The following is a 51,243-nucleotide window of genomic DNA, read 5'->3' as shown; positions in this document are numbered from 1 at the left end:
CGGCGGCGGTCTCGCGGTCCCGCTCGGCCGCGGCGCGCGCCGCCTCGCGGGCGGCGTCCCAGGCCGCGGTGGCCTCACGTTCGGCGTCTCCGGCGGCCAGGGCGGCGCGGGCGGGATCGGTGTCGGGGCCGGCGTCGGGCAGCCAGCCGGCACGCAGCGCCTCTGCGGTCTCGCGCTCGACCTCGGCCAGCCGTTCGCGCAGGTGCTCGCTCTCGCTGCGCGCCCGCTGGGCGGCGGTCGCGGCGTCGGTGGCCTCGCGGTGCGCGTCCTCCGCCTCCGCTTGGAGGGCGGCGGAGCGTTCCTCGCCGGTGGCCGCCTGCTCCTCGGCGTCCGCCGCGGCGGCGTGCAGGGCCCGCACCAGGGCATGGGCGGCCCTGGCCCGGGCGGCGAGGGCGGGCGCGGCGTCCCGTTCGGCGTCCTGGATGGCGGCGGCGGCCCGGGCGGCGCGGTCGGCGGCGGCCCGGTGCCGGAGCACGGTCTCGGCGGCCTGCCAGGCGGCGTGCAGGGTGCGGGCCTCGGTCAGTTCGCGGCGCTGTTGGGCGGCGGTCTTCTCTGCGGCGGCCAGGGCCAGCGAGGCGTGCCGGTAGGCGAGTTCGGCGGCGACGTCGGCGGCCCGGGTGCGCTCGGACTGCGCCGCGGAGACGGCGCGCGCGGCCTGGGCCGTGCGCTCGGCCAGCTCCGCCGCGTCACCGCGCTCGCGGACGGCGCGGGCGGTCAGCCGGGCGGCCAGGGTGCGGGTGCGACGTTCGGCTCCGGCGTGCACGGCCCGGCTGCGGTCCCGCTGCGCGGCGGCTTCGGCGATGCGGTGCAGCAGGTCGAGCGAGCCGGCGGTGAAGTCGCGTTCGGCGGTCAGCTCGGCGCGGCGGCCCAGCTTGTGGGCGAACCCGTGCACCAGGTCGGCCAGGCCGTCGGTGTCACGTGTGTCGGTGACGGCGCGCAGCAGCAGATCGGTGAAGTCGGCGTCGTTCTTGACGGAGAACAGCCCCGCGGCCTCGCCCTCGTCGGCGTTCATCTCGCGCTGGTAGCGGAACAGCTCCGGGTCGAGGCCGAGGGCGCCGAGGTGCTCCTTCCAGCGGTCGTGGATCTCCTCCCAGACGACGTCCAGGTTCGGGTAGGCCTTGCCCGTCTCGGTGAGGACGTCGCGGAAGCCCTTCATCGTGCGGCGGCGCCCCCGGGCCCCGGAGCTGCCCTCGGCCGGGCGCAGGGCCGTGGCCTCGGCCACCGGCAGGGAGTCGAGCGTCATGCCCGGGCCGGGGCGGAAGGAGTACCAGGCCTCGGCGAACTTGCGGGGGTCGCTGGAGACCTGGCGGCCCCGCCACTCACTGGCCTTTCCGACGACGATGCTCTCCCCGGTGCGGGTGTGCTGCCACTCCAGGGCGACGTGCCCGGTGTCCTCGGCGAGGAGGAACTTGCGCAGCACGCCGGAGCTGGCGCCTCCCAGGGTGTTGCGGTGGCCGGGCAGCATGACGGAGAAGATCAGCTTCAGCAGGACGGACTTGCCGCCGCCGTTCTCCAGGAAGAGCACGCCCGCGGGGGCCGGGCGCCGGGGCGGGCCGATGGGCTCGTCCTCGAAGAAGTCCGCCTGGGCGGGGGCCGGGTCGGGGACCGGCTCGCCGACTCCGCGCAGGTCCAGCACGGTGTCGGCGTAGCGCGCACCGGCCGGGCCGATGGAGTAGAGGCGGATGCGGGACAGCTCGTACATGGCGGGGCGGACTCTCGTTGCGGACGCGGGCGGTGGGCGGGCCCGGCGATGCGGACGGTGGGCGGACGGTGGGCGGGTCGGTGCCGGAAGGGGACGAGGCGGGTCAGGTGTGGAACGGCAGCCCGGCGCCGTCGGCCAGCTCGGCCTCGGCCTCGTCCACCGGGGGCAGCAGCGTGGCCGTTCCGTCGCTGACGGGGACGATGCCCAGCTCCAGCAGCTCTGTGAGCGCCGCCGTTCCGGCCATGTCGCGGACCTGGAGCTGGTAGCGGGCCGTGGTGCGGAAGGTGCCGCCCGCCTCGTCGCCGGTGCGCTGGAGGAAGCCGGAATCGACGAGGAAGGCGACGGCCTTGCCGACGATGCCGGTGGTGGAACCGGCCAGTCGGCGGGCGTCCTTGGTGGCGCCGGTGGCGCTGCGCCGGGCGTAGACGCGCCAGGCGGCCTCCAGGCCCGGGGTGTCGGTGGCGGGGTCGGTGTTCTCGCCCTGCTCCTCGGCCCGTTCCTCCAGCCGACGGCAGGCCTGGCGGACGAACGCGTCCACGCCGTTGACGGTGACGCGGCCGATGTAGCCGTCGTCCGCCAGGTCCTCGGGGCGGGGGAAGGCCAGGGCGGCGACGGCGAGGTGGGCCAGGCCGTGCAGGAAGCGGTCCGTGGCGTCGGTGCCGGCCCGGCGCGCGTAGTCGCCCATGCGCACCGCGAAGACGGAGTCCTCGGCGGCGGTGACGGCCATCCCGGCGCGGGTGGACACCTCCAGCACGACCAGGCCGAGCCCGGCGGCGACGGCGTCGGTGAGCCGGGCGAAGGCCGGGTCGTCCCGGTGGCGGCGCAGGAGCTCGGCGTAGTCGGCGTCGCGGGCGGGGAGCAGCTTGGGCTGGAGCCCGAACGCGACCAGGCGGGCGGCGTCCGCGGCGTCGGCCGGGGTGAGCGCGCTCGGCGCCTCCTCGGGCGTGCGCGGTGCGGGCTCGGTGCCGGGGTCGGTCACGGCGGTGGCTCCTTGCGGGTGGTGCGGTGCGGTGGTTCCCGCGGGGTGCGGTGGCGGCGTGTGCCCGGGGTCGGTGTGCCCGGGGGTGCTGGGGCCGTGCGTACTGTGCCCGGGGGTGGTCACGGTGCCGCCTCGCTGCGCGCCGCGGCCATGGAGGCGGCGTCCAGCAGGGCGGTGCCGACGATGAGGTCGGCGCCGCCGAACTCGGCGTCCGCCAGCTCGGTGCCGTCGTCGACGGCGAACAGGAGCTGGTGCTCACCCTGGCGGTAGGCGGTGCCGACGGGCGGGCTCGCAGCGTGGACGGCGAGGAGGGCGACGAGGTAGGGCAGCTCCGGGTCGCGGCGCCGGGCGTCGGCGAGGAGGCCGGAGAGGCGGCGCGGGGCGTCGGGCGGAAGCCGCAGCAGCTCGTGGGCCGCGGCGAACTGCTCCTCACTGAACCTGCTGTCGTCGGGCGTGGCCACGAGCTCCGGCTCCGGCAGCTCGGCCCCGAGGTGTTCGCGGGCGGCGGGCGGGGTGAGCAGCAGTTCGGTGAGGTCGCCGAGGCGGACGGCGCCGGGGGTGCGCAGCCCGGCCCCGGCGGCGAAGAAGGCGTCGGTGACGCGCCCGGCACGCTCCAGGGGCTCGGCCAGCAGCGGGGCGAGGAGCTGTCCGTAGAGGTCGAGCCCGGTGCGGGCGGCGGGCGGGGCGAAGGCCTGGCGGTCCTGTTCGGCACGGAACAGCGGACCGGCCTCCAGCAGGCGTGACTGAAGCTGGGTGTGGCGCCGGATGCAGTCCTTGACGATGTCGACGAGCTCGGCGGCGCGCAGCTTGTGGTCCGGGTGCTTGTCCTGGCCGGTGTCGCTCGTCTCGTCACGTGCCCGGCGGATGTTGGTGAGGATGGCGTTCTCGTGCCGGTAGCGGTCCGCGACGTGGTCGAGGGCCTCGGCGATGAGGTCGGGCACGGTGTGCAGCCAGTCGACCGCGCGGACGTTGCGCCGGGTGGCCTCCAGGGTGCGGCGCAGCGTCTCCGCGTACTGCACGGTGCGGTAGCGGGCCTGCTCGGCGGCGAGCTGCGCGTCGGCCAGCCGGCCGCGGCTGACCAGCACCTCCAGCTTGACCTCGGCGGCGATCTGGGCGCTGGTGACGTCCGTGTCGAGGGCGCCGACCAGGACGTTGACCGCCTCGTCCGTGGTGCGCAGGTAGACCCGGCCGCCGGGGCCCGGCACCTCCTCGACGAGCTTGAAGTCGTAGTCCCTGCGCACGTAGCTGCCGTCGGGCGCGAAGGTGCCGTACACGGCGCGGAAGCCGCGGTCGACGCTGCCGACGTTGATCAGGTTCTCCAGGACCCAGCGGGCGACCCGCTCGTGCTCGGCCGCGGGGCGCTCCGGGGCCTGCGCTGCGACGCGGGGCAGCAGCCGGGCGACGACGTCGTCGTGCTCGGCGCCGGTGTCGAAGTCCATCTGGAGGGTGACGACGTCGATGGCGGCCAGCGCCACCTCGGCCATGGCGTAGGTGCCGTACTCCCCCGCGAGGTTGACCTTGCGCGTGTCCAGGTCGTGCAGCGGTGCGGTGCAGGCCAGGGCGCGCAGCCGACGGGCCAGGCCCTCGTCGGCCGCCGGGCCGGGCGCCGGGCGCGGGGCGCCGGCGGTGGAAGCGGATACGGCGGAACTCACGTCGCACAAGCCTAGGCGCTGGCGCCGACAGCTCGTGCCACGTGGGGTTCTCCTGCCCGGGCCCGGCCCCGGCCGGGATTCCGGACCTCCTCCCGGCGGCCGCGTGGGCTACGGCCGGGCCTCCTGCCCGTAACCGCCGCCGCCCGGTGTCTCGACGACGAGGACGTCCCCGACCCCGGCCTCGGCCGCCGCGACGCCGGGCAGTTCCGTGACGGTGCCGTCCGTCCGCTCCAGGGCGTTGCGCCCGAGCGCGCCGGGGGCGCCGCCGGCCATGCCGTAGGGCGGTACCCGGCGGTGCCCGGTCAGCAGGGCGAGCGTCATCGGCTCCAGGAACCGCAGCCTGCGCACGACGCCGTCCCCGCCGGGCCAGCGTCCGGTGCCGCCGCTGCCGGTGCGGACGCGGAACTCCTCGACCCGCACCGGGTAGCGCCACTCCAGGACCTCGGGGTCGGTGAGCCGCGAGTTGGTCATGTGCGTCTGCACGGCGTGGGCGCCGGGGAAGCCGTCGCCGCCGCCGGAGCCGCTCGCGACCGTCTCGTAGTACTGGACGCGGTCGTTGCCGAAGGTGACGTTGTTCATCGTGCCCGAGCCCTCCGCCTGCACGCCGAGGGCGGCGTAGAGGGCGCCGGTGACGGCCTGGGAGGTCTCCACGTTGCCCGCGACGGTGGCGGCGGGGTAGGAGGGGGCGAGCATCGAGCCCTCGGGGATGCGCACGGTGAGGGGCTTCAGGCAGCCGCTGTTGAGCGGGATGTCGTCGGCGACCAGGGTGCGGAAGACGTACAGGACCGCGGCCATGACGACGGAGCTGGGCGCGTTGAAGTTGTCCTCACGCTGCGGCGAGGTGCCGGTGAAGTCCAGTTCTGCGCTGCGGGCCCGGTGGTCGACGCGGACGCGGACGGCGATCACGGCACCGCCGTCGGTCTCGTAGCGGTACTCGCCGTCCCGCAGCCCGGTGATGATGCGGCGCACCGACTCCTCGGCGTTGGCCTGGACGTGCCCCATGTAGGCCCGGACGACGTCGAGTCCGAAATGGCCGATCATGGCGCGGATCTCGCTGATGCCCTTCTCGTTGGCGGCGATCTGGGCGCGCAGGTCGGCGAGGTTGGCGTCGGGGTTGCGGGAGGGGTGGGGACCGGCGGTCAGGAGGGCCCGGGTCTCGTTCTCCCGCAGGAGGCCGTCCCGGACGAGCAGCCAGTTGTCGAAGAGCACGCCCTCGTCGTGCACGGAGCGGCTGAAGGCGGGCATGGAGCCGGGGGTCAGGCCGCCGATCTCGGCGTGGTGGCCTCGGGAGGCGACGAGGAACAGCAGCTCCGGCTCGCCGGGGTGCTCGTCGAAGACGGGGGTGACGACGGTGACGTCGGGGAGGTGGGTGCCGCCGTGGTAGGGGTCGTTGATGGCGTAGACGTCGCCGGGGCGCATGGTGCCCGTGTTACGGCGCAGCACCTCCTTGATGGACTCCCCCATCGAGCCGAGGTGCACGGGGATGTGGGGGGCGTTGGCGATCAGGTTGCCCTCGGCGTCGAACAGCGCGCAGGAGAAGTCGAGCCGCTCCTTGATGTTGACGGAGTGCGCCGTGTTCTCCAGCCGGAGGCCCATCTGTTCGGCGACGGCCATGAACTGGTTGTTGAACACCTCCAGCTTCACCGGGTCGACCTCGGTGCCGACGGCTGCCCGGCGCGGCCGTGCGGTGGCCCGGGTGACGACGAGGTGGCCCAGCGCGCCCGCCGTCGCCTGCCAGCCGTCGTCGACGACGGTGGTGGCGTCCGGCTCGGCGACGATGGCCGGGCCGCGCACGGTCTCGCCCGGGCGCAGGTCGGCCCGGTGGTACAGCGCGGTCTCCCGCCAGCGTCCGGCGCCGTAGGTCCGCACGTGCGCGGCGGGCGGGGGCCCGCCGGGGCGCGGTTCGCGGTCGTCGCGGTGCGGGGTGTGGGCTCCGGCGGCGGCGGTGGCCTCGACGACGGCCGTGGCGGCGACGAGCGGCTTGTCCATGGTGAACCCGTAGCGGGCCCGGTGGGCGTCCTCGAACTCGGCGCGCATGGCGGCGATGGTGCCGAGCGTGACCGGCAGGGCGGCGTCAGTGCCCTCGTAGCGCAGGTCGACACGGGCGTGGGTGGCGATCTCGGCCGCGGCGAACCCGTCGGCGACGAGTTCGCCGCTGGTCTGTTCGGCCAGCGCCGCGCACGTCTCGCGCAGGGCGGGCAGGGTGTCCTCGCCGAGTTCGGTCTCCACGGACTGCTCGCGCAGTGCGGTGGCGTCGGCCACGCCGATGCCGTAGGCGGAGAGGACGCCGGCGAGCGGCGGGACGAGGACGGTGTCGACGCCCAGCGCGTCCGCGACGGCGCAGGCGTGCTGACCCCCGGCGCCGCCGAACGCGGCGAGGGCATAGCGGGTGACGTCGTGGCCGCGCTGCACGGAGATCTTCTTCACCGCGTTCGCCATGTTCAGCACGGCGATCTCCAGGAAGCCGGCGGCGACCTCCTCCGGACCGCGCCGGTCGCCGGTGACCTCGGCGATCTCCTCGGCGAGGGCGGCGAAGCGGCGGCGCACCTCTTCGGTGTCCAGCGGCTGGTCGCCGTCGCGCCCGAAGACGTGCGGGAACTGCTCGGCCTGGATGCGGCCGAGCATGACGTTGGCGTCGGTGACCGTGAGGGGGCCGCCGCGGCGGTAGGCGACGGGCCCGGGAACGGCTCCGGCGGAGTCGGGGCCGACGCGGTAGCGGGCGCCGTCGAAGTGCAGGACGGAGCCACCGCCCGCGGCGACGGTGTGGATGTCCATCATCGGAGCGCGCATCCGCACTCCGGCGACCTCGGTGTCGAAGGTGCGTTCCAGCTCGCCGGCGTAGTGGGAGACGTCGGTGGAGGTGCCGCCCATGTCGAAGCCGATGGCCCGCTCGTGGCCGGCCTCGGCGCAGCTGCGGGCCATGCCGACGACGCCGCCGGCGGGCCCGGACAGGACGGCGTCCTTACCGCGGAAGTGTCCCGCCTCCCGCAGCCCGCCGCCGGACTGCATGAACATGAGGTTCACCCCGCTCAGTTCCCCCGCGACCTGCTCGACGTAGCGGCGCAGGACCGGTGAGAGGTAGGCGTCGACGACGGTGGTGTCGCCGCGCGGGACGAGCTTGATGAGGGGGCTGACCTCGTGGGAGCAGCTGATCTGGGTGAAGCCGGCCTCGGCCGCGATCCGGGCGATCCGGCGTTCGTGCCCGGGGTGGCGGTAGCCGTGCAGGAGGACGACGGCGGCCGAGCGGAAGCCGTCGGCGTAGGCGGCGCGCAGCAGCTCCGCGGTGGCCTCGTCGTCGAGCGCGGTGACCTGTTCTCCATGGGCTCCGAGGCGTTCGGGAACCTCCACGACGCGGTCGTAGAGCGCCTCCGGCAACACGATGTGCCGGTCGAAGAGGCGCGGCCGGTTCTGGTAGGCGATGCGCAGGGCGTCGCGGAAGCCCGCGGTGGTGACGAGGAGGGTGGGCTCGCCCCGGCGCTCCAGCAGCGCGTTGGTGGCGACCGTGGTGCCCATCTTCACGGCGGCGACGCGCTCGGCGGGCACCGGCTGACCGGGGGTGAGGCCGAGCATGCGGCGGATGCCGGCCACGGCGGCGTCCCGGTACCGCTCGGGTGCGTGGGACAGCAGTTTCTCGGTGACGAGTCGCCCGTCGGGGCGCTTGCCGACGACATCGGTGAAGGTGCCGCCCCGGTCGATCCAGAACTCCCAGCGTCCGCTCATCGGGCCATCGTGCCAGGGCTCCGGATACGACGGGGCGGCGAGGTGACGCGATCGTGTGGGTGCCGGTTTCACACGGTGAGGCTCTCTCTTGCCTCGCGGACCTGTGCGTAGTGCGTGATGAGCCGGTCCCCGACGGCCTCCCAGGTCCGTCCGGCGACGGCCGCGCGGCCCGCTTCGGCGAGCCGGAGACGCAGCGCGGGCCGGTCGCGCAGGGTCTGGACCGCGTCCCGGACGGCGCCGGCGTCGTGCGGGGGGACGAGGAGTCCGGTGCGGCCGTGGTCGACGAGGTCCAGCGGTCCGCCGGACGCGGGGGCCACGACGGGTACGCCGCTGGCCTGGGCTTCCTGCACGGTCTGGCAGAACGTCTCGAACGGCCCGGTGTGGACGAAGGCGTCCAGGCTCGCGTAGATCCGGGCCAGGTCGTCTCCCGTGCGGCGGCCGAGGAAGACGGCCCCGGGCAGGGCGGTGTGCAGGGCGGGTTCGCTCGGGCCGTCACCGACGACGACGAGGCGGACGCCGGGCAGGGCGCGGGCCTCGGCGAGCAGGGCGACGTGCTTCTCCGGAGCGAGGCGGCCGACGTAGCCGACCAACAGCTCGCCGCCCGGGGCCAGTTCGCGGCGCAGGGCCGGGTCCCGGTGGCCGGGGTCGAAGCGTGAGGTGTCCACGCCGCGCGGCCACAGGTGTACGCGGGGGACGCCGTGCGCGCCCAGTTCCGCGGCGGCGGCGCTGGAGGGTGCCAGGGTGCGGTCGGCGGCGGCGTGCACGGCCCGGATGCGGCGCCAGGCGGCGGCCTCGCCGGCACCGAGATAGGTACGGGCGTACCCGGCGAGGTCGGTCTGGTAGACGGCGACGGCGGGCAGCCCTAGGCGGGCGGCGGCGGCCATGCCGCGGACGCCGAGCACGAAGGGGCTGGCGAGGTGGACGAGCTCGGTGCCGTGCGCGGTCAGGGCGGCGGCCAGGCGGCGGCTGGGCACGGCGATCCGGACCTGCGGGTAGCCGGGCAGCGGCAGCGAGGGGACGTGCACCACGGGGGCGGGCCCCGCCGGGTCGGGGCGGCGGCTGCCGGGCGGCGGCGCCGGGGCGATGACGAGCGGCTCGTGCCCGCGGCGGGCGAGGTGCCGGGCGGTCTGCCAGGCGCAGTGGGCGACGCCGTTGACGTCGGGCGGGTAGGACTCGGTGACGATGACGACTCTCATACTCCGGTTGTCGCCGCCCCGGGCGTGCCCGGGGTCACGGCGGCGTGTCCGGCAGCCAAACGCCCCATGAGCGGTTGCCCGGAGGGGCCGGTGTCGCTCCGCCGGCTTCAGCGGGACTCGGTGTCCGGGCGGAGGCGGCCGAGGACGGCGCTCTGCACCCCGGCCTCTTCCGCCGGGTCGGCGGCCAGGCGGCGCAGCCTCTCCACCACGCGGTCGTCCCCGGTGGTGGCCGCGTGGGCGGCGAGCTCCCGCGTGGACTCCTCGCAGTCCCACAGGCACTCCACGGCGAAGGAGGCCGCGAAGGACGGGTCGGTGGCGGCCAGGGCCCGCGCGGTGCGGCCACGGAGCTGGGAGGAGGTGGTCTCACGGTAGATGTGCCGCAGAACCGGTGCGGCACAGGTGACGTTGAGTCGTCCCACGCCGTCGACCAGCGGCCACAGGGCCTCGGTGTCGCAGCCCTCGGACCGCACGGTGCGGCGCAGGGCGGCGAGGACGGTCCGAGCGTCCCGCCCGCTGCCGCGACAGGCCAGCATGGCGGCGGCCTCGGCGCCCAGGGCGTCCTCACGGCCGGCCCAGCGCCGGGCGCGCTCCAGCGCGGGGAGCCCGCGCATGCGGGCGAACGCCTCGGCGGCGCGCCGGGCGACCTGCGGGGTGCCGCCGGCGACGGCCGCCTCGATGAGGTCGAGGGCTTCGGGGTCGCCGCGCTCGGCGAGGTGCCGCAGGGCCGCCACGCGGGCGGCGTCGGCGCCCCCGCGGGCGGCGGCCAGCAGTTCGGGGCGGTCCTCGGGGCCCGCGACCGCGGCCAGGCAGCGGGCCGCGGCGGCCTCGCGCTGCTGCCGGGCGTGCTCGGGGTCGAAGTCGCGCCGGGCGATGTCGTCCTCGGGGGGCAGGGGCGTCTCCTCGGCCCAGGCCAGGACCTCGCGGACGCTCCAGCCGGGCCTCGGGGCCGCCGAGCGGAGCTGGCGGGACCAGCGGTCGAAGGCGTGCTGCTCGCGGGCTCTGGCGAGTCGTTCCCGCTGTTCGGGGCGGGCGGGGTCCTCCTCCCACAGCCTCCAGGGCCGGGGCTCGAAGCTGTCCCGCAGGGCGAGGGCCAGCTCGGCCTCGCCCTCGGCGGTGCGGGGGAAGCGGGCGAGGACGGCGGGGCCGAGGCGGCGCAGGGCCGCGTCGTCGTCCCGGACGGCGAGCTCGTCCAGGGCCCACTGCCAGTTCGTGCCCCGGGCCGCGTACTCGCGGAGCAACCGCAGCGCGCCCACGTTGCCGTAGGAGGCGAGGTGGCCGAGGACGGAGAGGGCGAGCCCGGTGCGTTCCTCGCGCGGGTCGGTCTGGTCCTGGGCGGAGAAGAGGTGCTCGGCGACGGCGTCGAGGCCGGCGTCGAGGTCTCGGTGCAGGCGCGCGTAGTACAGGGAACGGTGCTCGACCTGCCAGTTGCGGCGCGGATCGTCGGCCAGACAGCGGTGCAGCGCCGCCAGCGCTTCGGGGCGCGGCGCCGCCAGCGCGTGCAGCGTGCCGTCACCGCGGCCGCGCTGCAGCAGGCCGAGCAGCGTGCCGCTGGGCGCTATGTCTGGTTCGGCGTATTGGCCGAGATTCTCCGCGAACATAGTGGTCAGCATCCGGTGCGGGGTCTGGGGCTGGCAACGGGATTTCCGTCGGAGGGCTTCTTGCCGTCGGGACGGCCACCCATTCCTCGTCGGAATGCGGACCCGCCTCGCACGGGGGCGGATCCGACGCCGCAGCCTACTGGTGAAGCCGGGATTCCGGGCGCACGGGGGTGGCCTCGTCACGGGGTGACCGCTGACATATGCCCTGGGCAACACCGTATCGGGTGTTGCCAAACGGCTTACGGCACGTCGCGGACTGTGCAAGAGTCGTTACCCGGACTCCTGCCCGGCAACCGCCGCTCACCGCTCGTATCGGAGTACGCGATGCCCTCACACCCTCCCGCGGACGGCCAGGCCGCTCCGGCGCCCGGCCGCGGCGCCCTGGACACGCTGATCTCGCAGACTCACAGCCTGCGCGGCAACGTCGCCGCCGTCCGCCGGGGCACGGCGCGGGGCGAGGAGGACGGCGGCGTCGATCCCCAGTACCGCTGGCGCAGGGCGCTGTGCGATCTGGCCGTGCTGCACCTGGACGACCTCGGCCGCAGGCTCGGCCAGCTGCGCGACGGGCTGGTCACCGACCCCCCCGGCGCCGCACCGGCCCCCGCCGAGATCGCCCCGGCCGAGGGCCGGGTGGGCAGCGCCGAATGGGACTTCCTGACCGACGAGGTCGAGTGGTCCCCGGAGCTGTACGCGATCTTCGGACGCACGCCCGAGGCTGGACCGCTCTCCCTGGACGAGCTGCCGACGTGGCTGCTCCCCGACGACCAGGTCTGGCTCATGGGCGCGGTCACCGACTGCCTCGTCGACGCGCGCCCCATCGACGGGGAGTTCCGGATCCTGCGCGACGACGGCACCGTGCGGACGCTGCACATGCGCGGTGAACCGGTGCTGGACGCCGAGGGCAGGACGGCCTCGGTGTGGGCCGTCGTCCAGGACGTCAGCTCCCTGCGCCGGGGCGAACACCAGGTCAGGGAGACCCGCGACCTGGTGCGGCAGCAGCGGCAGCTCGCCCGCACCGAACACCGGCTGGCCGTCGAGATGCAGGAGGCCGTCCTGCCGCCCTGGCAGGGCCAGCTGCGGCTGCCGGGCGGGGCGGGCACGGGCCTGGAACTGGCGGCCCGCTATCTGCCCGCCGCCACGGGCACGCTGATCGGCGGGGGCTGGTACGACGCCATGGCGCTGGCCGACGGCTCGACCCTGCTGACCGTGGGCGACCTGACCGGTCACGGGGTGGAGGCGACCTCCGGCATGGCGATGGTTCTCGGGGCCCTCCGCGGGATGGCCCTGGCCGGTGTGGGGCCGGGCGCGCTGATGGGACACCTGAACCACCTGCTCGACAGCGCCGCCCAGCCGGCCCTGGGCAGTGCCGTCTGCTGCCGCTACACACCGGACGCCGCGGCCCTCACCTGGGCGCAGGCCGGCAGCCCCGCGCCCGTGCTGTACCGCGCGGGCCGGGGCCGGCGGCTGGACCCGCCGGAGGGCGTCCTGCTGGGCGCCACCACCGGCGCCGTCTACGAGGAGCGCACGGAGCGGCTCGAACCGGGGGACGTCCTGCTGCTGCACACCGAGGGGCTGGCTCCGCACACCTCGGCGCCGTCGGAGGACGAGGGCGAGCGGGGCGAACGGATCGTCGGGCTGGGCGGCCGGCTGGCCGCGGCCGGCACGGCCCAGGCGTGCCTGCGCACCGTGGTGGACGCGTTCGGCGAGACGGGCCGCGAGGACGACGCCTGCGCCCTGGTCGCGAAGGTCTCCGGCTGATCCCCGGCCCTGGCGGGGCGGCGGGTCTCCGGGCGGAGGGCGTCCGGCCGGCGCGGCGGAGCACGAACCCGCGTTGGAGGCCGGACGGACGTTGGCGCAGCGGGGGCAACGCTGTGCGCAGCGGGCCGCGGTGACCTGGCGTCACCCCGGCCGTTCCCAGCGCCGCCGCCCCTACACCTTCAGGCTTCCCGGGCTCTTGACAGCCCCGGCCGGTGGCTTGGCCGGGGCCTTCGGCAGCACGTGCTCGATCTCCTCACGCAGGCTCTCGATCTTCGGGAAGCCGGCGTACTGCGCGGTCAGCCGGTACATCTCACGCAGCCGGTCCCACGTGCGGTGGGAGGAGTTCTCCCGGATGGAGACCAGCGCCAGCCGGGCGTAGCGGTCGGCCTGTTCCGGGTCGTCCGCGATGAAGCACGCGGAGGCCAGGGAGATGTAGTCGAAGATCTGCGACCTCTGGTAGCCCTTTCCGCGCAGTTCCAGAGCGCGCTTGGCATGGTGCTCGGCGGTCGTGGCGGCGGAGGGGTCGTGCTCGGCCAGAGTACGGAAGGCGAGCGCCTGCATCCCGTGCAGATCCGCCTCGTCGAAGCTCTGCATCCAGTGGGGCGGCGGCACGTCGCCGCGGTCGGAGGCGAACAGCTCCTCGGCCTCGCCGAGCGTGCGCCGCATCGCCTGCCCCTGGCCCATGGACGCCTGCGCCCACGCCTCGACGGTGTGCAGCATGGCCTGAGTACGCGGCAGCACGCCCTCGCCCGCGCCGGAGCGGGCGAGCCTCATCAGGTCGAGCGCGTCACCCGGGCGCCCGAGATGGACCATCTGACGGGCGGCCCGGGAGAGAGCCTCACCCGCGCGCGGCCGGTCGCCACCCTCCCGGGCGGCATGGGCGGCCAGGACGAAGTACTTCTGGGCGGTGGGTTCGAGGCCGACGTCGTGCGACATCCACCCGGCGAGCACGGCGAGGTTGGCCGCCACGCCCCACAACCGCCGTTGCAGGTGCGGGGGATGCTGGACGGCGAGCATCCCCCCGACCTCGTTGAGCTGCCCGACGACGGCCTTGCGCTGCAGCCCACCGCCGCGGGAGGCGTCCCAGGCGCGGAAGACCTCCACCGATTTCTCCAGGGCCTCGATCTCCTGGGAGCCGACCGGTGGGAGCTCGTCGTGGTCGAAGACGGCGGGTGAGGCGGTGGCCGGACGGACGGCGGTCCGCGGGGCCGGGGCCGTCCGCAGCCAGTCGTTCAGGGAGGTGTGGAGTGCTGAGCCTGCGGCGAGCGCGGCACCCGCGCCCACCAAGCCGCGTCGGTTGAGCATGAGGTCCATTCCCGTGAATTCGGTGAGGACCGCGGCGGTCTGGTCAGGGGCCCAGGGCAGTCCGTCGACGGGCTGCCTGCGGGCCGTGGGGCCTGATCTGCCGAACCCGAGGTCCTCGATGGTCACGACACGACCGAGTCGCTCGGTGAACAGGGAGGCCAGCACCCTGGGCACGGGATCTCGGGGTGTCTCCCCCAGGTCGATCCAGCGCCGCACCCGCGAAGTGTCCGTGGCCAGTTGGAGATGCCCCATGGCCGCGGCGTGCCGGTTGACCGTCCGGGCGAGCTCGCCCTTGGACCATCCGGTCAGCTCGAACAGCTCCGCGAGTCGGGTGTTCGGTCCCTTGCTCACGTCAAGCCCCCAGGTTCTCGGCTGAGTTGACAGTAACGGCCCGGAACCGGGGGCTGCGAGCATTCGCCAGGGTTCGCCAGGGTTCGCCACGTGGTCTGCCACCCGTGCGGGGGTGTGGTGTAGGAGAGCGCTGCCCCGGCCCTGTCACCGTCCGGATCGGTCGGCCGGCATTCCCCAGGGTGCGGAACCGCCGGAGGGGGGCCGGTCCGGGACAGCGCACGATCTTGTCGGCGCACGAAGGGATCTGGCTCGCGCATGTATCACGCAACGTCCCCCGTGACCGCCCCGCCCCGGACCGGACCGACGCCGTACTTCACGGGCACCGCCGCCACCCCGGAGCGCTCGCGCCGGGCCCGCGGAGGCGCTGCGCCGGGCGTCCGGCAGCCGATCAGCGGGAGGCTCGATCTGTCCGGTGCCCAGGGCGCACGTCTGCGCTCCGCCCTCGCCCTCGTCCACCGCGTCTGCCCGGAGTTCCGGCCCGTGCAGGTGCTGCGGCGCAGCGGCCGCTCGGTCCTGCTGGTGGGCGACATCGGGCGCACCCCGGCGGTGGCCAAGTGCCTGCTCGACCACTCCCCCGCGTGGGCGGAGCGGTACCGGCAGGAAATAGCGGCGTACCGGGCGTTCGTCCGGCACCGGCCGCCGGTCCGGGTACCGCGGCTGATCGCGGCGGACCCGGAGAGCTGCACGCTCGTCATCGAGCGGATGCCCGGCCGTCCGGCCGCGCTCCAGCGGCACCCCGCCGACCCGGTTCCGGGCAGCGACGTACGCGCCGTGCTCGGGGCGATCGGGAAGGTGAACGCCTGGCAGCCGCCCGCGGGGCTCTTCGAGCGGCCACTGGACTACGGGGCCCGGCTGGCCCGCTACCACGAGCTGGGGTTCCTCACCGACCGGGACATCGGTGACGTGCACAAACTGCTCCACGGCGTCCTGCACGGATCCGGACGCCCGCAGGCCGCGTGGCAGTTCTGCCACGGAGACGCCCTGCCGGCCAACACCCTGCTGGCGCCGAGCGGCCCCGTGCTGGTCGACTGGGAACACGCGGGCTGGTACCTGGCCGGCTACGACCTGGCCGTCCTGTGGTCCGTCCTCGGCGAGGCGCCCATGGCGCGGCGTCAGGTCAGCCTCGCCGCGCAGGCGGCCGGGCCCGCCGCCCAGGACGCCTTCCTGGTGAATCTCATGCTCGTGCTGACCCGGGAGATCCGCACCTGCGAGACCGCGGTCCAGCGGACGATGCGCGGGCCCGTCCCGGCGCCCGGCCCGGCGGCCGAACGCGGGGGTGCGCTGTCGGCGGGCGAGGAACAACGGCTGCTGCTGCGCCGTCTGCACGACGACATGACCGTCACCCGGGGGGCGGTGCGGGCCGCGGTGGGCACCCGCTGACCCAGGCGCCCGTGGTACCCGCGGCCCGTTGCGGAAACGATCCGCAGCGGGCCGCCCGCGTGCGCGGCGCGGCATCGCGGGTGTTTGACGGCCCGTCGGCCGGAGGCTACCTGTGAGGCGCGGGCACCCCGACCCCCGGCCCGCGTCAGGAGGCCGACGTGTCCCGTTCCGCTCCCCCGGCCGGCCGCCGCGGCGTCCCGGGCCCGCACCGTCTGCGCCGCGCCCTCGTCGGCTGCGTCGCCACGGCCCTGCTCATTCCGCTGGTGGCCGCCCGGGCACCCGACGGGGACGGCGCCAACGCCCTGCAGACGGCGTTCGCGGAGGCCGCCGAGCGCCACGGCGTACCAAAGAACGTGCTCCTCGGCGTGTCGTACCTGCAGTCGCGCTGGGACCAACACGCCGGGAGGCCCAGCGTCTCGGGCGGCTACGGGCCGATGCACCTGACCGACCTGCGCACCGCGCTGGCACGCTCCGCCCCGCGACAGGGCACGGCCGCCGGGCGGGAGGACGCCCGGGGGGACGACACCCGTCCTCCACGCACCGCGGCCCACGCCACACCCGTTCCACGTCGCCTCTCCGCCCGGCTGCGCACCCTGGAGCGCGCCGCCCGTCTGACCGGCGTCCCGGCCGCGAGGCTGCGCACCAGCCCCGCGGCCAACGTGCACGGCGGGGCCGCGCTGCTCGCCGCGGCCCAACGGGAGCTGGGCAGGCCGCTGGACGCGCCGCCGGAGCGCTGGTTCGGCGCCGTGGCCCGCTCCACCGGCGCCCCGGAGCCCGGGGCCGGAGCGGCCTTCGCCGAGCAGGTCTTCGCCCTGCTGCGTGAGGGCGCGACCCGCACCACCGACGCGGGGCAGCGGGTCACGCTCCCGGCGAGCCCGGGACTGCGGCCCGACCCGAGGCAGCGGGAGGCGGCCGGGAGCGGGGCCGGCGACACCGCACGGGTCGACTGCCCGGCCTCTCTCGCGTGCTCCTGGGTGCCCGCCCCGTACGAGGAGTTCACCGGCCCCGACGGGACGCCGGACTACGGCAACCACGATCAGGCCGACCGGCCGCGCGGCCAGCGGATCAGGCACATCGTCATCCACGACGTCGAGGGCTCCTACGAGGGCGCGGTCTCCCTCGTCCAGGATCCGGCGTACGTCTCGTGGCACTACACCCTGCGCGCCGCCGACGGGCACGTCGCCCAGCACGTGGCGACCGAGGACGTGGCCTGGCACGCGGGCAACTGGTACCTGAACACCACCTCGGTCGGGCTGGAGCACGAGGGCTTCCTGACCGACCCCGACGCCTGGTACACGGAGGCGATGTACCGCGCGTCGGCCCGGCTGGTCCGCCATCTGGCCGGGCGGTACGGCATCCCGCTCGACCGGCACCACATCCTCGGTCACGACAACGTGCCCGGCGTCACGGCCGCCGCCATCCGGGGTATGCACACCGACCCCGGCCCCTACTGGGACTGGGCCCACTACTTCGACCTGCTCGGCGCGCCGTTCACGGCCTCCGGCACGCCGGACGCCGGCCTGGTGACCATCGCCCCGGACTACGACACGCACCGGCCCGTCTACACGCGCTGTGACGGGACGGGCACGGCCTGTCCCGCCCACGGCTCGGGGGCGGTGCGGCTGCGCACGGCACCCGACCCGGGGGCCCCGCTCGTACGCGACGTCGGTCTGCACCTGGGCGGCGGCCACGCGACGACCGGGGTGAACGACATCGGCGCCCGCGCCTCGACCGGCCAGACCTACGCCGTGGCCGAGCGCCGCGGCGCCTGGACGGCGATCTGGTACCTGGGCGAGAAGGCGTGGTTCCACAATCCCGCGGAACGGCCGACCGCGGTTCCCGCCGCGGGCCGCACGGTGACCCCGGCGCCGGGCCGGGACTCCGTTCCGGTGTACGGGCGCGCCTACCCGGAGGCCTCCGCCTACCCCGAGGGCGTCGAGGTGCGCGAGCTCGCGCCCCTGCCCTACCGGCTGCGGGCGGGGCAGCGGTACGCGGCGGGCCCGAGGACACCGAGTGAGTACTACCACGCGACGACGTTCGACCCCGCGCAGCACGTCGTGGTCCGGGGCGAGGCGTACTGGCAGATCCAGCTCGGCCACCGGGTGGCCTTCGTCAGGGCCGCGGACGTGCGGGCCGAGGAAGCACGGGGAGGCGGGAGCTCGGGAGCGCGGGAGCCGCGGCGGGCGGCCGCAGACGGCGCTACTTCTGCTGGAACAGCTCCGCCGGGAGCGGTTTGAGCAGCTGGTAGAGGTCGTCCGTGATCGGGCGGTCCCAGCTGGCGATCGTCACGAGCACGCCGTCGCTGCGGTCGAACTGCACACAGGCGATCCGGCGCTCGCTGCAGGTCACGCGACGCACGATGAGCAGGTTCCCCTCGTGCATGACGGGGCAGTCCTCGGTGCCGGTGACGGTGACCGGGTCGTCCATCTCCAGGGCTGCCAGAAGCTGCGCCACCTCGAAGGGGACCTCGTCGTCCGCCGTCTCCCGGGCGGGCGACCCCTCCGGGAGGTTGCCGATGATCATGGCGGGGCCGCGGCCGCCGAACAGGTCGTAGCGCAGGAACACGCCCTGGCAGCTTCCGTCGGCGGCGGGCAGCAGCCCGGCCCCGAGGTTGCCCGGCCAGTCCTCGGGATCCATCGCGAGAACGTCGAAGTCCGGACCGGCGGGCGAGGAGGGACTGCGGCGGCGGAGGAACGACATGCGCCCAATGGTACGCGGCCGACTAGCGCGGACGGGCCGCCAGGTCCTCCAGCACGGCGACGGCGACGGAAGCCAGCTCGTGGTGCACGAAGAGGTGGTCGTGGTGGTATCCGGCGATCACGTTGCAGCTGATCCCCGCCTCGGTGAGGGCCGCCGAGACGGCGGCCGTCAGACCGACGGCGGACAGGGACGAATGCACCCGCAGCGTGATCCACCCGGCCACGTAGTCGTAGTGGAGCCCGGCGGCGTCGGCCTCCTGGCGGGGCAGCACGAGAGTGAGGCCCTCGGGCTCGGTGACGGAGGCCACCGGCCGCACCCCGTCGGGCACCGGGCCGGTGAGGGTGGTGAACACGTAGGAGCCCGGATTCAGCTCCGGCCGCATGCCGCTGAGCAGTTTCGACAGATCACGTTCGCCTGACACGCTGCCACCCTAATGACACACACACTCAACCTGTGGAACGCACGTCTGGGCCGCGTGCCGGAGGACCTGTGGGCGCGGACCGGCCTCGAGTCCCTCATCCTGGCCGGCAACAGCCTCACCCGGCTGCCCCCCGGAATCGCCGCGCTGCGCCGGCTGCACACCCTCGACCTGGGGCACAACGCCCTCACGGAGCTGCCCGCGGACATCGGCGCGCTGCCCGCCCTCGACCGCTTCCTCTATCTGCACGACAACCGGCTGAGTTCGCTGCCGGACACGCTGACGCGGCTGGCCTCGCTCGCGTACCTCAACGTCGGCGAGAACCCCCTGACCCGGCTGCCGGACGGGCTGGGCGCCATGGCGGGGCTGGTCGAACTGCGGGCCCGTGACTGCGCGCTGACGGCGCTGCCCCCGTCCGTCGGCGCGCTGGGGCGGCTGCGGGAGCTGTGGCTCGGCGACAACGCCCTCGGCACGCTGCCCGGACCCGTCGGCCGCCTGGCGGAGCTGCGCCTGCTCGACCTGCGGAACAACCGGCTGGAGGCGGTACCCGACGCCCTGCGGGGTCTGCCGCGGCTGGCCCGTCTGGACCTGCGCGGGAACCGGGTGCGGGAGCTGCCGGAGTGGCTCGCGGAGCTGACGCGGCTGGAGAAGCTCGACCTGCGCTGGAATCCGCTGGCGGAAGGTGGGGAGGGCTCCCGGGTGATCGGCGAACTCGTGCGGCGGGGCTGCGTGGTGCTGTGGTGAGGCGGCCGCCCGGGTGGAAGAGTGGCCCGTGACCGGGACGCCAGGGACTGGACGGGAGCCTCGCGGTGAAGCAACTGATCAATGTGCCCGAACGGGTGGTGGCGGACGCGCTGCGCGGCATGGCTGCCGCCCATCCGGAGCTGACGGTGGACGTGGAGCAGCGGGTCGTCCTGCGGGGCGACGCCCCCGTCCTGGACAAGGTGGCGCTCGTCTCCGGCGGCGGCAGCGGCCACGAACCGCTGCACGCTGGCTTCGTCGGCCCCGGGATGCTGGACGCCGCGTGCCCCGGTGAGGTCTTCACGTCACCGGTACCCGACCAGATGGCCCGGGCGGCGGCGGCGGTGGACAGCGGCCGCGGCGTGCTGTTCGTCGTCAAGAACTACACCGGGGACGTGCTCAACTTCGAGATGGCCGCCGAGCTCGCGCAGGACGAGGGCGTCCAGGTCGCCAGCGTACTGGTGGAGGACGACGTGGCGGTCACCGACAGCACGTTCACCGCGGGACGTCGCGGGACGGGCGGCACGCTCTTCGTGGAGAAGCTGGCCGGCGCCGCCGCGGAGGCGGGCGCGCCGCTGGAGCGGGTGGAGCGCATCGCCCGCCGGGTGGCGGCGTCCTGCCGGAGCTTCGGTGTCGCCCTGACCGCGTGTACGACCCCGGCCAAGGGCCGGCCCACCTTCGACCTTCCGGAGGGCGAGCTGGAGTTGGGCATCGGCATCCACGGGGAGCCGGGCCGGGAGCGGCGGCCGATGATGACCTCCGGGGAGATCGCCGACGCGACCGTGGACGCCCTGCTGGCCGACGACCGGCCCCACGGCCCGGTGCTGGTCCTGGTCAACGGCATGGGCGGCACCCCGCTGCTGGAGCTGTACGGCTTCAACGCCGAGGTGCGACGTGCCCTGGGCGAACGCGGCGTCGCCGTTCCGCGCACCCTCGTCGGGAACTATGTGACCTCGCTCGACATGGCCGGCTGCTCGGTGACGCTGTGCCAGGTGGACGAGGAGATGCTGCGGTTGTGGGACGCCCCGGTGTCCACCCCGGCTCTGCGCTGGGGCAGGTGACGGCCACATGGGCGATCAGGAGGCGAGGCACGTGCCGATGGACGCCGCGTTCTTCCGCGGCTGGCTGACGGAGGTGGCCTCGGCCGTGGACGAGGAGGCCGACCGGCTGACCGAGCTGGACTCGGCGATCGGGGACGCCGACCACGGAACCAACATGCGGCGCGGGTTCACCGCCGTGGTCACGGCGGTCGGGGAGCAGCGGCCCGCCAGCCCGGGGGCCGTGCTGGCGCTCGCCGGACGCACCCTGGTCTCGACGGTGGGCGGCGCCTCCGGGCCGCTGTACGGGACGCTGCTCCGGCGCACGGGCAAGGCCCTGGGGGAGGCTCCCGAGGTGGGACGCGCCGAGCTCGCCTCGGCGCTGCGGGCGGGAGTGGACGCCGTCTCCCGGCTGGGCGGCGCGGTCCCCGGGGACAAGACGATGCTGGACGCCCTCGTCCCGGCCGTGGAGGCGCTCGGCGAGGGGCTGGACGCCGCCTCCGCCGCCGCTGAACGCGGTGCTCAGGCGACGGTGCCGATGCGGGCGCGCAAGGGCCGGGCGAGCTATCTCGGCGAACGTAGTGTCGGGCACCAGGACCCGGGGGCGGCCTCCTCCGCCCTGCTGCTGGCCGCCCTGGCCCGCACGGGGCGACAGGGCGGCGGGCCGGCGCCGGACGCCGGGGAGGTCCGGGATGACTGACCAGCCGCTGGTGGGGGTCGTGCTCGTCTCGCACAGTCGCGAGGTGGCGGAGTCCGTCGCCCGGCTCGCGACCCGGCTCGCGGCGGGCGGGGCCACCACCTCGGTCGTGGCGGCCGGGGGTACCCCGGACGGCGGGCTGGGCACGAGCGCCGAGCTCATCACCGCCTGCGCCGCCCGGGCGGATCGTGGCGCCGGGGTGGTCCTGCTGGCGGATCTGGGCAGCGCCGTGCTGACCGTGCGGACGCTGCTGGCGGAGGAGGAGTTGCCCACCGGCGCCCGGCTGGCGGACGCGCCGTTCGTCGAGGGGGCGGTGGCCGCCGTCGTCGCGGCCTCGGCGGGTGCCGACCCGGCCGCCGTGGTGGCCGCGGCGGAGGAGGCCTACACCTACCGCAAGCTCTAGCCGGGTACGTCCACAGGAGACTCCGGGAGTGGGCCGGCCGGGACGAACCAGGCCGGGCCGTCGTTCGCGGCCTGCTTGATCCGGAAGCGCCCGAACTCCTCCAGGGGCGGGAGGGCGTCGAGGTCGAACCAGCCGACCTCCAGGGACTCGTCGTCGTTCACCCTCGCCCGGCCGCCCACCGCGCGGCAGCGCACGGTGATGTCGAGGAACTGGCAGACGTCGCCGTTCGGGTACCGTACCGGCTCCCTCGTCTCGACGAGGACGATCCGTTCGACGACGCAGTCCACGCCCGTCTCCTCGTGGACCTCGCGCACGGCGGTCTCGGCGGGCTGCTCCCCGGGTTCGCAGATACCGCCGATGACCGCCCAGCGGCCGGTGTCGGTGCGGCGGCCGAGCAGGACGCGCCCCGCGTCGTCCTGGACGATCGCGGTCACGGCGGCGAGGAAGAGCGGCCGCTGTCCGACGGCGGCGCGCAGCTCACGGATGAATTCGGGAGTGGCCATGCGGTGAGCGTACGGTGCGGTCCGCCGTCGTCCCGGTCAGGCGGGGCTGACCGCCGCCAGGCCGCGCCCTTCCAGGTACCCGAGCGCCGCCTCGGTCAGCTCCGCGCGTTCCCCTCCGTGCAGGACGACGAGCGAGGGCGCGGCACCCGCGGCGAGCGCGGCGGCGGGACCGGCGTCACGGACGCGGCGGAGGGCCTGTGCCGCGACGGCGTCCGCCGAGCCGAAGAGCACGGGTTCGCGGCCGCCGGCGCTGAGGACGGCCTGCCGGATGCGGGCACCCACCAGTTCGTAGTGCGTGCATCCGAGCACGAGCGACCGCACCCCGGGCGGGGTCAGGGCCGCGGCGGCCCGCACGGCGGCGTCGATGGCGGCCTCGTCGGCGCGCTCCACCGCGTCGGCCAGACCGTGGCAGGGGACCTCGGTGACGTCGACGCCGTCGGCGAAGTCCGCGATGAGCCGTTGCTGGTAGGGGCTGCCGGTGGTGGCGGGGGTGGCCCAGACCGCGACGGGGCCACCGCCGGTCGCAGCCGGCTTGACGGCGGGCACCGTGCCGATGACCGGCAGCGCCGGCTCCAGCTCGGCCCGCAGGGCGGGCAGGGCGTGCACGGAGGCCGTGTTGCAGGCGACGATCAGCGCGTCGGGGCCGAGTGCCGCGGCGGCCCGTGCGCAGGCCAGGGCGCGGTCGGCGATGTCGCGGGTGCTGCGCGGACCCCAGGGCATGCCGCCCGGGTCGCTGGACAGGACGAGGTCGGCGTCCGGGCGGGCACGGCGCACCGCCGCGGCGGCCGGCAGCAGCCCGATCCCCGAGTCAACAAGCGCGATCTTCACGCGGAGAAGCGTACGTGGAATTCGCGGCTCCCGAGGCGCCCGGTGCGACGGCGCGAGCGCCGGAGACCGGACGGCGGCCCCCGCCCGCGGCTCCTCCGGTGCGCCACGCCCGGCGTTTCACCTGCCCGGAAGGCCCGCTTCACAACATCTCAACGAGGCAAGGTGACCGGTTTGTTGGGTTTCGCTCGCATGTAGCAGGGCCCGTCACGGGCGGCGCTCGAAAAGTCCCCCTTACCAGGCTCCTCACAGGGCACATCTTCGGCTTAACTTATGGAGCATGACCTCCCCCGGCAGCGCCTACGGCGGTGGCTACTACGGTGCGCCCGCCTTTGCTGACACCCCGATCTACGACAGCCTCGTGGCCGAGCGGGGCACCCCGCAGATAGCCCCCATCAGGGTGCCGGCCGCCTACGACACCGGCGGCAACCTCCCCGCCCTGCCCGCGGCGCGGCCCGCGCTCACGGCAGGACCCGGCCCGCAGACCGTCCCGCCCCGCGGCTACGGCTACCCGCAGCAGCCCGCCCCGCAGCCCGCCCCCGTCCAGCAGGCACCCGCGCCGTACGTGCCGCAGCAGAACACCGGGGAGCGGGGGTACGGCTACCCCGGGCCGCAACAGGGGCATGCCGCACCCGGCCCGGCTCCGGCCCAGCCGTACGCGCAGCAGCCGCAGATGCGGCCGGTCGCGCCCCGGCCCGCCGCGCCCCGGCAGATGCCGACGCCGGGCCTGTACAGCGACCCGTACGGGCGGCAGCACCCCAGTTCCGGCTACTGAGGCCGCCGCCCCTACCTGACGCGTCCGGTCGTCCGGGGCGGATGGCAGGATGACGGGCATGCCGACGCCGACACTCGCAGCGCTGCACGTCTACCCGGTGAAGTCGTTCGCCGGCACGGCCCTGGACGAGGCCGTCGTCGAACCGTGGGGGCTGGCGGGCGACCGCCGCTGGATGGCGGTCGGCCGCGGGGGACGCCAGCTCACCCAGCGGGACGCCCCGAGCCTGGCCCTCGCCACGGCGCGTCTGCGGGCGGACGGCGGCGTGGTGCTGGCCGCCCCCGGCATGCCGGAGCTCGCGGTGGACGCGCCGGGGCCGGCCGGGGCGGTGACCCGGGTACGGGTCTTCGGCTCGGAGGTCAGGGCCCGTTCGGCAGCGCCTGCGGCGGACGCCTGGCTGTCGCGCTGTCTGGGGGAGCCGGCGCGGCTGGTGTGGATGGGTGAGCCGGAGCGGGACCGCCCGGTCGACCCGGAGTTCGGCGCCCCGGGGGACACGGTCAGCTTCGCCGACGGGTATCCGCTGCTGCTCACCACCGTCGCCTCGCTGGACGCGCTGAACTCGCTGATCGCCCAGGGGGACCACGCGGACGAGGGGCCACTGCCGATGAGCCGCTTCCGTCCCAACCTGGTCATACGCGGCACCACGCCGTGGGCCGAGGACGGCTGGAAGCGGATCCGCGTCGGCGAGGTCGACTTCCGGGTGGCCAAGCCGTGCGGCCGGTGCGTGGTCACGACGACGGACCAGCGGACCGGAGAGCGCGGCAAGGAGCCGCTGCGCACCCTGGCCAGCCACCGCCGCTTCGGGGACCTCCTGGCGTTCGGGCAGAACCTGATTCCCCAGAACCCGGGCCGCGTACGCAGCGGAGACGAACTGCGGGTCCTCGGCTGACGCCGGTCCGGCGGATCAGGCCGGACGGTGCCGTGCGGCCGGGCCCCGGTGCGCGGTCGGCACGTTACGCCGGCCCGCCGGACACGGCGAGGGGCGGCGGGTGCCCGCGGGTCCGGCCGGGTCCGGCGGACGCAGGAGGTCACCCGAGGCCGCCGTGGGCGAAGGTCTCGATGAGGCGGCTCCGGGAGCGCTGGAGGCGCTCCGAGATGACCTCGCCGACGGCCAGCGCCATCGCGTAGCCCAGTTCGTGGTCCTCGTCGCACAGGCGCCGGACCTCGGCCGCGTCGAACTCCAGGGCACGCACGGGGCTGCCGGTCTCGGCCCCCATGTGCCAGGTGTAGGGGCGGTAGAGCCAGGACCAGCCGAGCAGCTCGCCGTGGCCCACCGTCTCCACGGGCTGGGGGCGGCGGCCCGGGATGTGCTGGTCGAGGGTGACCGAACCGGTGTGGATGATCCAGAACCGGTCGGCCCTGGTGCCCTCGTCGAAGATCCGCACACCGGCCGGGAAGGACACCGGCCGGCCGAGGGCGCGGAGGCGTTCGCTGAGCTCCCGTGGCAGGGAACCGAGCAGTCCGGTCATGGTCCGCATCGCCGCTCCTCCTCGCGTCACCGGCCAGGTGCGATCCGCCGGTCCCCTGGTCGGCACACGCTGCGAGATACGGCGGACGCCGGAGTGTGAGCGGCCCGAGCGCGGAAACCCGCACTCGGGGAAGGCCGAGACGCGCACCCTGGCCGGAGGGGCCTATGACGAACTCCCATCGTCTCACCGAACGTGCTTGCGAGCAGCTCGATGCACACTGGCGCGCGGCGAACTTCCTGGCGGCCGGGCAGCTGTACCTGACCGGCAACCCTCTGCTCCACGATGAGCTGCGCCCCGAGCACGTGAAGCCCCGGCTGCTGGGCCACTGGGGCACGTGTCCGGGGCTCACCCTCGTTTACACCCATCTCAACCGCCTCATCACCGGGCGTGAGCGTCCGACGCTGTGCGTCTGGGGCCCCGGACACGGCGCACCCGGCGTGCTGGCCGGCGCCTGGCTGGACGGCTCGCTCGGCGAGCGGGACCCTGATCTCGCCCGGGACGCGGGCGGCATGGCCGAGCTGTTCCGCCGGTTCTCCCGCCCGGGCGGCCTGGGCAGTCATACCGGGCCCGAGGTACCCGGCTCCCTCCAGGAGGGCGGCGAGCTCGGGCACTGCCTCTCACACGCCTACGGCGCCGCGTTCGACCACCCGGACCTGCTCGCGGTCTGCGTCATCGGGGACGGCGAGGCCGAGACCGGGCCGCTGGCCACAGCGTGGCACGGGAACAAGTTCCTGGACCCCGTTCACGACGGGGCGGTGCTGCCGATTCTGCATCTGAACGGGTACAAGATCGCCGGACCGACGGTGCTGGCCCGCATCCCGGAGGAGGAGCTCGCCGGGCTGCTGCGCGGCTACGGTCACGAGCCGCTCTTCGTGACGGCGAGCCCCGACAGCGACCCGCTCGCCGTGCACCGGGAGCTGGCCGCCGCCCTGGACCAGGCGGCGGACCGGATCGAGGCCGCCCAGCGCGCGGCCCGCAGCGGGGAGACCGCGGCGCGGCCGCGGTGGCCGATGATCGTCCTGCGCACGCCCAAGGGGTGGACGGGGCCGTCCACCGTGGACGGTGTGCGGATCGAGGACACCTGGCGGGCCCACCAGATCCCGCTCTCCTCGGTCCGCGAGGACCGGGACCACCGGCACCGGCTCGAGAGGTGGCTGCACTCCTACCGGCCCCTGGAGCTCTTCGCGCCGGACGGCGGCCCCCGGCCCGAGGTGCTCGCCTGTGTCCCGCCGGGTGATCTGCGGCTGGGCGCGAACCCGCACGCCGACGGAGGCCGACTGCGGCGCTCGCTCCCCCTGCCCGAGCTCGCGGCGTTCACCGTGCCGATCGAGGGACACGGCGCGACCCGACACGAGCCGACGCGGGTGCTGGGTGGACTGCTGCGGCGCGTCCTGGCCGCCTCCGCCGACCGGCGCGACGTCAGGGTCTTCTCACCCGACGAGCTGGACTCCAACCGGCTCGAGGCGGTCTACGCCGCCACCCCGCGGGCCTGGCAGGCGGAGAGCCGCCCGGGCGACGAGCATCTGGGACCGCACGGCCGGATCATGGAAGTCCTGTCGGAGCACATGTGCCAGGGCTGGCTGGAGGGCTATCTGCTCACCGGGCGCCACGGAGTGCTGGCCAGCTACGAGGCGTTCGCCGGAATCGTGGCCGACATGGCGACCCAGTTCGCGAAGTGGCTCCAGAACGCGCGCGCGGTCGCCTGGCGCATGCCGGTGTCCGGACTCACGTATCTGCTCACCTCGCACGTCTGGCGGCAGGACCACAACGGGTTCTCCCACCAGGACCCCGGCTTCGTGGACCACCTGTTGACCAAGAGCCCCGAGGTGGTGCGCGTCTACCTCCCGCCGGACGCGAACACCCTCCTGTGCGTCGCGGAGCAGGTGCTCTCCAGCACCGACGTCGTGAACGTCGTCGTCGCGGGCAAGCAGCCGTGCTTCGACTGGCTGGACCCGGCGGAGGCACGGGCGCACTGCGACCGGGGCGTGGGCGTGTGGGAGTGGGCCGGCACGGAGGACGGCGCACGGGAGCCGGACGTCGTCCTGGCCTGCGCGGGGGACGTACCGACCGAGGAGGCGCTCGCCGCCGCGTCCCTCCTGCGCGACCGGCTGCCCGGGCTCGCCGTGCGACTGGTCAACGTCGTCGACCTGACGCGGCTGATCCCGGCGGACCGGCATCCGCACGGCATGACCGAGCGGGAGTTCCAGGCCGTCTTCACCGGCTCCCGCCCCGTCGTCTTCGCCTACCACGGGTATCCGTGGCTGATCCACCGGATCAGCCACGGGCGGGCCGCGCACGATCGCTTCCATGTCCACGGGTACCGGGAGTCCGGGGCGACGACCACGCCGTTCGACATGGTGGTGCGCAACGGGCTGGACCGGTACCGCCTGGTGATGGAGGTGATCGACCGGGTGCCGGGGCTCGCCGGGCGGGCCTGCGGGGTGCGGCAGGAGATGGCCGACGTCCGCAACCGCCACCGGGCCTGGGTGCGGGAGCACGGGACGGACCTGCCCGAGGTGACGGAGTGGCGCTGGCCGGAGCCGGGAGCCTGAACGGCGAGGGTGTGGTGGCCCCGGCCGTGCTGCCGGGACCACCACACGTTCGGGTGCCTACAACTGCACGTCCTCCAGGATGCCGAGGGCGTCGGGGACCAGGACGGCGGCCGAGAAGTAGGCGCTGACCAGGTAGGAGATGATCGCCTTCTCGTCGACGCCCATGAACCGGGCGTTGAGGCCGGGTTCCAGTTCGTCGGGGATGCCCGCCTGGTGCAGGCCGACGACGCCCTGGTTGTCCTGCCCGACCCTCAGGGCCAGGACCGAGCTGGTGTTGGCCGGGCTGATGGGGATCTTGTTGCAGGGCAGCAGTGGGATGCCGCGCCAGGCGCGCACCGTGCTGCCGTCCACCTCCGTCTGCGCCGGGTAGATCCCCCGCGCGCTGCACTCCTGGCCGATCGCCGCGATGGTGCGGGGGTGGGCCAGGAGGAACTGCGTCTTGCGGCGCCGGGAGATCAGGTCGTCCAGATCCTCGGGCGTGGGCGGCCCGGAGCGCGTGTGCAGGCGCTGACGGGGATCGGCGTTGTGCAGCAGCCCGAACTCGCGGTTGTTGACGATCTCGTGCTCCTGGCGCTCGCGCAGGGCCTCGACCGTGAGCCGCAGTTGCTCCTCGACCTGGTTCATCGGCTCGTTGAACAGATCGGCGACGCGGCTGTGGACCCGCAGCACCGTCTGCGCCACGCTCAGCTCGTACTCGCGCGGCGCGATCTCGTAGTCCACGAAGGTTCCCGGCAGATCCGGCTCCCCCGCATGGCCCGAGGCCAGGGCGATGTCGGCCTCACCCCGCCTGTTCTGCCGGGGGATCGCCGGCCGGGAGCGGCCGGCCAGGTGCTCGCGCAGGGCTCCGGAGTTCTCGGCGACGCGTCGGACCTCGGCCAGGGGCAGCGCCAGCACAGTGCAGTGGGTGAGGGCGTGCAGCGTGTGGCCCCAGGTGCCGGGCTCCCCGCTCAGCGCCTCGTCGCCCGCCCACTCTCCGTCGGCGAGACGGCCGAGGTCGGTCTCGGCGTCGTAGGCGCCCGCCGCCCGTTTGCCGATCTTGCCGTGGACGATGAGGAGCACCTCATCGACCGGCCGGCCCTCTTCGGCGAGGAGTTCCCCCGGGCCGTACTCGCGCTGGACGCAGCGGTCGGCCAGTGCGGAGAGTTCGTCGGTGCCCTCGAAGCCCTGTAGGGCGGGGAGTTCGGTCAGCTCCGCCGGGACGACCCGGGCCTCGGTACCGGTGACGAGGAACTCCACGCGACCGTTGCCGAGGGTGTGGCACAGGCGCCGGTTCACCCTGAAGGTGCCGGCGGACACCTGGACCCAGGGCAGGATCTTCAGCAGCCAGCGCGAGGAGATGCCCTGCATCTGCGGGGGCGTCTTCGTCGTCGTCGCCAGCTGCCGGGCGGCGGCGGTGGCGAGACTGGTGGGTTGCGTCGTGTGGGGTGTGGTCATGTCGCGTCAGCCTTCGTTCGCGGGCGGTGGGGGGTGTCGAGCCGGGGCATGTCAGTTGCCCACTTCCACGTCCTGGAGAATTCCCAAGGCATCCGGAACAAGTACCGCGGCGGAGAAATAGGCGCTGACGAGATACGAGATAATGGCCTTCTCGTTGATTCCCATGAATCGCGCGGAAAGACTCGGCTGAATCTCGTCGGGAATTCCGGTGCGATGCAGCCCCACGACGCCCTGGGCCTTTTCCCCCGTGCGCATGGCCAGGATGGAGCTGCTGCCCTGCGCCGTCACCGGGATCTTGTTGCAGGGCAGGACGGGCACCCCGCGCCAGGCGGGGACCTGGTGCCCCTGGACGTCCAGAGTCGAGGGGTAGATCCCGCGGCGGCTGCACTCCCGGCCGAAGGCGGCGATGGCCTTGGGGTGCGCGAGGATGACGCTCGGGTCCTTCCACACGGTGGCGAGGAGTTCGTCCATGTCGTCGGGAGTGGGCGGGCCGGTGCGGGTGTGCACGCGCTGACCGAGGTCGGCGTTGTGCAGGAGGCCGAAGTCCCGGTTGTTGACCATCTCGTGCTCCTGGCGCTCGCGCAGGGCCTCGACGGTCAGCCGGATCTGCTCCTCGACCTGGTTCATCGGCTCGTTGTAGAGGTCGGCGACGCGGCTGTGGACCCGCAGCACCGTCTGCGCCACGCTCAGCTCGTACTCGCGCGGCGCGACGTCGTAGTCCACGAAGGTTCCCGGCAGATCCGGCTCCCCCGCGTGGCCGGCGGCGAGCTCGATCGCCCGCTCTCCCTCGGCGTTGCACTGCCCGGGGACGGCGCTGCGGAAGGCGGCGAGGTGTTCGCGCAGGCCGGAGGAGCGCTCGGCGGCCTGCGCCAGGGCGTCCCTGGGCAGCAGGAGGACCGTGCCGCTGGTGACGGACCGCAGGGTGACGTCCCAGGCGCCCGGGGACTCGGCGGCCACCTCCCGGGAGCCGGCGTGGCCGCCGTCGGCCAGCACGCCGAGGGCGGACTCCTCGTCATAGAGGCCCGCGCCGAGCTTGCGCAGCTTGCCATGGGCGATGAGCACGGCGTGCTCGACGGGGGTGCCCGCCTCCACGATGACCTCGTCGGGGCCGAAGTCGCGCTGGACACAGCGGTCGGCGAGGTGGGCCAGCACCTCCGGGTCGGAGAAGCCGCGCAGCGGTGGCAGCTCCCGCAACTCCTCGGGGATGACGCGGACCTCACTTCCGGTGCTGGTGAACTCCACCCGCCCGTCCCCGAGGGTGTGTGTCAGGCGGCGGTTGACCCGGAAGGTGCCGCCGGAGACCTGGACCCAGGGCAGGACGCGCAGCAGCCACCGCGAGGTGATGCCCTGCATCTGCGGCGGCGTCTTCGTTGTCGTCGCCAGCTGCCGTGCCGCGGCCGTGGCGAGACTGAGTCGCGCGTCGGAGCCGTTGTTGCCGGAACGCGTCTCGATCGGATCGACCGAAGTCGTCACGCAGGACACCACCTATCAATACCCATGAATGTGAGCGCAGGCGAGTTCCCGCCTGCCGTGCGCGATGAAACTAACCAGCCGGGAAGGCGTGCGGCAATCACTCAAAAGAATCGCAACCAGCGTGAATACGCATCCGGTGAACCGGGTATCGCCACGAACAATTCCGGCGCATATCCACCGTCCGTGACCGGGAAACCCCGACGGTTACGCGCTGTGACGTCCAGCCCAACAACTCCCCGGATTCCCGCCGGGAGCACAGGGGGCGCGTGCGGCGCACGGCGGGGCGCTCACCCAGACGCCCGACGCCGCCGCAGGCGCCCGGCCGCCCGGCGTCTGCCCAGGGGGGAACGCGTGTCGGGCACACCGCGGTTACACGCTACGGTGGTGCCCCGCCGCCCGCGTCGGCGGACCCTGCGCCGCTCTCCCGTGGGCGGCGCGCTCTCGCACGCTTCGCACGAGGTTTGGGGCACGACGGTCCATGGCTCACGGCTCGGTCCAGGTGACGTACACCAGCACGTCGCGGTGGCGGCGCCGCACCGGGGACTTCCCCTCGCTGGCGGCCGCGCTCGACGTCGCGGGCGACGGAGACGTGGTGACGGTCGCTCCCGGCACCTACCGCGAGAACCTGGTCATCGAACACGCCATCACCCTGCGCGGGCCAGAGCGGGCCGGTGCCGGCTCGGTGCGCATCAGCCCGCCCGACGGCGTGCCGCTGACCCTCCGCGCCCCCGCCGACGTCCGGGACCTCCAGATCGAGGGGCAGGACCAGTCGGCGCCCGCCCTGCTCGTGGAGGAGGGGGCCGGGGGCACGCCCGAACTGACCGGGCTGCGTGTGGTGACGCGCTCGGCCAGCGGTATCGAGGTGCGCGGCGGCGCACGTCCCACCGTGCGCCGCTGCGTCGTGGACAACCCGGCGGGCGTCGGCATCGCCCTGTCCGGGGCCGCGGGCGGGCTGTTCGAGGAGTGCGAGGTCGTGGCGGCCGGGCAGGCCGGTTTCGACATACGCGGGGCCGCCCACCCCCGGCTCGACCGCTGCCGGGTGCACCACACCGGCGGGGCCGGGCTCGCGCTCAGCGGCGAGAACACCGCCGTGGAGGCCGTGGGCTGCGAGTTCTACGAGGTACGCGGCAGCGGGGTGCACGTCACGGCCCGGGCTTTGGGCCAGTTGACGGACTGCCACGTGCACCGCACCACGTCCGACGGCCTGACCCTGGACACCGACGCCGTCCTCATCCTCACCGACTGCGACATCCACGACATCCCGGAGAACGCCGTGGACCTGCGGTCCCGTTCGGTGCTGACGCTCGTCCGCTCGTCGGTGCGCCGTTTCGGCCGCAACGGGCTGTCGGTGTGGGACCCGGGGACCCGTGTGGACGCGAACCGCTGCGAGATCCACGAGAGCACCGGTGACTACCCCGCGGTCTGGGTCAGCGACGGCGCCTCGGCCGTCCTGGAGGCCTGCCGCGTGCACACCGTCCCCGACGCGCTGTTCGTGCTCGACCGCGGTTCGCGCGCCGACGTGGTCGACAGCGACCTGACGCAGGTGCGCGGCACCGCCGTGTCGGTCAGCGACGGCGCCACCGTGGAGCTGGACGACTGCCGCATCCGGGAGGCGTCCACCGGGGCGTGGTTCCGCGACCACGGCAGCGGCGGGACGCTCGCCGGCTGCACGATCGACGGCGCGGCCACCGGTGTCATCGTGACCAAGGGCGCCGACCCCGTCCTCGACCGCTGCACGGTCACGGGCCCCTCCGAGGCCGGCTTCTACGTCTCCGCCGAGGGCCGGGGCACGTTCACGCGGTGCCGCGTGACCGGCTCACGCGGCTACGGGTTCCACGTCATCGACGGCTGCCGGACGACGCTGCGGCGCTGTCGTACCGAGCGCTGCGCGCGCGGGGGCTACGAGTTCGCCGAGGACGGCCCGCGGGCCGAGGAGTGCACCAGCGACGAGACGGCCTCGGCGGCCGGACCGGAGCCCGCGCGCACGGAGGCCGGAGGCGGGGTGGGCCTGCTCACGCCGGTGCCGCTGCCCGCCCCCGCCCGGCCGGCCGCACTCACGGCGGGCACGCCGGCGGCCTCGACCCCGGGGACGGCGACGGGGACGGCCACCGGGGAGGACACACCGCCGCGGCCCGCGGCCCGCCCGGCCGCAGAGGTGCTGGCCGAACTCGACGCCCTCGTCGGGCTGGAGAGCGTCAAGCGCGAGGTGCGGGCGCTGACGGACATGATCGAGGTCGGCCGGCGGCGGCAGCGGGCAGGGCTCAAGGCCGCCTCGGTCCGCCGCCACCTGGTGTTCACCGGCTCGCCGGGGACGGGCAAGACCACCGTGGCCCGGCTCTACGGCGAGATCCTGCACGCTCTGGAGGTCCTCGAACGCGGTCACCTCGTGGAGGTCTCCCGCGTCGACCTCGTCGGCGAGCACATCGGCTCCACGGCCCAGCGCACCCAGGAGGCGTTCCAACGGGCCCGGGGCGGGGTGCTGTTCATCGACGAGGCGTACGCCCTCTCCCCCGAGGACGCCGGCCGGGACTTCGGCCGCGAGGCCATCGACACCCTGGTCAAGCTGATGGAGGACCACCGCGACGAGGTCGTGGTGATCGTCGCCGGGTACACGGCGGAGATGGAGCGCTTCCTGGCCGTCAACCCCGGTGTGGCCTCGCGCTTCTCCCGGACCATCGCCTTCGGCGACTACACGGCCGACGAGCTGCTGCGCATCGTCGAACAGCAGGCGGACGAGCAGGAGTACCACCTCGGCGACGGCACGGCGGAGGCCCTGCTGAAGTACTTCGAGAACGTGCCGCGCGGCCCGTCCTTCGGCAACGGGCGCACCGCCCGCCAGACCTTCGAGGCGATGGTCGAGCGGCACGCGGGCCGGGTGGCGGGGCTGCCGGACCCCAGCACGGAGGAACTGACGCTGCTCTACGCCGAGGACCTGCCGGCCCTGCCCTGACCGCCGGGCCTGCCCGGGCCGCACCGGCGTTCCCGGCGCGCGGGCGCGGGTGAGCCCGGGTTCACGACTCGTCCTCGGGAGGCGACTCCCCGGCCCCGGAGCGGCCCTCGGGCGGGCTCTCCCCAGCCGCCTCGCGCCGTGCCTCGCGCCCGGCGTCGTCCGCCGTCGGCTCGGGTGCCGTCCGGGCCCGGGGCGGGCGGAGGGCGGCGGACGACGTGCGGCAGGCCGCCCCGGCCTGGCGGCGACGCGTGCCGAGGCGGGCGAGGAGTTCCGCCCGCTCGTCGGCGAAGCAGGGATCCAGGTGGTAGTCGCTGTGCCCCAGGACAGGGGCGAGCAGCGGGTCGTGCAGCGTCCGCCCGAAGCTCCGCGGGTCCGGCAAGGGGCCGCGGTCGACATCGGCCACCTTGACCGGTCCGCCGATCGGGTCTGTCAGCCGCCACAGGTTGCGCCAGTGGTCGACCTGCCCGGCGAGCGACCGGAGGGGTTCGGGGCCGAAGGAGTCGGGGAACCAGCGCCCGTAGAGCCGCTCCAGCGGTGAGCCGTAGGTCAGCAGGGCGACGCGGCTGCGGGTTTCCGGGTCGAGCTGCCACACGGCCGCCGCCGCCAGCACGCTGCCCTGCGAGTGCCCGGAGATGACGAGCCGGCCCCCCGTCAGCTCGGTCCAGGTGCGCATCCGCCAGGTGAGGTCGGGAACGGCCCGCTCGGCGTAGCAGGGCGGGGCGAAGGGGTGGGCCGCGCGCGGCCAGAACGTTCCGACGTCCCACAGGATGCCGACGGTGCGGCGGGCTCCGGCATCGGTGTAGGCGCGGCGGCCGGTGGTGAGGAGCAGCAGGACGAGCCCGCCCATCAGCCAGGAGCCCACGCCCTGGGCCAGGTCGGCGGTCGCGGCCAGCGGTGGCGGCGCGCCCTCCAGGGCCCGTTGCGGGACGTCGCCGCTCACCAGGGCGCCGACGACCGCCCCCGCGCCGAGCAGCGCGGTGAGGGACGCGACCGTCCCGACGAGGACGGGGCCCTGGTCGGTGACGCCGGCGCGGGCGATGGCGGCGGCGATGCGCGCGCTGCGGCGCGGCAGCCGGGCGGTGTCCTCGTCGGGGTATCCCCGGGCGACGTCCGGGATCAGCCGTCGTCCCAGCCGCCACACCCGGGCCGCGCAGACGGCGACGAAGACGGCGACGGCGAGGACGACGACGGGGATCACGGCGGCCTGCCACGTCAGCACGACCGGCGGTCCGGCGATCCCGGCGCCCGGCCGGTCCGCGGACGAGCCGGGGCCGAGCGCCTCGGCCACCCGCTGGGCGACACCGCCGCTCATCAACTCCCCCAGGGCGCAGGCGAGGAGGGCGACCGCCGGCCCGCCCAGGCCGTGCAGGGCGCTGCGCCGTCCGGCCGGTGCCCGCCGGTGCAGCACGAGGGCGGTGGCGGCGAGGGCGAGGACGAGCGCGCCCTGCACCACGGTGGAGGCGCCGAAGTACCCGGTGCCGGGGAGTTGGGCGCTGGCCCGCCAGCCGGGCCGGTCCCAGCCGGTGTGCACGGCCGTCAGCCCGAGCAGGGCCAGGGCGGCCCAGGGCAGCAGCCGTGCGGAGAGGGTCTCGGGCCGGTCGTCGGTGCGGCGTTCGCTCCGGCCGCGCCGGACCACCACGGCGCCCACGGCCGCCCAGCCCGTCGCGCACAGCGCGGCCAGCACGAGCCCCGTCGTCCGCAGCGCCCCGCCGTGGCCGGCGTCGTGCTGGGCCGCGGCGACCTGGAGCGCGGTGGCGACCGTGAGCAGGGACGCGGCGGTGTGGGCCGCGCGCAGGCGGGCCACGAGGCGGCGGCCGTACCAGAAGCCCGGAAGGCTCAGCGGCTGCCGTCCGTCCTGCTCCCGCGCCTTCGCCGCGGCCACCCCCGGTAGGTCGGCGGCGGGCGGGGTGACCGACTCGTACTCTCCCCAGGTGCGGCGGGAGAGCCACCACAGCAGCGCGGTGACGGCCAGGGGCACGACGGCGGCGACGACCAGCCGACGACCCGGCAGGCTCCACCAGCCGCCGTCGCGCTCGGCGAGGAACGCCAGCCAGGAGGCGCCGTCCGCGCAGCCCGCCGAGCCGGCACACTGCCAGGCCACGAGATCGAGGGCGACTTCGCAGGCGGCGGCGGTGAGCAGCACCGTCAGGGAGAGCGCGGTGAGCCGTACGAGCACGGAGTAGAGGCGGTGCGCCGGGTGACCGCGGGGCGCCGCGGGGCGCATCCAGTGCGCCAGGTTGACGATCATGAACGGCAGCAGGACCAGCCACAGGGCGCGGGCCCCGTCGCCCGAGGTGAGCCCCGACCAGCAGTACGCCTCCCGGACCGGGCGGCCGCCGTGCCCGCGGCGGTGCTCGGCCTCGGTGTCCTCGGCCCGGCGGTGGATCCCCGCCGTGTCGTCGCCGGTGACCCGCACCGTGCGCGGGTCCTCCAGCATGCGCTCGGGCGTGGCACCGCCGACTCCGTGCACCAGCAGCTCCAGTGACGGGCCGACAGGCGGTCCGGCCTGGTGCCGGGGCAGGGAGCCCGGTGTGCGCATGTGCGGTACGTCAGCCATCGTCGGTCCCCCCGGGGTTCCGGTGTCGCCGTCCCAGCATCGGACCGCCGGGCCCGCCGGACCAGCCCCGCGCGGTGAAGGCGGGACGAAATCGTCGTCCTCGCCGGTGAGGTGGTGGTGTCGGAGCACAATCTGTCGGAGGGGCGACCCGCCGTCATCTACCGGCTCCGCCCGGCGCGTCGCGCGGGTGCCCGCAGTCGGGCGCCAGGGCGGGGAGCCCTAGTCGGCGGGCGGTCGCCCGGGCCAGCGTCCCGTGGCGAGGAAGGCGGTCAGCGCCTCGCGGTACGGCGTGATGTCCAGGCCCTGTTCGGCCAGCCAGGTGTCGGAGTAGTACTTGTCCAGGTAGCGCTCGCCGGGGTCGCAGATGAGGGTGACGACGGAGCCGCGCTCGCCGGTGGCGACCATCTCGGCGACGATCTTCAGCGCGCTCCACAGCCCGGTGCCGGTCGAGCCGCCGGCCCGGCGTCCCACGTGGCCCTCCAGCAGGCGGACGGCGGCGACGCTGGCCGCGTCGGGCACCTTCATCATCCGGTCGATGGCCCCGGGCACGAAGCTGGGTTCCATGCGGGGGCGTCCGATGCCCTCGATCCGGGAGCCGCAGGCACTGGCCGCCTCCGGGTCGCCGTGCACCCAGCCGTCGAAGAAGCAGGAGTTCTCCGGGTCGGGTACGCAGATGCGGGTGTCGTACTGCATGTAGCGCACGTAGCGCCCGATGGTGGCGGAGGTGCCGCCGGTTCCGGCCGCCGCCACGATCCAGGCGGGCTCGGGGTAACGTTCCAGCCTCAGCTGGTGGTAGATGGACTCGGCGATGTTGTTGTTGCCCCGCCAGTCCGTCGCGCGTTCGGCGTAGGTGAACTGGTCCATGTAGTGGCCGCCGGTCTCGGCGGCGAGCCGGGCCGAGACCTCGTAGACGGTCTGCGGGTCGTCCACGAGATGGCAGCGGCCTCCCTGGAACTCGATGAGCCGGGTCTTCTCCCGGCTGGTGGAGCGGGGCATGACGGCGATGAACGGGACGCCGATCAGCGAGGCGAAATAGGCCTCGGAGACGGCGGTCGAGCCGCTGGACGCCTCGATGACGGGCTTGCCGGGGCGAATCCAGCCGTTGCACAGCCCGTAGAGGAAGAGCGAGCGGGCGAGCCGGTGCTTCAGACTGCCGGTGGGGTGCGTGGACTCGTCCTTCAGGTACAGGTCGATGCCCCAGGTCTCGGGCAGGGGGAAGCGCAGGAGATGCGTGTCGGCACTGCGGTTGGCGTCGGCCTGCACCCTGCGGACGGCGTCCTTCAGCCAGGCCCGGTAGCCGGGGTCGCTGCGGTCCACGTCCACGGTGTCCGCCGGCCCGGCGGAGGGCGGCGCCGCCTGGGCGGCGGGGGCGGTTCGGGGCACGTTCTCGCTGTTCACGGGTGTGATGATATGCGGCCTCTGGCGGGGTCCGGGGACGCCCGGGCACACTGCGTAGAGGAGAGCGGCCGCCGACGGGCGGCCGCGCGGCGGAGGCGGTGCGCGATGACCGATCCCGAGTTCGAGACCGAGGGAGTCCCGGTGCGCCGACTGCTGCGCACGCTCACCCGGGCGGGCCGGGTGGTGGTGCACTCGGGCCGGCTGGCCCTGCTCACCAGCTACGGCCGGGAGTTCGACAGTGCTCCCGTGACACGGGCACGGCTGCAGCGCCCCTGGGCACCGCTGCGGCGTGCGGGCAGCCGGCGTACGGTGCTGGTGCTCGGCGGCACCCGGTACGTTCTGGACCTCTCCTCCGGGGAGCGCGAACGGCTGTCCGCAGCCCTCGGTGACGCCCGGGAGCGGGCGGCGAAGATCGCCTCGGATCGACGCATCGTGCACCCTTGAATACCACCCGATTTGCGCAACCATGTGAGCTGAATCACGCTGGTAAGTCGTCGGGTCCGTGGCGGCAGCGCCTTCCCGGACCTCCCGCGGCCCGACGCGTCCACCGCCACGCACGTCGCCCCCGGCCCCAGGGAGTCGCAGCCGTGATCAGTCACCCCACCCCCAGCAGGCACTGCGCGGTCGAGTTCCAGGCCCTGCCCTCGCGCATCGGTCAGGTCCGCCGCATCGTCTCCGCCCAGCTTCGCTACTGGCACCTGCCCCACCTCGTCGACACCGCCGCGCTCGGCGTCACCGAGCTGCTGGCCAATGTCCACCGGCATACCGGCGCCGACAAACAGTGCACTGTCGAAATCGTCCTGCTGTGGGACCGGTTGACGATCTCCGTGCGCGACCACGACCCGCGGCTGCCGGAGGTCCGGTCGGCGGGTTCGACGGCCACCAGCGGCCGTGGGCTGGCGCTCGTCGCCGCGGTGAGCGAGAGCTGGGGCATGCGGGCCCAGCAGGGCGGGGAGGGCAAGGTCGTCTGGTTCACCCTGCCCGCTCCGCCGCCGCGACGGCCCCTGGGCGGGGCCGGCCGGGCCGGCCGCCCGGCCCTCGCTGCCGAGGTCCCCGCCAGGGCAGCCGAGGCCGTCGGGGCCGACGTCGGCACCCCGGCCACCGCACCCGACCGGGCCAGCGCGGTACCCGGATGACGCAGCCGCGCCCGAGGCGGGACGGTCAGGGGCTGCGGGGTGGCCGGCGGATCGCGGCACGGTGACAGGGCGTAACATCGCGCCATGGTCAACGAGGCGATACTCAGCGGTGTCCGGACGGCGTATCTGGACGAGGGCGAGGGGGAACCGCTGGTCCTCGTCCACGGGCACCCCTTCGACCACACGCTGTGGGCTGCCCAGACCGCGGAGTTCGCGGCGGCCGGGTACCGCGTCATCGCCCCCGACCTCCGCGGCTACGGGGCCAGCGAGGTCATCCCCGGGGTGACCCCGCTGTCCGACTTCGCCACGGACGTCGCCCTGCTGCTGAACCATCTGCGGGTGGAACGGGCCACCCTGGCCGGGGTGTCGATGGGCGGTCAGATCGCACTGGAGTTCTTCCGCCTCTTCGCCGACCGGGTGGCCCGGCTCGTCCTGTGCGACACCGCGCCCCATCCCGAGACGGAGTCGGGCCGGGCCTGGCGCCGGCAGCTCGCCGAGCGACTCCTGCGGGAGGGCATGGGGGGCTACACGGACGAGGTCCTCGACCGGATGGTGGCTCCGAGGCACGCCGCGGCCTCCCGGCGGGTGAGGGCGATGATGCTCGCCACCTCGCCCCAGGGTGCCGCGGCCGCCCTGCGCGGCCGTGCCGAACGGCCGGACTACACGCCCGTGCTGGCGCGCGTCCGGGTTCCGACCCTGGTGGTCGTCGGGCGGGAGGACACCTACACGCCCGTGGCGGACGCCGAGTTCCTGCACGAGCACATCGCCGGCTCGCGGCTCGCCGTCATCGAGGACGCCGCTCACCTGCCGATGGTGGAGCGGCCCGAGGAGTTCAACCGGGTGCTGGGGGACTTCCTGCGGAGCTGAGGCCCGCGGCCCGGCTCATGCACAGCCGCGGCCAGCGGTCGAGGCCCAGCTCCGCCTCCCTGGCCCTGATCGCGCGCAGCCCGGGCGTCAGTTCGCCCTCGGCCAGGGGGACGAAACCGATGCGTGCGTAGTACGGGCCGTTCCACGGCACGTCGCGGAACGTGGTCAGCGTGAGGGGCGCTCCCCCGCCCTCGGCCGCGGCCCTGTCGATCAGCCGCCGGCCGATGCCCCGGCGTGCCGCCCGCGGATGCACGGACACCTGCTCGATGTGGGTGCGGCCGTCGACGGGCTCGGCCAACAGGTAGGCCACGGGCTCCGGGGAGTCCCCGGGCTCCTCGGCCACCCACAGCCGGCCCGCGGCCCGGTAGCCGTCCAGTTCCCGGAGCGTGGGCGGGGCGTGGTCGGCGATCCCGGCCATGCCCACGGCGCGGAAGAGCTCACCGGCGGCGCGTTCGATCTCCTGGCAGCGGCGCGGGTCGCCGGACGTGCCGGGGCGCAGCCTCATCAGGCCTCCTGCAGCAGCAGCGGATCGTCCAGGACGGGCTGCCAGGCCATCTCCGCCGCTCCGACCAGGGAGTTGTGGTCCAGTGTGCAGGCCAGCACGGGCACCGCGCCGCTGCGGCCCCACAGGCTGCGTTCGGCGACGACGGCGCGCAGCCGCTCCTCGTCGGCCCGCAGCAGCTCACGGTGGAGGCCGCCCAGGATGATGCGGTCGGGATTGAGGATGTTGACGAGCCCGGCCAGTCCCAGCCCGAGCCGGTCGATGAGCCGGTGCACCGCCTCGCGTACCGCCGGGTCGCCGGGGTGTGCGGTGCGCAGCAGGTCCCTGGCCTGGTCCAGGAGGGAGACCTCGGGCCCCGCCTCGCGCCCCGCGGCCTCCAGGAGCGCCAGCGGGTCCGTCTCCACGTCCAGGCAGCCGCGGCCCCCGCAGTGGCAGGGGCGGCCCTGCGGATCCACCGTCAGATGCCCGACCTCCAGGGCCAGTCCGGAGCTGCCCGCGTGCAGCCGGCCGTCCAGCACGAGGGCTCCGCCCACACCGCGGTGGCCGGTCGCCACGCACAGGAGGTGCTGAGCGCCCCGCCCGGCGCCGTGCCGGTGTTCGGCGAGCGCTCCGAGGTTGACGTCGTTGGCGGCGTGCCCGACGGCGATGCTGCCGGGCTCGGGCCCGCTGATCCCCGCCTCGGCGAGGCACTGGCTGAAGACGGCCCGCACCGGCGCGCCGGGCGGCCAGGGGACGTGCAGCGGGTTGAGCGCGGTGCCCTCGGGCTCCGCGACGGCGGAGGGCACCGCGAGCCCGGCCCCCACGCAGCGGCGCCCGGTCCGGCGTAGCAGCCCGGCGCCTTCCTCCACCACCGCGCGCAGCACGTGCACCGGGTCGGCGTCGACGTCACCGCAGCCGGGCGTGGTGGCGACGATGGTGCCGCCGAGGGAGACGAGAGCGGCGCGGAAGCCGTCGGCGTGCACCTGGGCGGCCAGCACCACCGGGCCGTTCGGTTCGACGGCGAGCCGGTGCGAGGGGCGGCCCTGGGACCCGGCCGCCGATCCGGCGGGGCGGGAGTCGACCGTGATGAGGCCGAGCCCCTGGAGCTCCGCGGCGACGGCGCCCGCCGTGGCCCTGGTGACGCCCAACTCGGCGGTGAGTACGGCGCGGGTGGGGGCCCGGCCGGTGTGGACGAGCTGGAGCGCGGGGCCCAGCACGCTGCGCCCCCGGTCCGGGCGGGTTCGGTTGTGGATCACGGTATCCATTCTGACTTTGTCAGATCCATAAACAAAGGCGGGGGTGGCGACCACTGGCCAGACGAGGGGGCGTGACGCCACCGCATCCAGGCGCCCCGCCGGCGGGGGTGTGACCTTCGCCGCCGACGGCACCACACTTGCTACCGATGAGTAACAAGACTGTTAGCCTGACCGCATGGCACGACGACTGAGTGCGGCCACACTGCGCCGCGGCATGAACCTGTGGCCGCCGTTCCTCTTCGCCGGCATCCGAGTCCTGCATCTCGCCGACGACTGGAGCAGCGCCCGGGTACGCCTGCGGCTCGGCCGCTTCAACCGCAACTACTTCGGCACCCACTTCGGCGGTTCGCTCTTCTCGATGACCGACCCGTTCTGGGCCCTGCTGGTCGTCTCGGCACTGGGCCGGGACTACATCGTCTGGGACAAGGCGAGCGAGATCGACTTCGTCGCGCCCGGCCGCGGCGACGTCTTCGCCGACTTCGTCCTCGACCCCGGGCGGCTGGCCGAGATCAAGGCCGCCACGGCCGGTGGCGCCAAGGCCCTCCCCTGGTTCACCTGCACGGTCACCGCCGAGGACGGCAGCACGGTGGCCGAGGTCCGCAAGCAGCTCTACGTCCGCCGCAAGCCCGACCGGCGGGAGGCCGACCGCGACGGCGAGCGACCGCCGGCCCCTGCCCACCGCTGACCACCGCGCCCGGCGCCGGGGTCCCGGAGCACCGCGGCCCGGGCGCGCGGGGCGGGACCGGAGGGCTCAGGGCGTGCGGTCCAGGGCCGTCAGGGCGCGACGGGCCAGCGGATGGGTGCGGATCATCTCGGCGAGCGTCGTCGAGCCGCGCGTGATCCCGGCGAACGTGTTCCAGGCCGGCCGGAACCCCGTCAGCGTCGCGTGCAGCAGCCCGGGGCGGCGGGAGAACACCTGGTGCATCCGGCGCCCCACTCCCATCTCGACGCCCAGTCCCGACTTGATCGCGAAGGCGTAGTTCAGCGCCTGGCGCCGCGCGTCGACCGCGTCCGCCGCCTCCGCGATGCGCACCGCCCACTCCCCCGCCAGCCGGCCCGACCGCAGGGCGTAGGAGATGCCCTCGCGCGTCCAGGGCTCCAGCAGCCCGGCGGCGTCCCCGCACACGAGCACCCGCCCCCGGGTCAGCGGGGAGTCGTCGGCCCGGCAGCGGGTCAGGTGCCCGGAGGAGACCTCGGGCTCGAAACCGGCCAGCCCGAGCCGGGCGATGAAGTCCTCCAGGTAGCGCTTGGTCGCCGCGCCCTCGCCGCGGGCCGAGATGACGCCGACGGTGAGGGTGTCGCCCTTGGGGAACACCCAGCCGTACGAGCCGGGCAGGGGGCCCCAGTCGATGAGGACGCGCCCGGCCCAGTCCTCGGCGACGGTGGCCGGTACCGGGATCTCCGCTTCCAGGCCCAGGTCGACCTGGTCCATCTTCACCCCGACGTGGCCTCCTATGCGGCTGGCGCTGCCGTCCGCGCCGACGACCGCCCGGGCCAGCACCGTCTCCCCGCCGGAGAGGACGACCGCGACCGTGCGCCGGTCGGGGACCGCGGGACCGTGCTGCTCCACGCGGGTGACGGTGACCCCGGTCCGCAGCTCGGCGCCCGCCTTCTGCGCCGCCTCGACGAGCGCCTGGTCGAACTCCGGCCTGTTCACCAGCCCGAAGAGCATCCGGCGCGAGCGGCGGGTCCGGGCGAAGCGGCCGTCGAGGGAGAACGTCACGGCGTGCACCCGGTCCTGAAGGGGCAGTTCGACGCCGGGCGGCAGCGCGTCGCGCGACGGCCCGATGATGCCGCCGCCACACGTCTTGTAGCGCGGCAGCTCCGCCTTCTCCAGCAACAGCACGCGACGGCCCGTCACGGCCGCCGCGTGGGCCGCCGAGGCGCCCGCCGGGCCGGCGCCGACGACGACCACGTCCCACACGGGGGCCGCCTCCCACTCGTCACTCCCGCTGGCGTCGGTTGCCCTGGGCGTGTTCTCGCTGCTCACGATCTGTTCTGCTCCCGCTCGACCGACCGGCCAGGAAGCGCCTGGCCCCTGCGGCATCCTACGGCCAGAGATCACGGCGAGGTGCTATGGGAGGATCACCGTACCGCCGGATGTGCGGCGATCCCGCGCTCCGGCTCCCACCCGGTCCCCCAGGAGGAGCATCCCGCATGGCGCACGAGACGGCGCACGACCCCGCGCACGACGCCACCGCACCGGCCGACGGGCACGCCACCGGCCCGGCAGACGTCATCGCACCCGGCGCCGTCGCCGCCACCGTGGCCGCGCTGCTGCCGCGGGCCCGCGAGGAGCTCACGGAGCTGGTGCGCTTCCAGTCCGTGGCCGACCCGGAGCAGTTCCCCGTCAGCGAGTGCCACGGCGCCGCCCGATGGATCGCGGACGCCCTGCGCGGCGAGGGGTTCACCGATGTGGCCGAGCTGGAGACGCCCGACGGCACGCGCTCGGTCTACGGGCTCCTGCCCGGCCCGGTCGGCGCGCCCACGGTGCTGCTCTACGCCCACTACGACGTCCAGCCGCCGCTGGACCCCGCCGGCTGGGACTCGCCCCCGTTCGAACTGACCGAGCGGGACGGCCGCTGGTACGGCCGGGGCACCGCCGACTGCAAGGGCGGCTTCGTCCTGCATCTGCTCGCGCTGCGGGCGCTGCGGGAACACGGCGGGATCCCGGTCACCGTCAAGATGATCGTGGAGGGTTCGGAGGAGCAGGGCACCGGCGGGCTGGAGCACTACGCGGAGGCCCACCCGGAGCTGCTGGCGGCCGACGCGATCGTCGTCGGGGACTCGGGGAACTTCCGGGCCGGCCAGCCCACGGTCACCAGCGTGCTGCGCGGCATGACGCTGCTGCGCGTGCGGGTGGACACGCTTGAGGGCAACCTGCACTCCGGGCAGTTCGGCGGTGCCGCGCCGGACGCGCTGGGCGCGCTCATCCGCGTACTGGACTCCCTGCGGGCCGAGGACGGCTCGACCTCCGTGGACGGGCTCGCGTCCGACGCCGTGTGGGAGGGCCTGCAGTACCCCGAGGAGGACTTCCGCCGGGACGCCCGGGTGCTCGACGGCGTCGGGCTGATCGGCTCCGGTACGGTCTCGGACCGGCTGTGGGCCCGCCCGGCGGTCACCGTGCTGGGCATCGACTGCCCGCCCGTCGTCGGCGCCACGCCCTCGGTGCAGGCGAGCGCCCGCGCCGTGGTGAGCCTGCGCATCCCGCCGGGCACGGACGCCGTGGAGGCGAACCGGCTACTCGCCGAGCACCTGCGCAAGCGGGCGCCGTGGGGCGCCCGGGTGAGCGTGGAGCAGGTCGGCGAGGGCCAGCCCTTCAGCGCCGACACCGCCAGCCCCGCCTACACGGCCATGCGCGAGGCGATGGCCGAGGCGTACGACGGGGCCGAGATGGCCGTGGCGGGCATGGGCGGCTCCATCCCGCTGTGCAACACGCTCGCCGCGCTCTACCCCGAGGCGGAGATCCTCCTGACCGGGCTGAGCGAGCCGGAGGCGCAGATCCACGCCGTCAACGAGAGCGTGTCGCCCGACGAACTGCGCCGCATGTCGGTGGTGGAGGCGCTCTTCCTGCGCAAGTACGCCGAGCGCCACCGGGGCCCGTCCGCCGGCTGAGCCGTGCCCGGCGCCGTGCACGGCTTCGGGCACGGCGCCGTGCACGGCCTTGGGCGCTCAGCCGACCGGGACGCCCGCTTCGAGGTTCAGCGGGCGCCCGCGGGCCCGGGCGCGCAGCGCCCAGCGCAGCCGCTCCAGCCGCACCGGCGGGAGCAGCCGCGCGGCCTCGTCCTCGGAGACGAAGCGCCAGCCCCGCAGCTCGGCTCCGGGCAACAGCAGTCCGCGGGCGGCGGCCTGTTCCAGACGGCCGCCGTCGAAGAGCAGCCGCAGCCCGCCGTAGGCCGGCGGCGCTGGCGGCTCCCAGTCCACGACGAGCAGCCTGGGCGCCTCCGTCAGGCGCAGGCCCAGCTCCTCGGCGACCTCCCGCACCCCGGCCCGGGCCGGGGCCTCACCCGGCTCGACGACGCCGCCGGGGAACTCCCAGCCCGGCTTGTAGGTGGGGTCGACGAGCAGCACCCGGTCCCGCTCGTCGAAGAGCAGGACCCCGGCGGCCACGGTCTCGCCCGTGGGTTCCGGGGTCTGGACGATCTCGCACGCGCCGGCGCCGTCCTGGACCGCCTTGGCCACCTGCTCCGCCGTCTGGCGCGGCGTCAGGGCACTGGCGTCCACGGTGTGGGCGTCAGCGGCCAGCCAGGCGCGGGCCCGCCGGTAGGCGGTGAGTTCCCGCTCCCTCCGGGCGTGGTGTCCACGGTCCGCGCCGGGTGCCGTGCGGTCGGCGAGACGACTGCGGAGGATCGTTTCATCGACGTCGAGGAGGAAGTGGCGCACCGGGATACGGCGGGAGGCGAGCCCCCCGAAGATCTCGTCCCGGTGCTCCTGGCGCAGCAGCGCCATGGGGGTGATCAACGGGCCGGGCACCTCCCCGAGCAGTGCGGCAGCCGTCTCCACCACCAGACGCCGCCAGCCGGCCAGCTCGTGGCACCCCGACCCCCCGGACGCCCGCTCCCCCGGCAGCAGCGCCCGCAGCTGGGCGCCCACGAGCTCCGGGTCGAACAGGCTGCTGCCGGGAAGCAGCCGCAGCAGCTCCCGGGCAGCGGTGGTCTTGCCGGCGCCGACCGCGCCGTTCAACCAGACGATCACGCGTCCCCCTCCTCATCGCCCCCCTGCTTCCGTGCCCGGTTCGGCCCACCCGGGAAACGCGTCGCGTACCGCGGCCCGTCGGCGGGTATGGTCACCCGCCGCTCGCGGCTTGTACAGCCCGGCCGCACCACACGGCCGGGCCCAAGGAGGCGCGGGGAACGGTCAGTTCGCCGAGACGGTGAGCGCGCTGCGCCGCGGCGAGGCGAAGCCCTCCAGGTCGGAGCGGGTCAGCCCGGTGGCCGCCGCGACCTCGTCGTCACCCAGAGCGCCGCAGTCCAGGCCGCGCAGGAGGTAACCGGCCAGGGCCTTGGCGGTGGCCGGCTCGTCCATGACCGAGCCGCCGGCGTTGCCGGCATAGGCGGCGATGCGGGCGGCGGCCCGCTCGTAGCCCTCGCGGTAGAACGCGTAGACGGCCGCGTAGCGCGTCGGCAGGTGACCGGGGTGCATGTCCCAGCCCTGGTAGTAGGCGCGGGCCAGGGAGCGGCGGACGAGGTCGTGGTGGAGCCGCCAGGCGGCGTGCACCTGCTCGGCGGGGCCGACGGGCAGGACGTTGGTGGAGCCGTCGGACAGCCGCACGCCGGTGCCGGCCGCGGCCACCTGCATGACGGCCTTGGCGTGGTCGGCCACGGGGTGGTCCAGGGACTGGTGGGCGGCGCTCACACCACAGCAGGCGCTGTAGTCGAAGGTGCCGTAGTGCAGGCCGGTGGCCCGGCCCTCGGCGGCGTCGATCATGCGGGCCACGGTGGCCCGCCCGTCGGCGCCCAGGATGGACTGGCTGGTCTCGATCTGGATCTCGAACCCGATCCGCCCGGGCGCGAGGTCCCGCGCCTTCTCGAACTCCTCGCACAGCCGCACCATGGCGGTGACCTGCTCGGCGTACGTCACCTTCGGCAGGGTGAGGACCAGCCCCTCGGGCAGGGACCCGGCGTCCATGAGCCCGGTGAGGAAGATGTCCAGAGTGCGGATGCCGCGGTCGCGCACCGCGGCCTCCATGCACTTGAGCCGGATGCCGAGGAAGGGCGGCACCCGGGAGGGCTCGCCGTCGGCGAAGGCCTCGGTGACCAGCCGGGCGGCGCGGGCGGCCGCGGCGTCCTCCTCGGCGTCGGGCCGGTTGCCGTAGCCGTCCTCGAAGTCGATGCGCAGGTCCTCGACCGGCTCCCGGCGCAGCTTGGCGCGCACCCGGTCGTGGACGCCCTCGGCGAGGGCGTCGTCCAGTCCGAGGACGGCGCCCAGCGACCCGGCGTCCGGCGCGTGCTCGTCCAGGAGCGCCAGGGCCTGGTCGCCCCATGAGCGGACTGTGTCGGCGGCGAAGACGTCACCGGGGACGTAGACGGTGTGGACGGGCTGACGGGTGCCGGGGTCGCCGGGGTAGCGCCGGTCCAGCTCGGCGTCGACGGCGGCCAGCGAGGCCCCGATCCGCTCCGCCACGCCGCCCGCGAACGTCGTGGTGACCGCCGCCTGGGTGCCGTTCGCCTCCGGTCGGCCCTGCGTCATCTGCACTCCCTCTGCTTCCCGGCCACCGGACGGCGGCCGCACACACCCACAATCAACAAAACGTTGAAGTGATGGGGACGCTATGCCTCCCCCTCCCCGTACGTCAACACCCGCCCGGCAGGCGGGCGGGTGCGCGAAACGGCCGGGGCCCGCGTGGTGTACACCACGCGGGCCCCGGCCGTCGGCCTCGGAGGGGGTCAGCCCTTGCGGGACTTGACCTCCTCGGTGAGCTGCGGGACGACCTCGAAGAGGTCGCCGACGACGCCGTAGTCCACCAGGTCGAAGATCGGGGCCTCGGCGTCCTTGTTGACGGCGACGATCGTCTTCGACGTCTGCATGCCGGCCCGGTGCTGGATCGCGCCGGAGATGCCGGCCGCGATGTAGAGCTGCGGCGAGACGGTCTTGCCGGTCTGGCCGACCTGGCTGGTGTGCGGGTACCAGCCGGCGTCGACGGCGGCGCGCGAGGCGCCGACGGCGGCACCGAGGGAGTCGGCCAGCGCCTCCACGACGTTGAAGTTCTCCGCGCCGCCGACACCACGGCCGCCGGAGACGACGATCGCGGCCTCGGTCAGCTCGGGGCGGCCGGAGGACTCGCGCTGCGTGCGCGAGACGACCTTGGTACCGGTGGCCAGCTCGCCGAAGGAGACAGAGAGCTGCTCGACCGCACCGGCCGCGGCGGCGGCCTCGGGGGCCGCCGAGTTGGGCTTGACGGTGATGACCGGGGTGCCCTTGGACACACGGGACTTGGTGGTGAAGGCGGCGGCGAACACGGACTGCGTGGCCACCGGGCCCTCGTCACCGGCCTCCAGGTCCACCGCGTCGGTGATGATGCCGGAACCCAGGCGCAGCGCCAGGCGGGCACCGATCTCCTTGCCCTCGGCGGAGGACGGCAGCAGCACGGCGGCGGGCGAGACGGCCTCGCACGCGGCCTGCAGCGCGTCCACCTTGGGCACGACGAGGTAGTCGGCGAACTCGGGGGCGTCGGCGGCCAGGACCTTCACCGCACCGTACTCGGCGAGGGTCGGGGCGGCGGCGTCGGCACCGCCGCCGAGGTGGACGGCGACCGGCTCGCCGATGCGGCGGGCCAGGGTCAGCAGCTCCAGGGTGGGCTTGCGGACGGCGCCGTCCACGTGGTCGACGTAGACAAGGACTTCAGCCATGGGATTGCTCCTGCGAGGAATGTGCGGGCTTGGGGGCGGGCTGCGCGGCTCAGATGAACTTCTGGCCCGCGAGGAACTCGGCGAGCTGCTTGCCGCCCTCGCCCTCGTCCTTCACGACGGTGCCGGCGGTGCGGGCCGGGCGCGCGGCGGCCTCGTCGACCTTCGTCCAGGCGCCCTCCAGGCCGACCTCCTCGGCCTCGATGTCGAGGTCGTCCAGGTCCAGGGACTCCACCGGCTTCTTCTTGGCGGCCATGATGCCCTTGAAGGAGGGGTACCGGGCCTCGCCGGACTGGTCGGTGACCGACGCGACGGCCGGGAGCGCGGCCTCGAGCTGCTCGGTGGCGGCGTCGCCGTCGCGGCGCCCGCTCACCTTGCCGTCGGCCACGGAGATCTCGGACAGCAGCGTGACCTGCGGCACGCCCAGGCGCTCGGCCAGCAGCGCGGGCAGCACGCCCATCGTGCCGTCGGTGGAGGCCATACCGCAGATCACCAGGTCGTACCCGGTGTGCTCGATGGCCTTGGCCAGCACCAGGGAGGTACCCATGGCGTCGGTGCCGTGCAGGTCGTCGTCCTCGACGTGGACGGCCTTGTCGGCGCCCATGGACAGCGCCTTGCGCAGCGCGTCGTTGGCGTCCTCGGGACCGACCGTGACGACCGTGACCTCGGCGTCGTCGGCGTCCTCGGCGATCTGCAGCGCCTGCTCGACGGCGTACTCGTCGAGCTCCGAGAGCAGACCGTCCACCGCGTCACGGTCGGTGGTCAGGTCCTCGGCGAAGTGCCGGTCGCCGGTGGCGTCGGGCACGTACTTCACACAGACAACGATCCTCAAGCTCACGCCGGCTCTCCTACTGCATCGTCTTTACGGGCTGCCTCGTGCAGGCAGCATAGGCGCCTGCTGGGGCGGGTTCCGGCCGGGTGGGCCGGACCCTCCGACCAGTTTATTACTCGTCAGTACATCCATCACATTCCCGCTAATCAAGGCCAACCAACTGTGACCTTGCCAACGCGGGAAGCGACACCGCCATGTGGAACGACTCAATCACGCAACGCCGTGAAGCGCCCCTGGTGATAGAGCAGAGGGCGTCCAGGCCCCTCCGCGCTTCCTGCGACCACCTCGGCGATGACGACGCGGTGGTCGCCGGCGGGCACGCGCGCGGTGACCCGGCACACCAGCCAGGCCGGCACCTCCTGGAGAACCGGTACGCCGAACGGGCCGGCGAACCAGCGCAGAGGCGGGGCGAAACGGTCCGCCCCGTGGCGGGCGAACGTCGCCGCGAGCTCCTGCTGATGCTCACCCAGCAGATGGACACCCACATGGGCGGCCCCCGCGACGACGGGCCAGCTCGACGAGCCCGTGCCGATCCCGAAGGACAGCAGCGGCGGCTCGGCGGCCACGGAGGCCAGGGAGGTGGCGGTGAAACCCACCGGCCGGGACGAACCGCCCCGGCCCGCGTCCTCCGCCGCGGTGATCACGGCCACCCCCGCGGGATGGCGCCGGAACGCCGCCCGCAGCAGCTCGGGGCCGCCTTCGCGCACCACGGCTCCGACCGTGCCGGACACCGTCACCGGCGGCCTCCCTGCCGTCCATCACCCATGGTCATCACCTCACGTCACCCTGACGACGCGAGCGTCCCCACGTCAAGCGGTCACGGGCCGCACCGGGTGCGAGATCCGTCACGCGACGCTCACAGCACCTCGCCCAGCGCGGCGATCACGTCGGAGGTGCGGGGCATGCCGGTGGCGCGCCGCACGATCCGGCCCCGCGCGTCGAGCACGAGGACCGTCGGGGTGGCGGCCACGCCCAGCCGGCGGACGAGCTCCAGGTTGTCCTCGGCGTCCACCTCCACGTGCAGCACGCCCTCCACCATCGCGCTCACGCGGCGCAGCACTCCGCGCGTCCCCCGGCACGGCTGGCAGAAGGCCGTGGAGAACTGGACCAGGGTGGCCCGCCGCCCCAGCCGCGCCACCCCGATGTCGCCGGGGCCCAGCACGGCCCCGTCCTCGTCGCCCACTCCGCCGCTCCTCCCGGCCGCCCGCGTCCCGTACTCCGCCTCCATGCTCCCCCTCCGCGCGGCCGTCCCGGCTCCCACCGCCACGCCCCCGGCTGAACGTCCGCGTGACCGGTCCGGATTCCCGGGCGGCCTGCGCGCGGAACGTGACCGGAATCTCCCCGCCCCGGGCTGGCCGGTGAAGTTACGCACGCGTAAGTTCCGTTCCTGGCCGGGTACACCTCCCTGGCACTCTCCACCCCACGAAGGACCCACATGGCTGAGCTGGTCTACCCGCCCGTCGTCCGCGCGGCACTCACCTGGTTCAAGGCGCTCGACCTGCGATTCGACATCGAGGGCACCGAGCATGTGCCGCACGACGGGGGCGCGGTCCTGGTCAGCAACCACATCAGCTACCTCGACTTCATCTTCGCCGGCAAGGCCGCGCTGCCCGCGAAGCGTCTGGTGCGCTTCATGGCCAAGGAGTCGGTCTTCCGGCACAAGGTGTCCGGGCCGCTGATGCGCGCCATGAAGCACATCCCCGTCGACCGCTCGGCCGGGCTGGACGCCTACCGCCACGCCGTGAGCGCCCTGCG

The 51,243-nt window shown here is 74.6% G+C and carries 41 protein-coding genes and 1 pseudogene (1 of these 42 only partly in view); 17 read left to right on the top strand and 25 right to left on the bottom strand.

Features of this window, described 5'->3' with window-relative positions; genetic code table 11:
- The 6 genes and pseudogenes from HPT28_RS04305 to HPT28_RS04280 all read right to left on the bottom strand — a co-directional run.
- Positions 1–1,702 (bottom strand): annotated as a pseudogene (locus tag HPT28_RS04305) (hypothetical protein); the annotation flags it as partial.
- 103 nt (positions 1,703–1,805) lie between these two features.
- Positions 1,806–2,681 (bottom strand): hypothetical protein, encoded by an 876-nt coding sequence (locus tag HPT28_RS04300; protein WP_308119067.1) that lies wholly within the window; start codon positions 2,679–2,681, stop codon positions 1,806–1,808.
- A 119-nt stretch (positions 2,682–2,800) separates the two neighbouring features.
- Positions 2,801–4,333, bottom strand: a complete 1,533-nt coding sequence (locus tag HPT28_RS04295; protein WP_308119066.1) for a hypothetical protein — start codon at positions 4,331–4,333, stop codon at positions 2,801–2,803.
- Positions 4,334–4,441: 108 nt separating this feature from the next.
- Complete coding sequence (locus tag HPT28_RS04290) at positions 4,442–8,053, bottom strand: hydantoinase B/oxoprolinase family protein (RefSeq protein ID WP_219089351.1); 3,612 nt, start codon at positions 8,051–8,053, stop codon at positions 4,442–4,444.
- A 68-nt stretch (positions 8,054–8,121) separates the two neighbouring features.
- Positions 8,122–9,249: a glycosyltransferase family 1 protein gene (locus HPT28_RS04285; protein WP_219089349.1), complete on the bottom strand. Its 1,128-nt coding sequence runs from the start codon at positions 9,247–9,249 to the stop codon at positions 8,122–8,124.
- Between the two features lie 107 nt (positions 9,250–9,356).
- Positions 9,357–10,847, bottom strand: coding sequence for a HEAT repeat domain-containing protein (locus HPT28_RS04280; protein ID WP_219089347.1), 1,491 nt, complete (start codon positions 10,845–10,847; stop codon positions 9,357–9,359).
- 324 nt (positions 10,848–11,171) lie between these two features.
- On the opposite strand from HPT28_RS04280, the gene HPT28_RS04275 reads away from it, so the two are divergent.
- Positions 11,172–12,605: a PP2C family protein-serine/threonine phosphatase gene (locus tag HPT28_RS04275; protein WP_219089345.1), complete on the top strand. Its 1,434-nt coding sequence runs from the start codon at positions 11,172–11,174 to the stop codon at positions 12,603–12,605.
- A 171-nt stretch (positions 12,606–12,776) separates the two neighbouring features.
- Here HPT28_RS04275 and HPT28_RS04270 read toward each other — a convergent pair whose 3' ends face one another.
- Complete coding sequence (locus HPT28_RS04270; RefSeq protein WP_219089343.1) at positions 12,777–14,261, bottom strand: hypothetical protein; 1,485 nt, start codon at positions 14,259–14,261, stop codon at positions 12,777–12,779.
- Positions 14,262–14,516: 255 nt separating this feature from the next.
- On the opposite strand from HPT28_RS04270, the gene HPT28_RS04265 reads away from it, so the two are divergent.
- Positions 14,517–15,641, top strand: coding sequence for an aminoglycoside phosphotransferase family protein (locus tag HPT28_RS04265; RefSeq protein ID WP_219089341.1), 1,125 nt, complete (start codon positions 14,517–14,519; stop codon positions 15,639–15,641).
- A 158-nt stretch (positions 15,642–15,799) separates the two neighbouring features.
- Positions 15,800–17,878: a peptidoglycan recognition family protein gene (locus HPT28_RS04260; RefSeq protein WP_219089338.1), complete on the top strand. Its 2,079-nt coding sequence runs from the start codon at positions 15,800–15,802 to the stop codon at positions 17,876–17,878.
- Here HPT28_RS04260 and HPT28_RS04255 read toward each other — a convergent pair.
- Both HPT28_RS04255 and HPT28_RS04250 read right to left on the bottom strand, forming a co-directional pair.
- Entirely contained in the window at positions 17,841–18,341 is a 501-nt protein-coding gene (locus HPT28_RS04255; protein WP_219089337.1) for a hypothetical protein, read from the bottom strand. The genes HPT28_RS04260 and HPT28_RS04255 overlap by 38 nt on opposite strands.
- A 22-nt stretch (positions 18,342–18,363) precedes the next feature.
- Complete coding sequence (locus tag HPT28_RS04250) at positions 18,364–18,762, bottom strand: ACT domain-containing protein (RefSeq protein ID WP_219089335.1); 399 nt, start codon at positions 18,760–18,762, stop codon at positions 18,364–18,366.
- 12 nt (positions 18,763–18,774) lie between these two features.
- Between HPT28_RS04250 and HPT28_RS04245 the strand changes: the two genes are divergently transcribed.
- From HPT28_RS04245 to HPT28_RS04230, 4 genes are all read left to right on the top strand, one after another.
- On the top strand, positions 18,775–19,503 hold the full coding sequence (locus HPT28_RS04245) for a leucine-rich repeat domain-containing protein (protein ID WP_219089333.1): 729 nt from the start codon (positions 18,775–18,777) through the stop codon (positions 19,501–19,503).
- Positions 19,504–19,568: 65 nt separating this feature from the next.
- On the top strand, positions 19,569–20,561 hold the full coding sequence (gene dhaK, locus HPT28_RS04240) for a dihydroxyacetone kinase subunit DhaK (RefSeq protein ID WP_219089331.1): 993 nt from the start codon (positions 19,569–19,571) through the stop codon (positions 20,559–20,561).
- Between the two features lie 7 nt (positions 20,562–20,568).
- On the top strand, positions 20,569–21,237 hold the full coding sequence (dhaL, locus tag HPT28_RS04235) for a dihydroxyacetone kinase subunit DhaL (RefSeq protein ID WP_257578005.1): 669 nt from the start codon (positions 20,569–20,571) through the stop codon (positions 21,235–21,237).
- The gene (locus tag HPT28_RS04230) at positions 21,230–21,637 is read left to right on the top strand and encodes a PTS-dependent dihydroxyacetone kinase phosphotransferase subunit DhaM (RefSeq protein ID WP_219089330.1); all 408 of its coding nucleotides are present in this window, start codon (positions 21,230–21,232) and stop codon (positions 21,635–21,637) included. The genes dhaL and HPT28_RS04230 overlap by 8 nt, the downstream gene beginning before the upstream one ends.
- Here HPT28_RS04230 and HPT28_RS04225 read toward each other — a convergent pair.
- Positions 21,634–22,140, bottom strand: coding sequence for an NUDIX domain-containing protein (locus HPT28_RS04225; RefSeq protein ID WP_219089328.1), 507 nt, complete (start codon positions 22,138–22,140; stop codon positions 21,634–21,636). The genes HPT28_RS04230 and HPT28_RS04225 overlap by 4 nt on opposite strands.
- A gap of 36 nt (positions 22,141–22,176) precedes the next feature.
- A complete protein-coding gene (locus tag HPT28_RS04220; protein ID WP_219089326.1) occupies positions 22,177–22,968 on the bottom strand; it encodes a glutamate racemase in 792 nt (263 codons plus the stop codon).
- Between the two features lie 277 nt (positions 22,969–23,245).
- On the opposite strand from HPT28_RS04220, the gene HPT28_RS04215 reads away from it, so the two are divergent.
- Complete coding sequence (locus tag HPT28_RS04215; RefSeq protein WP_219089324.1) at positions 23,246–23,740, top strand: DUF6643 family protein; 495 nt, start codon at positions 23,246–23,248, stop codon at positions 23,738–23,740.
- Between the two features lie 58 nt (positions 23,741–23,798).
- Positions 23,799–24,626, top strand: a complete 828-nt coding sequence (locus tag HPT28_RS04210) for an MOSC domain-containing protein (protein WP_219089323.1) — start codon at positions 23,799–23,801, stop codon at positions 24,624–24,626.
- Positions 24,627–24,765: 139 nt separating this feature from the next.
- Here the strand turns inward: HPT28_RS04210 and HPT28_RS04205 are convergent, their stop codons facing one another.
- The gene (locus HPT28_RS04205) at positions 24,766–25,206 is read right to left on the bottom strand and encodes a Crp/Fnr family transcriptional regulator (protein WP_219089378.1); all 441 of its coding nucleotides are present in this window, start codon (positions 25,204–25,206) and stop codon (positions 24,766–24,768) included.
- 164 nt (positions 25,207–25,370) lie between these two features.
- Here HPT28_RS04205 and HPT28_RS04200 point away from each other — a divergent pair, with 164 nt between their 5' ends.
- Positions 25,371–27,758 carry a phosphoketolase gene (locus HPT28_RS04200; RefSeq protein WP_219089321.1) on the top strand — a complete coding sequence of 796 codons (2,388 nt, stop codon included), beginning with the start codon at positions 25,371–25,373 and terminating at the stop codon, positions 27,756–27,758.
- A 57-nt stretch (positions 27,759–27,815) separates the two neighbouring features.
- Here HPT28_RS04200 and HPT28_RS04195 read toward each other — a convergent pair whose 3' ends face one another.
- A complete protein-coding gene (locus HPT28_RS04195) occupies positions 27,816–29,192 on the bottom strand; it encodes a family 2B encapsulin nanocompartment shell protein (RefSeq protein WP_219089319.1) in 1,377 nt (458 codons plus the stop codon).
- Between the two features lie 51 nt (positions 29,193–29,243).
- On the bottom strand, positions 29,244–30,665 hold the full coding sequence (locus HPT28_RS04190) for a family 2B encapsulin nanocompartment shell protein (RefSeq protein ID WP_374226914.1): 1,422 nt from the start codon (positions 30,663–30,665) through the stop codon (positions 29,244–29,246).
- A gap of 478 nt (positions 30,666–31,143) precedes the next feature.
- On the opposite strand from HPT28_RS04190, the gene HPT28_RS04185 reads away from it, so the two are divergent.
- Positions 31,144–33,615 carry a right-handed parallel beta-helix repeat-containing protein gene (locus tag HPT28_RS04185; RefSeq protein ID WP_219089317.1) on the top strand — a complete coding sequence of 824 codons (2,472 nt, stop codon included), beginning with the start codon at positions 31,144–31,146 and terminating at the stop codon, positions 33,613–33,615.
- A 61-nt stretch (positions 33,616–33,676) separates the two neighbouring features.
- Here HPT28_RS04185 and HPT28_RS04180 read toward each other — a convergent pair whose 3' ends face one another.
- Complete coding sequence (locus tag HPT28_RS04180; RefSeq protein ID WP_219089315.1) at positions 33,677–36,172, bottom strand: hypothetical protein; 2,496 nt, start codon at positions 36,170–36,172, stop codon at positions 33,677–33,679.
- 219 nt (positions 36,173–36,391) lie between these two features.
- Positions 36,392–37,555, bottom strand: coding sequence for a PLP-dependent cysteine synthase family protein (locus HPT28_RS04175; RefSeq protein WP_308119072.1), 1,164 nt, complete (start codon positions 37,553–37,555; stop codon positions 36,392–36,394).
- A gap of 120 nt (positions 37,556–37,675) precedes the next feature.
- Here HPT28_RS04175 and HPT28_RS04170 point away from each other — a divergent pair, with 120 nt between their 5' ends.
- The 3 genes from HPT28_RS04170 (at position 37,676) to HPT28_RS04160 (ending at position 39,573) form a co-directional block, all read left to right on the top strand.
- Entirely contained in the window at positions 37,676–38,014 is a 339-nt protein-coding gene (locus tag HPT28_RS04170; protein ID WP_219089312.1) for a hypothetical protein, read from the top strand.
- Between the two features lie 143 nt (positions 38,015–38,157).
- On the top strand, positions 38,158–38,706 hold the full coding sequence (locus tag HPT28_RS04165) for an ATP-binding protein (RefSeq protein ID WP_219089310.1): 549 nt from the start codon (positions 38,158–38,160) through the stop codon (positions 38,704–38,706).
- An 84-nt stretch (positions 38,707–38,790) separates the two neighbouring features.
- Positions 38,791–39,573 carry an alpha/beta fold hydrolase gene (locus HPT28_RS04160; protein ID WP_219089308.1) on the top strand — a complete coding sequence of 261 codons (783 nt, stop codon included), beginning with the start codon at positions 38,791–38,793 and terminating at the stop codon, positions 39,571–39,573.
- Here HPT28_RS04160 and HPT28_RS04155 read toward each other — a convergent pair.
- Positions 39,539–40,078 (bottom strand): GNAT family N-acetyltransferase, encoded by a 540-nt coding sequence (locus HPT28_RS04155; RefSeq protein WP_219089305.1) that lies wholly within the window; start codon positions 40,076–40,078, stop codon positions 39,539–39,541. The genes HPT28_RS04160 and HPT28_RS04155 overlap by 35 nt on opposite strands.
- A complete protein-coding gene (locus tag HPT28_RS04150) occupies positions 40,078–41,310 on the bottom strand; it encodes an ROK family protein (protein ID WP_374226913.1) in 1,233 nt (410 codons plus the stop codon). Before HPT28_RS04150 ends, HPT28_RS04155 begins: the two co-directional genes overlap by 1 nt.
- Before the next feature lie 175 nt (positions 41,311–41,485).
- Between HPT28_RS04150 and HPT28_RS04145 the strand changes: the two genes are divergently transcribed.
- Entirely contained in the window at positions 41,486–41,995 is a 510-nt protein-coding gene (locus tag HPT28_RS04145) for a DUF4442 domain-containing protein (protein ID WP_219089301.1), read from the top strand.
- Positions 41,996–42,061: 66 nt separating this feature from the next.
- Here the strand turns inward: HPT28_RS04145 and HPT28_RS04140 are convergent, their stop codons facing one another.
- Positions 42,062–43,234: a geranylgeranyl reductase family protein gene (locus HPT28_RS04140; RefSeq protein ID WP_308119071.1), complete on the bottom strand. Its 1,173-nt coding sequence runs from the start codon at positions 43,232–43,234 to the stop codon at positions 42,062–42,064.
- 233 nt (positions 43,235–43,467) lie between these two features.
- Here HPT28_RS04140 and HPT28_RS04135 point away from each other — a divergent pair, with 233 nt between their 5' ends.
- Positions 43,468–44,925 carry a dipeptidase gene (locus HPT28_RS04135; protein WP_219089298.1) on the top strand — a complete coding sequence of 486 codons (1,458 nt, stop codon included), beginning with the start codon at positions 43,468–43,470 and terminating at the stop codon, positions 44,923–44,925.
- Between the two features lie 57 nt (positions 44,926–44,982).
- Here the strand turns inward: HPT28_RS04135 and HPT28_RS04130 are convergent, their stop codons facing one another.
- From HPT28_RS04130 to HPT28_RS04105, 6 genes are all read right to left on the bottom strand, one after another.
- A complete protein-coding gene (locus HPT28_RS04130) occupies positions 44,983–46,005 on the bottom strand; it encodes an NUDIX hydrolase (RefSeq protein WP_219089297.1) in 1,023 nt (340 codons plus the stop codon).
- A 162-nt stretch (positions 46,006–46,167) separates the two neighbouring features.
- On the bottom strand, positions 46,168–47,499 hold the full coding sequence (locus HPT28_RS04125; protein ID WP_219089294.1) for an aldolase/citrate lyase family protein: 1,332 nt from the start codon (positions 47,497–47,499) through the stop codon (positions 46,168–46,170).
- A gap of 197 nt (positions 47,500–47,696) precedes the next feature.
- Positions 47,697–48,659 carry an electron transfer flavoprotein subunit alpha/FixB family protein gene (locus HPT28_RS04120; RefSeq protein WP_219089293.1) on the bottom strand — a complete coding sequence of 321 codons (963 nt, stop codon included), beginning with the start codon at positions 48,657–48,659 and terminating at the stop codon, positions 47,697–47,699.
- Between the two features lie 49 nt (positions 48,660–48,708).
- The gene (locus HPT28_RS04115) at positions 48,709–49,494 is read right to left on the bottom strand and encodes an electron transfer flavoprotein subunit beta/FixA family protein (protein ID WP_219089291.1); all 786 of its coding nucleotides are present in this window, start codon (positions 49,492–49,494) and stop codon (positions 48,709–48,711) included.
- A gap of 200 nt (positions 49,495–49,694) precedes the next feature.
- Positions 49,695–50,225 (bottom strand): flavin reductase family protein, encoded by a 531-nt coding sequence (locus HPT28_RS04110; RefSeq protein ID WP_374226912.1) that lies wholly within the window; start codon positions 50,223–50,225, stop codon positions 49,695–49,697.
- Between the two features lie 119 nt (positions 50,226–50,344).
- Positions 50,345–50,671 carry a TlpA family protein disulfide reductase gene (locus HPT28_RS04105; protein ID WP_374226911.1) on the bottom strand — a complete coding sequence of 109 codons (327 nt, stop codon included), beginning with the start codon at positions 50,669–50,671 and terminating at the stop codon, positions 50,345–50,347.
- Positions 50,672–50,923: 252 nt separating this feature from the next.
- Here HPT28_RS04105 and HPT28_RS04100 point away from each other — a divergent pair, with 252 nt between their 5' ends.
- Positions 50,924–51,243: the 5' end (the start) of a 1-acyl-sn-glycerol-3-phosphate acyltransferase gene (locus HPT28_RS04100; RefSeq protein WP_219089288.1), read on the top strand. It continues 391 nt past the right edge of the window; 320 of the gene's 711 nt are visible here — the first part of the coding sequence; its start codon is at positions 50,924–50,926; the stop codon falls past the right edge of the window.

The organism is Streptomyces sp. JJ38, from assembly GCF_019303475.1.
Lineage (GTDB): Bacteria > Actinomycetota > Actinomycetes > Streptomycetales > Streptomycetaceae > Streptomyces.
This window is presented reverse-complemented; position numbering and strand designations above follow the sequence as displayed.

What these genes read in the sequence shown, in the direction of transcription:
- HPT28_RS04215 (WP_219089324.1), top strand. Translation starts at nt 23,246, where the DNA reads ATGACCTCCCCCGGCAGCGCCTACGGCGGTGGCTACTACGGTGCGCCC.
- HPT28_RS04205 (WP_219089378.1), bottom strand. Translation starts at nt 25,206, where the DNA reads ATGACCGGACTGCTCGGTTCCCTGCCACGGGAGCTCAGCGAACGCCTC.
- HPT28_RS04155 (WP_219089305.1), bottom strand. Translation starts at nt 40,078, where the DNA reads ATGAGGCTGCGCCCCGGCACGTCCGGCGACCCGCGCCGCTGCCAGGAG.
- HPT28_RS04230 (WP_219089330.1), top strand. Translation starts at nt 21,230, where the DNA reads ATGACTGACCAGCCGCTGGTGGGGGTCGTGCTCGTCTCGCACAGTCGC.
- HPT28_RS04275 (WP_219089345.1), top strand. Translation starts at nt 11,172, where the DNA reads ATGCCCTCACACCCTCCCGCGGACGGCCAGGCCGCTCCGGCGCCCGGC.
- HPT28_RS04170 (WP_219089312.1), top strand. Translation starts at nt 37,676, where the DNA reads ATGACCGATCCCGAGTTCGAGACCGAGGGAGTCCCGGTGCGCCGACTG.
- HPT28_RS04255 (WP_219089337.1), bottom strand. Translation starts at nt 18,341, where the DNA reads ATGTCGTTCCTCCGCCGCCGCAGTCCCTCCTCGCCCGCCGGTCCGGAC.
- HPT28_RS04290 (WP_219089351.1), bottom strand. Translation starts at nt 8,053, where the DNA reads ATGAGCGGACGCTGGGAGTTCTGGATCGACCGGGGCGGCACCTTCACC.
- HPT28_RS04245 (WP_219089333.1), top strand. Translation starts at nt 18,775, where the DNA reads ATGACACACACACTCAACCTGTGGAACGCACGTCTGGGCCGCGTGCCG.
- HPT28_RS04125 (WP_219089294.1), bottom strand. Translation starts at nt 47,499, where the DNA reads ATGACGCAGGGCCGACCGGAGGCGAACGGCACCCAGGCGGCGGTCACC.
- HPT28_RS04200 (WP_219089321.1), top strand. Translation starts at nt 25,371, where the DNA reads ATGACGAACTCCCATCGTCTCACCGAACGTGCTTGCGAGCAGCTCGAT.
- HPT28_RS04285 (WP_219089349.1), bottom strand. Translation starts at nt 9,249, where the DNA reads ATGAGAGTCGTCATCGTCACCGAGTCCTACCCGCCCGACGTCAACGGC.
- HPT28_RS04280 (WP_219089347.1), bottom strand. Translation starts at nt 10,847, where the DNA reads ATGTTCGCGGAGAATCTCGGCCAATACGCCGAACCAGACATAGCGCCC.
- HPT28_RS04135 (WP_219089298.1), top strand. Translation starts at nt 43,468, where the DNA reads ATGGCGCACGAGACGGCGCACGACCCCGCGCACGACGCCACCGCACCG.
- HPT28_RS04195 (WP_219089319.1), bottom strand. Translation starts at nt 29,192, where the DNA reads ATGACCACACCCCACACGACGCAACCCACCAGTCTCGCCACCGCCGCC.
- HPT28_RS04120 (WP_219089293.1), bottom strand. Translation starts at nt 48,659, where the DNA reads ATGGCTGAAGTCCTTGTCTACGTCGACCACGTGGACGGCGCCGTCCGC.
- HPT28_RS04160 (WP_219089308.1), top strand. Translation starts at nt 38,791, where the DNA reads ATGGTCAACGAGGCGATACTCAGCGGTGTCCGGACGGCGTATCTGGAC.
- HPT28_RS04210 (WP_219089323.1), top strand. Translation starts at nt 23,799, where the DNA reads ATGCCGACGCCGACACTCGCAGCGCTGCACGTCTACCCGGTGAAGTCG.
- HPT28_RS04225 (WP_219089328.1), bottom strand. Translation starts at nt 22,140, where the DNA reads ATGGCCACTCCCGAATTCATCCGTGAGCTGCGCGCCGCCGTCGGACAG.
- HPT28_RS04180 (WP_219089315.1), bottom strand. Translation starts at nt 36,172, where the DNA reads ATGGCTGACGTACCGCACATGCGCACACCGGGCTCCCTGCCCCGGCAC.
- HPT28_RS04185 (WP_219089317.1), top strand. Translation starts at nt 31,144, where the DNA reads ATGGCTCACGGCTCGGTCCAGGTGACGTACACCAGCACGTCGCGGTGG.
- HPT28_RS04265 (WP_219089341.1), top strand. Translation starts at nt 14,517, where the DNA reads ATGTATCACGCAACGTCCCCCGTGACCGCCCCGCCCCGGACCGGACCG.
- HPT28_RS04145 (WP_219089301.1), top strand. Translation starts at nt 41,486, where the DNA reads ATGGCACGACGACTGAGTGCGGCCACACTGCGCCGCGGCATGAACCTG.
- dhaL (WP_257578005.1), top strand. Translation starts at nt 20,569, where the DNA reads ATGGGCGATCAGGAGGCGAGGCACGTGCCGATGGACGCCGCGTTCTTC.